The sequence below is a fragment of the Brevibacterium sp. S22 genome (genome assembly GCF_004745485.1).
GTDB lineage: Bacteria > Actinomycetota > Actinomycetes > Actinomycetales > Brevibacteriaceae > Brevibacterium.
On sequence record NZ_RHFG01000022.1, the window covers coordinates 1 to 57166 of the forward strand.

Here is a 57166-nt window from a genome sequence, read left to right on the forward strand (position 1 = left end):
CACCACAGACGGGGTGATTTCTGGGATTGGGCACTGAACATGGTTGCAGAGCATGTTCAACCCGGTCTTGCCCTACTGACTACTGGGCAAACGGGCTATCCTGTACACACATTTCGGCCTATAACCCGCCGAGGTGGCCGCTGCCTTCACAGCGCTCGAATCCCGGGCGACCACCGGAAAGATCATCCTCGAGCACTGACCGACGAGCAGCGAAGAGTCACCGCAGCACGAACCCGGGGACGAGTTCATCGAGCGGGTCGGTCTCGAAGGTCGAGGTGGCCACGCGGTGAGCACTGCCGGTCACGATCGGGATGACCCCGTCAGCGATCTCTTCGAGAACACTCGCCCGAAATCGTGTGCCGACGATCGACTCGTGGATCAGGGACTGACCCGGTCTAAGCTCGCCGGTGGCATGCAGAGCGGCTGCCCTCGCCGCCGTTCCTGAGCCGCAGGGTGAGCGGTCGACCTGGCCATCGGCGAAGATCGTGACATTGCGCTGATGCAGCTCGCCGGTGGGCAGGTTCCCGAATCGGTCGACGAAGATCGTCCCATAGACCCCGGAGAGGCGTTCGTCCTCGGGGTGGACGATGTGCGGATTCTCCGCGAGACCTGCTTTGACCTCCCTGCCCACAGCGATGAGCGCGGTGAGGTTCTCGGGCACGACCAGTCCCGACCCGTCGACGGCAGCGTCGTCGAACTGAACGGCGTCGAGCTGGGCGACATCGACGAGTGCGTAGAGCGCCCCGCCCCACGCGAGGTCGACCGATACCGGTCCCCAGCTGGTGGGGACCGGTATCCCCGAGGCGACGAGACGGCTGGGCACATTGACGAAATCCACCGAGGTGGTCCGCCCCTGCGGATCCGTGTGCACCTGTGCGTGCACCCGACCCGAGGGGACATCGATCGTGACTTCGGTGGTCCCCGACGGATCGACCGCGACGATTCCGGACGTCACAGCCCACGCCCCGAGCGCCATCGTTCCGTGACCGCAGGCCGTGGAGAAGCCGTCCTTGTGCCAGAACAGGACTCCGAAATCTGCTCCGTCATCATCGGCAGCTGTGATGAAGCCTCCGTACATGTCCGCATGACCGCGCGGCTCGAAGCACAGCAGCCTGCGCAGATCATCGACCGCCGAGCCCGCAACGGCCCTCTCCCGCGCCTCGGCCACGCTCGATCCCGGGATCGCGACCGGAGGATCGGCGACGATGCGGAACGGCTCACCGGCAGTATGGAAATCGACGCTCGTGCAGATCGTGCTCACAGACCCATTCCCACTCTCAGTCCCTCGAGCACGGCAGCATGGACATTGCGGGAAGCGACCGCGTCACCGATCCGAAACAGCGCGAACGATGCGTCCGCCTCGGCGATGGTGGAAGTCGTCGGTTCGGCACCAGCCACGGCACCAGCGTGCGTGCTGACGGCTGCGGTGAGGTCCGGCTGCGGCCGTCCCCGCACCCACGCCTCAAGGTCCGTGGCCCCGCGGTTCGACGACTGCGACTTGAGTTCGAAATAGACCTCATCGTTCGGCGTCGTCCCGAAATCGACGACCACCGCATCGGTGACGACCTCGGTCTCCCGATCCGAATAGTCATTGCGCAGCATCGCCACGATCTCCTTGCCCTCGATCCGCGGCTTCGCCGCCAGACGCTCGCCGAGGCGGACCTCGACTCCGAACTCGGAGAACACCTGAAGATAGGCGGGGGAGTTCATCGATCCCACATCGATGCCGATCGTGCGTTCGGGGCTGACGTAGGTGACCTGCTGGCCGACTCGCGCCAAGCGTTCGACGGCGTCGAGGGCCGGATAGAACCCGTGATCGTCGAAGACGAGCACCCGCTGTTTGGACCTGAGCCGGTCATCCATGACATCCCAGACGTCGAAGCTCGGTCCCTGCTCACGGAAGGGATACCCTGCGTCGGGGACTCCTCCTGTGGCGACGATGACGGCATCGGGCTCGAGCCCGAGGATGTCGTCCGCCTCGGCGAAGGTGTTCAGGCGCAGATCGACACCGTGCTTCTTGCACTGTTGGACGCGCCAGTCGATGATGCCGATGAGGTCGCGGCGGCGCTGCGAGCGGGCGGCGAGGCGGACCTGCCCGCCGGGGGCGTCGTCGGCCTCGAGCAGGGTCACGCGGTGGCCACGGACGGCCGCGACGCGGGCGGCCTCGAGCCCGGCGGGACCAGCACCGATGATGACGACATGCTTGGGGCCGGATGTGACGTCGTGGGGGACCTCCTGCGGCAGGTCGGCCTCCCGGCCGGTGGCGGGATTGTGGATGCAGGTGGCCGACCCGGAGGTGTAGATCGAGTCGAGGCACATGTTCGCACCTACGCAGGGGCGGATGTCGTCCTCGCGTCCTTCGGCGACTTTGAGTGCCAGATGCGGGTCGGCCAGCTGGGCGCGGGTCATTCCGACGAGGTCGAGGCATCCGTCCGTGATCGCGAATCGGGCGGTCGCAGCGTCGGCGATGCGCGCGGCGTGGAGGACGGGCATGTCGATGGCCTCGCGGATGCGGCGACAGGTCTCGAGCCACGGTGCCGAGGGTGTGCCCATGCCGGGGATCGCCTCGGCGAGTTCGCGGTCCGAGTTGATCATCCCGACATTGAGGTTGAGGAAGTCGATGCCGTGGTCGGTGTAGGTCCGGAGGATCTCGGTGGCCCTCGACTCGTCCATGCCGTCCTTGCGGCGCTCGTCGACGGCCATGCGGATGCCGAGGACGAAATCGTCCGGAACTGACGAGCGCACGGCATCGATGACGCGCATCGGGAACTTGATGAGATTCTCCATCTCGCCGGAGAACTCGTCGTCGCGGTCGTTGAGCCACGGAGCGAGGAAGGAATCGAGCAGGTGCCCGGCATGCATGACCTCGAGCCCGTCGAATCCGGCGGCGGCCACGCGTTCGGCAGCGGCCGCGAAGTCTGCGACGATGCGATCCATATCGAAGTCCTCGAGCGCCTTCGTAAAGGAGCGGTGCGCTGCCTCGCGGGTCCGGGAAGCCGAGACCAGCGGCAGCCAGTCGCCGGCGAAGTTCGACGACCGGTGTCCTAAGTGGGTCGCCTGGATCATGATCGCCGTGCCTTCGTCGTGGCAGTCTTCGGCGATCGCGGACAGCCACGGCACCACCTCGTCGGTGGACAGATCGATATTGCCGAACGCGGCGGGGGAGTCCTTGGACACGATGGCCGAGCCGCCGATCATCGTCAGGCCGACACCGCCGCGAGCCTTCTCCCGCTGGTAGAGCCGGTAGCGGTCCTTGGGCATGCCGAGCTCGGTGTATGCGGGCTCGTGCGAGGTCGAGACGATGCGATTGCGCAGTGTGAGGCTGCCGAGCTCGAAGGGTTGGAGCAGCGGATCGTCGGACGTGCCGGTCGCAGACGTGGTCGGTGCAGGTGTGCCGGTTGCGGGGTCGGCGGTCATGGGTTCCTCCTTCGTTGCAGGAACGTCATTGTGGGAACGGCCCCACTGGGGAGCCAGATGGGTAATCGATTACCGACTACCTGCTTCAATGGTGCGATCTCGCGGTTATGCTGTCAATAGTCATCGAGCAGATCGCGGCTCAGAAAGTGAGCGGACGGGCCGACCACGATTCGAAGGGGAGTGTGAGATGGAGCGAGCGAGACCGCCGGCCGAATCGCTGCGCGAGCAGGCATTGGGCATCATCCGCGACGCCATCACCGCAGGTGAACTCGCCGAGGATCGCATCTACTCCGCAGCGGGCCTGGCCAAGCAGCTGGGCATTTCGCTCAGTCCGGTGCGCGAAGCGATGATGGCGCTCGTGACCGAAGGGACCGTCGAAGCCGTGCCCAATCGCGGATTCCGACTGGTGAAGATCACCGAGGCCGACCTCGAGGAGATCATCCGCATCCGCGTGCTCCTCGCTGCCCCCGCTGCCAGGCAGCTCGCCGAAGCCGGCAGCGACGATTCCGTCGGCGGCGACAGCAGCAGGGAGTCAGACGCTCAGCCCGGACCGACGACCAAGGGCGAGGCGGTCAGCCGACTGCGCGAACTCGCTGCGGCAACCGTGGCCGCGGCGGAGTCAGGTGGGTTCGCCGAGTTCTACACGCAGGACCGCAGATTCCACGAGGCCCTGCTCGAACACGGCCTCGGCTCACGCGCGGCCGCGATCAGCCTGCGCCTGCGCGATCAATCGCGGCTCTACCGGCATCTGGAGCAGATCGGGGCCATCGCCGTCGACTCCGCCCGCGAGCTGCCGGTCATCGTCGACCTCATCGAAGCCGGGCAGGCCGCCGAGGCGGCCGACCTCGTCACGTCGAACCTCTACTTCTTCAAGCGCTTCCCCGCCGCGGTCGAAGCCGAATCCTAGGCCGCGCGGCCACTCTGCCGAATCCGGGGCCGGAGTCCCCCGGGAAGCCGAAACGGCGCTGGGCCGTCCCCAGGGGGACGGCCCAGCGCCGCAGTGCATCGGTCAGACGAATTCGTCGACCACAGGCGCCTCGATCAGGCGGGAATCTCGATCAGGCAGGTGCCTTGTCGGGGTCGACATCGACGATGGGCATCGCTTCGAGGTCGATGTCCGGATTGTCGTCCTGAGTGCGGGCGAGCTCGACAGCTTCCTCGTGGGTGTTCACCGTCGGGAACGATCCCGGCAGCGGCCTATGCGCCGATTCCTTCATGAGCAGCACCGCCACAAGGGCGAGGACCGAGAAGAACATGATGTAGAAAGCGGGCATATAGGAGTTGCCGGTGAGGTCGATGAGCGCCTGAGCGAACAGCGGAGTCGTGCCGCCGAACAGGGACACGCCGAGGTTGAACGTCAGGCCCATCGCACCGTAGCGCGAGGCCGTCGGGAACAGCGCGGGCAGCGTCGAAGCGAGGCACGCGATGTAGAACCCGGCCGGCAGCGCGACCATGAACAGCGCCACCATCACCGCCCACATCTCGCCGATCTGCATGACGGCGAAGGCGGGAACGATGAGCACGATCGTCATGATCGCGGCCGCGATGAAGACGAACCTGCGTCCCAGCCTGTCCGAGAGCTTGCCGATGAGCGGCAGGCACAGCGACATGACGACGAGGACGGGGATCGTGGCCACGGCTGCCTGGACGTTCGAGACCTTGACGGTCTCCTCCAGATAGGTGGGCATGAAGCTCGTCAGCGCATAGCCGACCGTCTGCGAACCCGCGACGATGGCGATGCCGAGGAGGATCTCCCTCCAGAAGTGGCGGACGACGCCGATGAGGCCGTGGCGGGCGTACTTGTCGTCCTTGACCTTGATGTCGCGGCCGGCCTGCTCGCTCGACTCGAAGCTCGGGGTCTCGGGGATCTTCAGGCGGAACCAGATGGCGACAGCGCCGAGCGGGATCGCGATGAGGAACGGGATCCTCCAACCGCCGTCGAGCATGGCGTTCTCGCCGTAGATGCTCGTGGAGATGACGGTCGTGATGGCCACGGTTCCGGCACCGGCGGCGAAGCCGAGGTAGGAGCCGACGTCGAGCCAGGATGCCCAGAAGCCGCGGGTCTTGTCCGGGGCGAACTCGGAGACGTAGGTGGTGGCCCCGGCGTACTCGCCGCCGGTGGAGAAGCCCTGGATCATCTTGAGCAGGTAGAGCGGGATGATCACCCACAGGCCGACCTGGGCTGATGTGGGCAGGACGCCGATGAGGGCGGTGGCGGTGGCCATCGTGGCCATGGTGAAGAACAGGACCTTCTGGCGGCCGATCTTGTCGCCGAGGGGCCCGAGCACCATGCCGCCGAGCGGCCGGACGAGGAACGACACGGCGAAGCCGAACAGCGTCACGAGCAGACCCATCTGCGGGTCCATGCCGGAGGTGAACACTGCGGTCATGGTCACCGCGAGGTAGCCGTAGACGCCGAAGTCGAACCATTCCATGAAGTTGCCGACCGTGGTGCCTCCGATGGCGGTGCGGATCGACTTGGTTTCGACGACGATGCAGTCATCGGCCTCGAGACGCTTCTGTTTCTTGATTGCACGCCGTTCCTTGCGGGACGGCTTCTTGTCTGTCTGCGCGGGTCTGTCGTGGCCTTCTGACATCAGAGGTTCCTCGTTTCAGCTGCTGCTAGGCAAGTTGCAGGGCCGAGTCGCCGGAAGGGAGCGAGCTCTGCGCGGCAGTTGCTGTCGGATTTCGACAATGCAGAATATCCTTGCGTGGCGTTGAGAGCATGTCAATAAAAATTGTGACACAGTTCACGCTGAATGCACCGCATGGCAGTTGTCTTCATTGAAATTCACCCAGTGGTCTAATAAATACCCAACAGAAGTCTTGACTAATTGTGTGTTCGACGTTGAGGGATGCCGGTATGGCCGCGGCTGGCAGAGGGCGCCCGAACGCGGCAGTCCCCGCCGAGGGCGAACTCGGCGGGGACGGTGGGGATGCGGCGGTCAGTTCCTGACGACGCGGTAGGTCTCGAGGGCGGGATCGACGGCACCGCGGACATGCCCGGAGGGGCTGGCCGCGACGGCCTGGAGGAAGCCGATCGTCTCAGCGGTGATCTCCTCACCGGGCAGGACATTGGGGATGCCGGGAGGATAGGCGGCCAGCGAACTGACGCTCACCCGGCCCACCGCCTCGGCGGCGGTGACGAGTTCGGAATCGGCGAAGTACGCCTCACGCGGGGTCATCGCCAGCCGACCGGCCATGGGCAGCGACGGCAGCGCATCTCCTGCGGCGGACCCGGCATCGGTCGTCTCCTGTGCCGCGGTCTCGAGACGCAGGGTCTCCAGAGCCTCGATGAGGCGCCCGATGTCCGGTGACTTTCCGATGCCGATGAGGGCGACGAGGGTGGTCGCCGTCGACATCTCAGGGAAGATGTCGAACTCCTCGGCCAGGCGCTTGCGCACCGTGTGACCGTCGAGTCCGGTGGCGGTGATGTCGATGGGCAGGCGGAACGGGTCGATGTCGACGACATCGGCATGGCCGAGGAATTCGCCCGACAGCAGGTGGTAGCGGTCGGTGGCCTCGATCTGCGCGCGGACCTGGCGGATGTTCTCCAGCGAATCCGTGATCGCCTCGGTCGAGGTCATGAGTTCCCGGCGGGCCAGGTCGATCGAGGCCATGAGATGCGCGTTCTCGCTTGTGGAGGCGGTCATCATAAAGGCGCGCGCCAGAGCCGGCTCGAGCCGATCGGCGAACTCGGTGTCGCCGAGGTGGAGCAGCGCGGACTGAGTGAGCGAACCTGCGAGCTTGTGGGTGCTCATGATGACGATGTCCGCGCCCTGGGTCACGGGCGAAGCCGGCAGGTCAGGGTGGAAGCCGAAGTGCGCACCCCAGGCGGCATCGATGATCAGTGCCGCACCGGCGGAATGGGCCACCTCGGCGAGGGACTCGACGTCGGCGACGGCACCGAAGTAGCTCGGGGTCACGAGGTAGACGGCGGTCACCGGCTCGGGATGGCTGCGGATGGCCCTGCGCAGGGAATCGGGGGTGACGCCGTGGGCGATGCCGTTGACCTCGTCGACGTTCGGGTAGACGAAGCCGGGGTTGAGCCCGGCGAGCACGATGCCGTCGACGAAGCTCGAATGCGCGCTGCGCTGAGTGACGACGCCGGACCCGAGGGTGCCGACGGCCAGGGCGGCCATGCGATTGCCCTGCGAGGAGCCGTTGGTGAGGAACCAGGTGCGGCGGGCGCCCCAGGCCTCGGCGGCCAGGCGCAGGGCTTCGTCCTTCGGGGTGTGCGAGCCGAGGTCGATGCCGTCGAAGAGCGGGGGGATGTCCAGGGAGAGGGTGTGCTCGCCGAAGAATTCGGCCTGACCTGCGGAGATGCCCTCGCTGGTGCCTCCGTGCCCGGGGGTGGACAGGAACAGCGAATTGCGGTCGGCCGCATGCTCCAGCGCTTCGGCATAGGGCGCGCGGGACTGCGTGAGGGCAGGATGCGTCGGCGACCCCGAGGAGGAGTGCGGGGCCGGGGGCATGGGGGAGTCCTGATGCACGGTCATGTGTCCAGATTAAAGAGATGAGCAGGTGCGAGAGAATAGCAACTTTCCTCCCTTGCTGTATAGTGAGTATTGAACTCAATGGGGGAGATCAATGGAACCTCTGGACACTCGCGGGCTCACCGCTCTGCGTGCCGTCGCCGAGACCGGATCCGTCGCCGCGGCCGCCGGGGCGCTGCAGTGGAGCCAGCCGACGGTCAACCATCATCTGCGCAATCTGGAGCGGGTCCTGGGCGCCACTCTGCTCGATCGGACCCCGCGCGGATCGCAGCCGACGACCGTGGGCAGTCTCGTGGTGACCCGGGCTGTGGAGATCCTCGGTCTGTGCCAGCGACTCGGCGCCGAGGTGGCTCTCTGGCGCGAATCTCAGGCGGTGCCGGTGCGCATCGGGGCCGTGCCGACGGTCGGGGCCCGGGTCATCCCGCGTCTGCACGATCAGCTTCAGGCCCGCCCCAGGTGGCAGACCCGTGACGAGGCGGTCGCCGGCGACCGGACGGATGTCCTCACCGCGGCCCTGGATGTGACGATGGACGAGCACGCGAAGCTCGTCGCCCGCCTCGAGTCCGGGGACCTCGACCTTGCGCTGCTCGTGTCGACCGATCTCGATCGGACGTGGATTCCGGCCACGCTCACCGCCGCCCACCTGTATTCGGAGCGGCTGTTCCTGTGCGTGCCGAAGTCCATCGGTCCGATCAGAGTGGACGACCACGGGCTGCCGGACCTCACGGCACTCGTCTCACAGACCTGGGCGTTCAGCATCGACCCCGGTGACGCCATCGACGAAGTGGTCCGCTCCTTCTGCCTGAGCGCCGGGTTCGAACCCCGGGTGGGGATGAGGATGGATGACTATGCGGCCATCAACCGGATGATCTCGGCCGGTCTGGCAGTGGCGATGATCCCCGAATCCTCGCTCTCGACCGATGACGACATCGAGGTCATCCCGATGCCGCTGAGTGCCTGCCGTCGTGACGTTCTGCTCGTCTCCCGCTCCGCGCAGCCGCAGGCGCGCACCCGGCACGATCCGATCGTCGACGCCCACAACTCCGCCATCGCCGAGGTGGTCGTCGACGTCCGCGCTGTCACCCGGCGGTGGCGGTGACGCACCGTCTCACAGGGCGAGGATCGCGGGCACGGTGAGCACGGCGACGTAGTAGCCCATGAACTGGACGCCGGCGTGCATGCCGATCATCCGGTTGAAGAGTCCGCCGACGAGGCCGACGGTGATCGTCACACCGAGGGCCAGCAGTCCGCCTTCGTAGAGGCAGATGACGCAGATGAGGGCCGCGAATCCGGCGATGATCGCCTCATGGGACACTGACCGCATCACCCAGGTCGCCGCACGGTGGGCGTTCGTCATGACGAAGGGGTAGGCGATGAGGATGGCGATGACCGCTGCGATCACGGAGAACAGTGCGAACTGCCCGGTTGTGAGCAGGTCATGGAGGTTGTTCGTCGTCCCCGCCTCGGCGTCGAGAGTGTAGACCGGGGGAGCGTTGAACAGGGGTGCGGCCGGACCGGCAGCCATCGGCGAAAGCGGCAGTCCGATGGCGATCAGCGGAATCAGGGTCTCGGCGATGTAGGTGGACTCCGTCGTTCCATTCCTGACAGTGATGACCGTCGTCAGCCGCTCATAGCCGTTCTTGATTCGGCTGCCGACGACTTCGCCCATGAGCACAGCCATCGCGACCGGTGAGAACACGAAAGTTGCGCTGGTGATCGCTGCCGAACCGCTGGTGTACGCCAGCTGCTTCCCGCTCAGAGCTCTGATGGGGTTGGGCAGTCTCCTGCCGCCGCTCGGCTGAACATCAGGAGCGAGGTTGAACTCCCGTTTGCCTTCCTGACGCATTGCCCGACGGCCGATGGGCGAGACGGCGGAGAACAGGTCGAAGATGAGCGGACCGGTGGCGATTCCCAAGAAGAACGACGTCGTGAACGTCGCTTCCTTCTGCTCCATGATGAAGGCCTGCAGTCCGACGATGAGCAGAACGAAGGGAATGAGCGCAGCGACCGCTGCCAGCTTTCCCTTTGAGGTATAGGCGACGAGGACCGCAGCCGCAATGAAGATCCACGGAGCGGCGGCACCGATCGCATCGGCGAAAGGCGTGAGGACGAGAGCGAAGACGATCGACAGCGGAACTGCTATCGCAACCGAGACGACCCCGCCGGAGATCGCTTTCTGCAAAGCGATGTGAGGGACACCCAAGGAGCGCAGAAGCTGAGCTTCGCGCAGCATGGGAACGGCGGTGGTGTCCCCCGGTATGCCCAGCAGCGTAGTGGGCACAGCGTGGGAGATGTGCTTGGAGATGATCGCCGCCAGGAAGAACGCGATGACGCCTGATGGCGGAACGCCGATGAGGATCACCAGGAGGGCGAGCGGTGCAACGATCGCTGTCTCATCGGTGCCTGAGATCAGCCCGATCCCCGTGAAGAGCACCCCGGCGAGGATCGCCATCCCGATTGCCCACAGGATGGGTTCGATGAGTTCTGCGCTCACTGCTGCCCGCCCTTCTCCTGGGAGCGGGCCTCATGATTCTCCACAAGCGCGTCGAAGAGACCGAGGGCGCGAACCTCGTCCTGGGCTGCTGGACGCAGTTCGCGGGGGTCACCCAGGTCCCCGTACTCCTCGACGATCTCGTCGATGATCTCTTGGCGATTTCGAGTGTCGGAGCCGGACGTCGTGATGACTCGCTTGGGTTTGAACAGCACCCCGGTGATGACTGCGCCGATGATGCAGCCGACGATCCCGATCAGCAGCGCATAGGAATGGCCCAGGGCCTCATCGCCTCTGGAAGCGAAGAACTGATCAGCGATGAGGTAGGCCGGGACAGCGATCCCGACCCCGATCGCTATTCCACCGATCAGGTGTTTGGGGTCGACGGTGTCATTCCACACCTCGAGCAATTGCGGCATCGTTGCCTGCCTTCTGTCGGCCGACGGCTGTCGGGTACGTGAATATCGGGACTATCGGCTGAGCACAGCCGCGGGAGTGGCGGATGGAAGTCGGATGCCGAGCTCGTCGCCGAGCCACTGACTGATGGCCGCCACGGCTTCGATGTCGACGCCGGTCGAGATGCCGAGCCCGTTGAGCATCCAGAGGAGATCTTCGGTGGACAGATTGCCGGTCGCGCTGCGTGCGAATGGACATCCTCCGATTCCCCCTGCCGATGCATCGAACTGTCGTACTCCGGCCTGCAGCGCGGAATAGACGTTCGCCAGCGCCTGGCCGTAGGTGTTATGGGTGTGCAGGGCAATTCGGTCGATCGGAATCCCGGCGTCGACCAGGCTATCAAGGACGGCGGTCACGTGGCCGGGAGTGGCGGTTCCGATGGTGTCGCCCAGACAGATCATCGAGCAGCCTGCATCGACCAGACGTCGAGCCGCGACAGCGACATCTTCCGGGTCGACCGGACCTTCCCAGGGGTCGCCGAACACCATCGACAGGTATCCCCGCACGTGCAGACCCGCGGCGCTCGCCGCTGTGGCCACTTCGAGGCTGCGAGCGGTGGTTGCCTCAAGCGAATCGCCGAGGTTGGCCCTCGAGAACGAGTCCGTGACACTGATGAACACCGCTGCGTCTTCTGTTCCGGCTGCGACGGCATCATCGAGGCCCCGCCGGTTCGGGACGAGGACCGGGTAAGCGACGTCGGATCGCAGGTCCAGTCCTGCGAGAACCGATTCAGTCTCTGCCATCTGGGGAACGGCCCGAGGGGAGACGAAGCTTCCGGCTTCGATGATCTTCAGACCTGCACCGGTCAGTCTCCGTATCAGTTCGAGGCGGACAGGGACAGGGAGAATGCGTGATTGTGACTGCAGCCCATCTCGAGGGCTGACCTCGCAGACGCTGACTACAGTCGGCAGGTCCGACTGTGTGAACTGCTGTGGAAGCTCCCTGGTCACTGCGATCCGCCCGAACGGAGTTCTTCGAGGATGGACTGGACCCTGTCGAAGCGGAATGTCTTCTCCGCGATGAGCCGTTCGACGATGATCGCAGCTTCCTCGGCGTTCGCTCCTGCGGATGCTGCGAGGTTCTTCGCGTGCAGTGACATGTGCCCGCGTTGGACTCCTTCTGTGGCGAGTACTCGCAGGGCTGCGAGGTTCTGGGCCAGGCCGGTGGCGACGATCATCTCGCCGAGTTCTCGGGCGGTCGAGACTTCAGCGATCTGCAGAGCCGCGCGGGCAGCCGGATGCACCTTCGTGGCGCCGCCGACGAGTCCGACCGGCATCGGCATCTCGAGTGTGCCGACCAGGTCGCCGTCGGCATTCTTCTCGAAGGTCGACAGCGATGTGTAGCGGCCGTCGACGACGGCATGGGAGTGGGCTCCGGCTTCGACAGCGCGAGTATCGTTCCCGGTTGCCAGAACGACGGCGGAGATGCCGTTCATGATGCCTTTGTTGTGTGTGGCAGCCCGATAGGGGTCGGCGGCTGCGAGTTCGTAAGCGTGGAGGATGTTGTCGATGACTTCTTCACCGCCGAGCATCTTTCTGTCGAAGACCGCACGGGCCCGTGACAGCCGTCGGTCGGCCCTGTTGGTGAGGATGCGCAGAAGTGCGTCACCTTCGGCGATGGCCGCGACGGAGGCGGAGACGGCTTCAGCCATGGTGTTGACGGCATTGGCCCCCATCGCATCTCGCACATCGACGAGAAGGTGGACGAGCACATAGGTCGACGTTCTCGCTTCGACGAGACGAACCGTGAGTCCTGTGGCCCCGCCGCCGACTTCGACGAGTTTGGGGTCCTGCGCATTGGCCAGGTCGACGATCTCGGATTCCCGTTCAAGGATTCGCGTGCACGCGGCGTGCGGATCCGCCACATTGATGAGCTGGATCTGTGCCTGCATGATGGGCGAGGTCGAACTCGTGGACAAGCCGCCCTGTGGTCGTGCCATACGCGCCGCATTGCTGGCGGCGGCGATGACCGACGCCTCTTCGGTTGCCATCGGTACGAGCACGTCGGAGCCGTTGATCGTGAAATTCGTGGCCACCCCGAGCGGGAGCGAGAACACGCCGAAGATGTTTTCGCTGAGACCGTCGGCGTCCTCGGGGCTGAAGGAATCCGAATCGAGCTGCCTGAACAGCTCGGTGTCGAGTCCGGTTGTGTCCGCGACGGCTTTCCGGCGATCGTCGACCGACATATTCCGGAAGTCGGCAATGCGGCTGTTCTCTGCCATCGAGTCTCTCCAGTCAGGTCGTCATCGACCGACAGCTGCTGTCGGTCGGAGGTGCTTCGCAGAGTTCAGTCAAACACTGCCGCACTCAAACTTCCATGGCTCTTTCGGACAGACCTGACGGAAGATGATGGCCGTTGCGGACACAGGCTATTAGAGCGAGGACCTCAGTTTGTCCAGACGCAGAGCGACCTGCAGGCGGAAACTCATGTCCGGATTTCTCCACCCCTCGCCGAGTACGAGGTCGGCTCTCTCCAACCGCTGTTTCACGGTGTTGACGTGCACGGACATCCGACTCGCCGTTCGGCGGATGTTCATGCCGGACTCGAAATACTCGCGCAGTGTCGAGGTCAACTCTGCAGAGTGGGCCCGATCCCATCGGTACAGCGGTGCGAGCATGCGTTCCATGAACCTTTCGACCTGTTCCGGCGCGGCGCCGAACATCGCAGTGTAGGGAGCGAAGTCTTCTGTGGGATAGAGCCCCCGGTCGATGCCGAGGGAGTTGAGGATTCGAATGCACGACCACATCTCGTTCTCTGCGGCACTCAATTGGGCGCGCGGGTGCTCGGTTTCGGAGACGATGACCAAAGAGCCGTCCAGAGCGCCCGATTCCTCGAAGAGTGCGGCCAAGGTGGGTCTTTCCCTCTGCACGGAACTCGGAATGAGCACTGTGATCCCGGGGGAACGCTGCGTCATCAGAATCCGGGGTTCGATTCGTGTCAGACGAGCCACGATCCGATCGTCCGTATCGGTGTCGGCCTGTATGGTCATCAGGTTCCAAGGGCCGGTGAGACTGAAATCATCGGTCCGGGAACGGGCTTCGAGCTCGCTGAGGTCGCGTGTGCCGGCGATGATGTCGACTGCGAGTTCTCCGCGGACTCTGTTCTCAGCATCAGCGCGGGCCTGTTCATTCATGCGGATGAGCGCCAGGGACTGTGCCGCCTGAGCGACGATGTTCGCATCGCCGGCTGCCGGATCGCCATTGAAGCGGACGAAGAGACCGCTGTGCTGGCGGCGGTGAGTGGCCACTGAGGCGGCATACAGCTGTTCTGCGCCGGCGACCTGTGCGCTTCGTCCGGTCTCACGACTGTGTTCCAACGCGAAGTCGATATCAGCCTTCTGCACGTTGAGACCTTCGAAGAACTCCTCCGCAACCGGAAAGTCCGGAGACTCGAGACGTCCGCTGTCGATGACCAGCAGCGCAGCGTCGAGCATCTCGGAGGTGACGTCGATGACGGCGGAGACTCCGCGGCCCTGCAGCACGAGCTGTGTGAGCTGCTCTTCGACTTCGACGAGACGTTGAAGTGTGCTGGCCTGCGCTGCGGCCGATTCTTCGGCTTCGGCAGAGGCTCGGGCAGCGTCAGCGAGATCTCCCATCAGTCGTGCAGTCTTGAGAACCACGGAGGCATGGTCTGCGAGGGCTGACAGCAACGTGATTTCGTCGCTGGTGAAGTCGTGCGGGTAGCGGTTGGCGGCGAAGAGAGCACCGAGGACTTCGCCGTCGACGACCATCGGCACTCCGAGCAGTGACTCCATGCGCTCTGCCCTGACCGCGGAGTCGACGCGCCGTTCATGAGGCAGACGGGTCAGATCGTAATTCGAGGTCCAATGCGCGGCGCGATCGTGGACGACCTGTCCAGCCAGCCCGATTCCGGGAGGCACTCGAAGACTCTTGAGGTTCGTCGATATTGCTCCGCGGCTGGCTTGGACCCGCAGGTCATTGGTGTCCGGATAGTACTGAGACAGATAGGCGATATCGCACCCGATGAGTGTGCGAGCCCGGTCGACGAGCTTCTGCAGCAAGTTCTCGGTGTCGCGGACTCTGATGAGTTCTGACGCACTTTCGAGCAGTGCTGAACGCTCGCGGTCCTTCTGCTTCCACCTTGTCAGAGTCGCTGACAGATCCGAGAAGGAGCCGACGAGGTCCGGGTCGTCTCCGAACTGGTCAGAGATGACCGATCGGTCGAGTTCGATCCCACGCGAGAGAGCTTTCAGGAAATCGGCCACAGCACTCGCCGACACGGTGTTCATCGCATCATCAACCTCAGCCATGAGTACAGTGTCGCAGGGCCGCTGAGCTTGCCGGTCGTCGGGCGTTCACATGGTGCTGGGATGATCGGCATCGTATCGGGCAAGAGGCCGTCTGCTCGCTCGATACGATGCCCGGACCGTCAGCCGGCTGCAGCCGATCCCGCGTGCTCGGTTTCACGCACCACCGGCAGCTCACACGTCGTCGGAGCCACCTGGCGGTAGCCGGACAGGAATGTGTCGAGGCGTTCGATCGCCTCGGTGAGCACCTCGACCGAGGGCAGGGTGACGAGCCGGAAGTGATCGGGCTTGGGCCAGTTGAAGGCCGTGCCGTGGGAGACGAGGATCTTCTGTTCGCGCAGCAGATCGAGGGCGAACTGTTCGTCGTCGGTGATGCCGAACTTCTCGACATCGAGCTTCGCGAACATGTACAGCGCACCGTCGGCCCGGTGGGCCGAGACGCCGTCGATCGAATTCAGCCCCTCGTAGGCGACCTGCATCTGCGCACCGAGGCGGCCGGTCGGCAGGATGAGGTCGTCGATCGACTGCTTTCCGCCCAGGGCCGCCTGAATGGCGTGTTGGGCAGGAACGTTCGAGCACATGCGCATATTCGCCAGCAGTTTGATGCCCTCGAGGTAGCTGTGCGCCTCGTCGAGCGGTCCGGTGATCGCCAGCCAGCCGGAGCGGTAGCCGGCGACCCGGTAGGCCTTCGACAGTCCAGAGAAGGTCAGGCACAGCACGTCGTCGCCGGTCAGGGTGGCCATGTTGACGAGTTCGACGCCGTTGTAGGTGATCTTCTCGTAGATCTCGTCGGCGAAGACGATGAGGCCGTGACGGCGGGCGATGTCGGCGATCTTCTTAAGCGTCTCCTGCGAGTACACCGCGCCGGTCGGGTTGTTCGGATTGATGACGACGATTCCGCGGGTGCGTTCGGTGATCCGGGACTCGAGGTCGGCCAGATCCGGCTGCCAGGCGTCTTCTTCTGCACAGCGGTAGTGGACAGGGGTGCCGCCGGACAGCGCCACCGAGGCGGTCCACAAGGGGTAGTCGGGACCGGGGACGAGGATCTCGTCGTCCGGGTTGCACAGCGCCTGCAGGCTCAGCGTGATGAGTTCGCTGACCCCGTTGCCGAGGAAGACCTCGTCGGTGCCGAGATTGTGGATCCCCCGCGTTTCGTAGTACTGGACGACGGCACGGCGGGCGGAGAGGATTCCCCGCGAGTCGGAATAGCCCTGCGTCACGGGCAGGTTGGCCGCGATGTCCTGGACGATCGCCTCGGGGGCTTCGAAGCCGAACGGTGCGGGGTTGCCGATGTTGAGCTTGAGGATCGTGTGCCCGGCGGTTTCCATCGCCTGGGCCTCTTCGAGGACGGGTCCTCGGATGTCATAGAGGACATTGGCCAACTTCGACGACTGCCTGAACATGTGAACCGAAAAACCTTTCATACGACTGCTGCTATATCCACGCTAGGACCCCCGCCGAGGTGGTTCTGACCAAACAGAGGCCCGTTTCCCAGACCTTTGCCGGGTCCGGCGGACCGTTTCCCAGACCTTTCACCGAATATTCTGTGGCGGGACGGTGGGGAAGGGCCGCCTCGGCGAATCGGAGAGGCTGTCCTTGACGGGGTCAGAATGGGGGTGTCTCATTCACCATATGACGAACAATGCGGTCGCGGCGTCCGGGCTCACGATTCGGCGCGGGCGGAAGACGGTCATCGATTCCCTCGACCTGACTGTGCCGCGTGGGGCGATCATCGGGCTGCTGGGTCCCAGCGGCAGCGGGAAGACGACGCTGATGAGGGCCATCGTCGGGGTGCAGATCGTCGCGGGTGGCCGTGTGCAGGTGCTGGGTCGGGCTGCCGGGTCGGCGGATCTGCGGCAGCGGGTCGGGTATATGACGCAGTCGGCGAGCATCTATGAGGACCTCAGCGTCCGGGCGAATCTGCGCTATTTCGCCCGGGTGCAGGGGGCTCCGAAGACCGATGTCGACAGGGTGCTCGAGCGTACGGATCTGCTGGGGCAGGCCGATCAGTTGGCCAGGACGCTCTCGGGCGGGCAGGCGAATCGGGTGTCATTGGCCGCGGCGATGCTCGGGAGTCCGGATCTGCTGGTCCTCGATGAGCCGACCGTGGGACTCGACCCGGTGCTGCGGGCCGATCTGTGGGGACTCTTCCGCAGGCTCGCCGAGGAGGGGACCACGCTGCTCGTCTCGAGCCATGTCATGGACGAAGCCACGCGCTGCGACCGGCTGCTGCTGATGCGGGAGGGGGCCGTCATCGCCGATACGACACCGCGCGATCTGCTTGCCAGCACGGGGGCCGCCTCGGCGGAGGAAGCCTTCCTCGACATCATCGAAGCGGACACGGGAGGATCGGGCAGGACTGGCCGTGCCAGATCGGGGCGGCACGGACACTCGGGGACCCACCTGCTCTCACGGGAAGGTGCCGGTCGGGACCGTGCCGACCGGACTCGCGGTGGTCGGCGATGAACCCGCAGCGGACTCTGGCCACGACGGGGCGCGTCCTCATCCAGATCCGCAACGACCCGCGCACCATCGCGCTGCTGCTCATCGTGCCCAGCCTGCTCATCGGCCTGGTGGCGTGGATCTTCGACGAGACGGAGGTGTTCGCCGACATCGGGCCGGCGATGCTCGCGCTCTTCCCCTTCATCGTCATGTTCCTCGTCACGAGCATCGCCACTCTGCGTGAACGCCGCAGCGGAACGCTCGAGCGTCTGCTGTCGATGCCTTTGGGACGCGGCGACTTCATCCTCGGATACACCCTGGCGTTCGGCCTGCTCGCTGTCGTGCAGACGGCCGTGGCCGTCGGGTATGCGACTCTGGTGTGCGGACTCGAGATCGAGGGCTCGGTTGTCCTGCTGTTCGTCGTCGCGATCGCCGATGCTCTGCTCGGCACTGCCTTGGGACTGTTGGCCAGTGCCTTCGCGCGCACGGAGTTCCAGGTCGTGCAGTTCATGCCCGTGTTCGTGTTCCCGCAGATCCTGCTCGGCGGGATCTTCCTCCCCCGCGATCAGCTGCCCGATGTGCTCGAGGTGATCGGTGATTGGCTGCCGTTGTCGCATGCGATCGACGCGCTCGGGGCGGTGTCGACGGGAGATGAGGATGACACCTATATCTGGCTGCGGGTGCTCTTCATCGCCTGCTGGATCGTCGGCGCCGTCATCGTCGGGTCGCTCACTCTGCGCCGCCGGACGCCGTGAGACTCGGCGGCGTCGCGGACCGTCGCGAGCCGGATCGTCAGTTCTGTCCTGAGCCCATGGGCTCGGTGCGGTCGGTCAGCGCGAAGGGACGACGGCCCTCGCCGCGGACGAACGCGAGGTAGCACAGCCACAGCGCGACCACCCACAGCAGACCCACCCACAGTGCCGGTCGTGAGTCGGGGACGATGCCGACCATGACGACGACGAAGACGATGAACGCGACCGTGATCCACGAGCCCACCGGCCACAGCGGCATGGGGAATTCGCTGGGCAGACGCTCCTCCTCGGCGATGGTGCGCTTCATTCGGATATGGGAGGCGAGGATGATGAGCCATACGAGCACCGTGGCGAAGGTGGCCAGGGCTCCGAGCAGGAACAGGGCCTGATCGGGGTAGAGGTAGTTGAGGACGACGCCTGCCAGGAGAGCGACGATCATCGTGACGACGGTCATCACGGGCACCCCATTGCGGGAGGTGCGGGCGAAGGAGCGCGGGGCCTGTCCCTGTTCGGCCAGGCCGTGGAGCATCCGGCCCGCGCCGTAGATGTCGGCGTTGATGGCCGACAGCGCCGCCGTGATGAGGACGACCTGGAGGATGGCCGCGGCAGCGGAGAAGCCGACGGAGTCGAAGATCGCGACGAAGGGGCTGACCTCGGAGGTGATCTGATTCCACGGCAGGATGCACATGATCACGCCGAGGGTGAGGACGTAGAAGAGGAGGATGCGCACCGGCACCGAGTTGATCGCTTTGGGGAGCACCTGCTTCGGGTTCTGCGCCTCACCGGCGGTGACGCCGATGATCTCGATGCCGCCGAAGGCGAACATCACGATCGTGAAGGAGGAGAGCAGACCCCAGAATCCGTTCGGGAGGAAGCCGCCGTTGTCGACCAGCGCCTGCGGGCCCATCTGATCGTGGTGGGCGATGCCGAAGCCGAAGATGATGATGGCCACGCCGGCGGCGATGAGGGCGATGATCGCGACGATCTTGATGAGCGCGAACCAGAATTCGAGCTCACCGAAGACCTTGACGCCGATCATGTTGATGGCGGCGATGAAGAAGACGACGGCGAGCACCCAGATCCAACGCGGGACTCCCGGGAACCAGAATCCCATGTACACCCCGATCGCAGTGGCGTCGAAGACGGCGACGAGGACCATCTCGAAGGCGAAGGTCCAGCCGACGAGGAACCCGGCGAAGGGGTGGATGTAGCGGGAGGCGTACTGGCCGAAGGAGCCGGAGACGGGGTGGCGGACCACGAGTTCGCCGAGGGCGCGCATGACCATGAAGACGGCGGCGCCGCCGATGATGTAGGCGAGCAGCACTGCCGGTCCCGCGGCCTGGATCGACTCGGAGGAGCCCATGAAGAGGCCGGTGCCGATGGCCGAGCCGAGTGCCATGAAGCGGATGTGGCGGGCGGTCAGGCCCCTGCGCAGGCCTGCGTTCTCTTCGTGTGCGGTCGCGGTTTCGTCTACGCCTTTGGTGATGCGTTCGCTGTCCCTGTCATACGTGGGGAGCGCCTCTTTGCGGTCCTTGTCGGCTGGAGCCATCGGAGTTCTCTGTCCTCTTCTCTCGACTGCCCGTGGCCGCCTTCTCACCCGCACCATCGTGCGGCCCGGCGCCACGGCCACCTCAGACTCTCATGTCGAGAGGGGGTGAGCGCACGGGCGCTGGGATAAAGAGTCCGAGATCTCAGAAAATCGTGGCAGATGGCGGACTGCCGGTCAGGTCGTCTGGCGATCGCTTGCGAGCATCCCGAAGATGAGGGTGTCCGTCCATTCGCCCTTCGACCACCAGTCCTTGCGCAGGTGTGCCTCCTCCCGCATGCCGATCCTCCGAGCCAATTTCGCGGAGGCGGCGTTCCGCGCATCCATCTGAGCGGCGACCCGGTGGAGACCGTAATGGTCGAACGCGACATTGAGGACGGCGATGGCCGCTTCGGTGGCGAAGCCATGTCCGCCGGCCGCGGGGTCGAGGATCCAGCCGATCTCCGCTTTCTCATCGCTGCCGTCTGCGAGCCAGATCGCGATGTCGCCGATGACGCGTGAGCCCTCGAGCGAATCGAGGCCGTCGGCGGTCTCGATGACCAGGGCCAGGGCCCGTGATTCGGTCTCGAGGCCGGTGCGGGGGAGACGTTTGGCAATCTCGGTTTCGGCCACCTCGGCGGTCCACGGATCCTCGAGGAGGAACTGGGAGACGTCCTCGCGGGAGTAGATGTGAAGGTGCGCCTCGGCGTCGGACTCTCGGTAGGTGCGCAGGCGGAGTCGGTCGGTGGTCAGGGGCAGCTTGAGGGGTTCCATGGGCTCACTCTGCCAGGTCGACCTGGGTACGGGAAGAACGATGCCGGACGCTCCGCTGGGAGCGTCCGGCATCGTTCGCGGTGACTCAGGTGGTGCGGCGAGGCTCAGGTGCCTCGTCCGCGGATCAGGCGGGGAGGATTCCGCGGCGCTTGGCCATGCGGACCAGGGCTGATCCGCCGATGATCGCGGCCACGCCGAAGAAGATCGCGGCACCGATCTCGACGCCGGTGCGCGGCAGCGTTCCGCCGCCGCCACTGCCGGCCAGACCCGAACCTTCGCCTCCGCCGCCGGAGCCGGCATGGCCTTCGCCGCCCTCGGAGCCGCCGTTCGCACCGCTTCCGCCGCCGGCAGCGTCGGACGAGTCGTTGGAATCGTCGGACCCGTTGGAGTCCTGAGAGCCGCCCGAACCGTCATTGCCACCGGAATCCGATGAGCCCGCGGCATCGTCGGAACCGTTCGAGTCATCCGTTCCGGCCGAGTCGTCGTTGCCGTTCGCGTCATCGCCCGGGTCGCCGGGCTCTTCGGCCTCACGGTCAAGATTGAGGCCTTCGGAGATGGTGTAGTTCATGTCGGTCTGATCGGTGCGGCCGACGAAATTGGCGGCACCGGGTCCGTAGGCGGCGACGCGGATCTGTGTGCCGGTGTGATCCTGCGATCCGTCCGGCTCAGCGGTTCCGTAGTGCATCGTCATCTCGGTTCCGTCGGCAGTGGTCAGTGTCCGGGTGAGGCCGGGAGTGGTCGACCCGGTGGAGACGATCTGGCCAGTCTGAGCGTGATCGGCGGTGGTGATGACGAGGGTCTCGCCGTCCTTCTCCGCGAAGTCCAGCGCCGCCTTGACCGACTTGTTGAACTCGACGGTCTCGCCGATCTGACCGCACGGGTTCGCCTCGTGGGCCTGCTTGTCGATGCTCGCACCTTCGACCTGGAGGAAGAAGCCCTCGTCGTTGTCGAGCAGGTCCACGGCCTTGTTCGTCAGCGTGTCGAGCTGCGGGATCGCGTCGGTCCGCTCCGGATTGTTCTCGCACTTCGCAGCCGGTTCTTCGCCTCCGGTGTGGGTGGCGGCCGGGCCGGTCCAGTTCACGGGGAAGTTGCCCTCGGAGAAGAGACCGAGGACGGGGGAGTCCTGGTTCGCCTCGGCGACGCTGTCGAGGGACTTCGCATCGTCGACGAGTTGAAAGCCGCGATCCTCCGCCTGCTCACGCAGCGTCTTGTCCTTCCAGTCTCCGGCCTTGGCCTTCTGCTCGAAGCTGGCCGAACCGCCGCCCAGGGTGACATCGGCGCGGTTGTCGAGGTACTGCTCGCTGATCGAACCGAGACCGCCGTTCTCCAGTGCCTCGTCCGCACAGTCCTTGCTTGCTTCCTCGGGGCCATAGCAGCTGCGTTCGCTGATGTGCGCGGCCTGTGCCGCCGGCGTGGCATCCTGGATCTCCGCGGTCGAGACGTTGCCGGTCTTCAGACCGTTGGCCCGGGCGATGTCGATGAGCGACTTCTGGGCTTCCCCCTTGCGGTCGACGCCGAGTGCACCGTTGTAGGTCTTCGTGCCCGTCGAGATCCCGGTTCCGCTGGCGGCCGAATCCGTCACGTAGACGGGCTTTCCGGTGTCCTTGTCGACCGAGTACGTCGTGTACTGGCCGGTCATCGGCAGTTCGTCGATGCCGTCGAAGCGTCCGTCAGCGCCCTCGGCGTAGTTGCGGGCGGCCGTGATCTCCGAATCGCCCATGCCGTCGCCGATGAGGAGGATGACGTTCTTCGCTCCGGAATCCTCGACCGCATCGCGGACGGCATCAGTGTTGTCGCCATCGAGCTGGCGGGCGCCGCCGGGCTGATCGATATCGGCCGCCGAGGCGGGGCTTGCGGTTGCGAAGAGCGCGAGTCCGAGCGCTCCGGTCGCCGCAGCGAGCCGCAGGGTTCTCGAGGTCATTGTGGTCCTTCCACTGGTGGAGCGCTCGCCGAAGCGGCCGAGCGACCGTGCCCATTCAACGTACTCAGCCGATTCGCAGGCAATGTGGAGTGAGAGTAAAGGGCAAGTGAACTTCCCGGCGGGCGATGGTCGCCGAAGGGGAACCTGCCGTGGCCGCCGCGAGCAAGCGACCATCGCATTGAGACTGTGACCGGTGACAAACAGCACCTCCGACCTCGTGACAAATGGCATCATCGCCGTCACGGCCTGCTTCCTAGTCTAAAGGCATGAACACGCAGACACCCATGCAGACAGCACTGAAACAGCCAACGCAGGGCATCACTCTGACCGGACTTTCGAAGTCCTTCGGCGATCTCAAGGCCGTCGACGCCCTCGACCTGAGCATTCGGCCCGGTGAGCTCGTCGTCGAATCGTCGATGCGCGCCGCCTCTCCGCTGATGGAGAGGGAGACCGACGTGCTGCGGGCAGCAGCTGACGGCGCCAGCGTGGACGAGGTCGCCGCGAAGCTGTTCCTGTCCACCGGACCGTGCGGAACCGACTATCGGCGGCGATCGGGAAGACCAACGCCCGCAACCGCGCCGACGCCGCACGCATCGCCCGCGACAACGGGTGGCTGTGACTCAGCCGGCCGTCGGAGCCACCTCTGCGCCACCACGCGGGCCTCGGACACGTGACTGTGCATTGGAAGTGCATACGTACTGTTTTTCATCACTACGTGTGCACTTCCGGCATACAGTAGCCGTGCCACACGCTGACTCAGCTCCGCTTCAGCGCCTGGCCCCAGGACAGCTTCGGGCCGGACTGGAGGATCGAGCGCTCGAAGATCCGGGTCGCCAGCAGCAGAGCGAGCAGCGTCGTGACCGCGAGGATGAGCAGGGACAGCAGCGGTTCCCACCACTCGATCGTGCCGAGGAAGACCCTCATCGGAACGGCGACCGCCGCCGAGAACGGGATGTAGGACAGCACCGCCATGACCGTCTCGTTGGAGGAGAAGAGGATGACTCCCATATAGGGCAGGACGATGAGCATCATGATCGGCGTGCTCGTCGACGGCAGGTCCTCGACGCGCGAGACCATCGAGGCCGCGGCCGCGTAGAGGGCGGCGACCATGATGAAGCCGATGACGAAGAGGGGCACGAACCACGCGATCGGTTCGGCGACCGACCCGAGCACGAAGTCGTTTCCGCTGACGGCGGCCCCGGCCAGCACCGCGACCGCGGTGAGTCCGATCTGTGCGAAGGCGAGGATCGTGCAGGCCATGACCTTGCCGAACATGAGCACCCGCGCCGAGGTGGACGCGAGCAGGATCTCGACGATCCGTGACTGCTTCTCCTCGACGACGGACGAGGCGATCGTGTTTCCGAACGTCATCGCGGCCATGAAGAACACGAGCCCGAGGCCGAGCCCGATGAGGTACGTCAGGGTCGGATCCGGTGCGTCGGGGTCGAGGAGTTCGACCTCCGGAGTGAGGCTGAGAGAGCCGATGAGCGACTCGGGCGCCGAGCGCAGCGACAGGACCGCGACCCCGGTCGGTGAGTCCGTGGATTCGACGACAGCCGCTTCGACCTTCTCCGAGGTGACCAGAGATTTCGCCTCTCCCACGTCATCGACGGCGACGGGTTCGATGTCGTCGAGCCCCTCGATGGCTTTCGCCCCCGCCGAGGTGACCGCCACCTTGTCGGTGGAGGAGAACAGTGAGGGCAGCGCTCCCGAGACCCCGACGAGCACACCGAAGATGACGATTGAGAGGATCGTCGAGATCATGAAGGCCTTGGACTTGAGGCGGACCATGATCTCGCGTTCGATGACGAGGCCGATGGCGGTGGTGAAGCCTGCGCGATTCGTGGCGCCGTCGGCGGCCGCGGTGTTCGTGACTGACGTGCTCATGACTGTGTGACCTCCTGGAAGAGACGGTTGAGGGCGACCTCGTGCGGGCCGAAAGACGTCACCGAGGACACGGAGAGCGCTTGACGCAGGACCGCCTCGGCGGCGTCGGAGTCCGGGGCGGAGAAGCGGGCCCAGCTGCCGTCGAGTTCGACGACGGAGATGTCGGGCATCCCGCGCACCCAGCCGAGGTCGGCATCGGTCTGCAGAGTCCATTCGGGCAGGCTGCGCTGCCGGCGCAGCTCCTCTGTGGTGCCTGCGGCGACGAGGCGGCCGTCGTTGATGATGACGAGGTCGTCGACGAGACGTTCGACGAGGTCGAGCTGATGGCTGGAGAAGAGCACGGGGGCGCCGGAGGCCGCAAAGGAGGTGAGGACGCCGAGGGTGCGTTCGACGGCAGCGGGATCAAGACCGGAGAAGGGTTCGTCGAGGACGAGGGCCTGCGGGTCATGGATGAGCGCCGCGGCGATCTGGACCTTCTGCTGGTTGCCGAGGCTGACCGATTCGAGGGTGTCGGTGGGTTCGCCTTTGAGGTCGAGCTGCTCGAGCAGTTCGAGGCCGCGCTTCTTCGCCGTCTGGCGGGACAGCCCGTGGAAGCGGGCGAGGTAGACGAGCTGGTCGATGATCGGCATCTTCGGGTAGAGGCCGCGCTCCTCGGGCATATAGCCGATGGCGCTGCGATGCCTCGGGGTGATGGCCGCCCCGTCGACGGTGATGCGTCCGGAGTCCGCGGCGAGCACGCCGAGGAGGATCCGCATGGTCGTGGTCTTGCCCGAACCGTTCGATCCGACGAAGCCGGTCATCCGGCCGTCGCCGATGTCGAAGCTGAGGTCGTGCAGCACCTGCTTCGCACCGAAGCTGCGATTGATGTTCTCCAGGGTGATCATGTCTCAACGCTATGTGGAGATCACTGATCTGGGATCAGCCGAGAGAGTGAATTCGCGCCCCTGCCTGAGGGGGAGGGGCCGTGATGGGCAGATGGACGATCCTATTGTGCCCTGTCTTGACAGCCGATCTTTGCGATCCCGTGTTCATAGGCCCAGATGACAGCGTGGATACGGTCGCGGATGCCGAGCTTCGACAGCAGGTTCGACACGTGGGTCTTCACGGTGGCTTCGCCGAGGAAGAGCGAGCCTGCGATCTCGGCATTGCTCGCCCCGGCCGCGACCAGCCTGAGCACTTCGAGTTCCCTGTCGGTGAGCTGTCCGAGCTCCGGGGCCGCGGGGGTGGTCGGCTCCGGTGTGGACACGGAGCGTTCGATGACACGGCGGGTCACCTCGGGAGAGAGCAGACCGTCGCCGGCTGCCAGCGCGGTGACCGCGTCGATGAGCTGCTCGGCCTCGGCCGTCTTGAGGAGGAACCCGCTGGCCCCGGCGGCCAGTGCGCGGAACAGGAAGTCGTCGCGGTCGAAGGTCGTGAGCATGAGGACGGCTCCGCCCGAGCCGCGGCGGACGATCTGCTCGGTGGATTCGAGTCCGTCCATGACCGGCATCTGCACATCCATGCAGATGACATCCGGGGACAGCTCGAGCGCTCGGTCGATGGCGATCTGCCCATTCTCGGCCTCGCCGACGACGGTGATCCCGTCCTCGCTCTCAAGGATCGTGCGGAAGCCGGTGCGGACCATGGACTGATCATCGACGAGGAGGACTCGGATCATATGGATGCCTTTGCTGAGGGATCGGTTCCGGCTGCGGGGCGAGCGAGAGTGGTGGTTGCGCCGGCGTCGGACTCAGCTGCCGGTGAGTCAGGCGCGGGAGAGTCCGCGGTGCTGCGCGGGTAGGGGATGCGGGCGCGGACGAGCCAGCCGCCGCGGGACTTCGGTCCTGCTTCGAGGCTGCCGCCGAGGGCGCTCATCCGTTCCCGCATGCCGACGATGCCCAGTCCCAGTCCTTCGCTCTTGGATCGCCCCTCAGCCTCAGGCTGGGTCTCGGGGGAAACAGACGCTGCGGCAGTTCCCGGTGGGCGGGAATCGCTGATCTCGACCTCGAGATCGCTGCTGCCGTAGCGCAGCCGCACTTCCACCTCGGCGTCGGCACCCGCATAGCGGGAACAGTTGGTCAGGGATTCCTGGATGACGCGATAGATCGACATCTCGGTGATCGGGGTGAGCGGACGCGGGTCTCCGATCGTCGTGTACTCGACGCTCTGGCCGAATCGTCGGGCGGAATCGATGAGTTCGGGAAGGTCGCCGAGGCCGGGGTTGCCCTTCGTCGACGTCGCCGTCTGTGCGCCGGTCGAAATGCCGGCCGTCTGGTCGGTCTCAGTGGCCGCGTCGTCTGCGGCGGCAGTGCCGTCGGTCGGGGAGTCCGAGTCGCGGAGGGTGTAGACGAGGGCGCGGAGCTCGTCGACGGTCTCTCGGGTCGATGACTCGATGACTTGAAGCGATTCCTTGGCTTTGTCGGGATTCTTCTCAAGGGTGCGACGTGCGGCGGCGGCGTGGATGCCGACTCCGGCGATATGGTGGGCGACTCCGTCGTGGAGTTCCCGGGCGATCCGCACGCGCTCGAAATCGAGCGCCTGCCGGGTCAGCTGCCGCTCCTGTTCCCGGACTTCTGCATTGGCGGCACGGAGGTCGGCCATGAGGTTCCGCTGCTTCCAGGCCCTGTTGCCGAAGACCCAGGCTCCACCGAAGAACGCGGCATTCGTCAAGAAGGACACTCCACCGGAAGCAGCGAACTGCAGGACGGTGAAGTCGCCGAGGGCTCGGTACTGGACCGACAGCGACACCGCGAAGAGGGCCGCCATGCCGACGCACAGAAACAGCCGCGACCAGAAGGCGACTCGTCGGCTGCGCTGCCAGGGTCCGATCGAATAGATGCCCATGAACATGACGATTTGGGAGACGCCGATCTCCATGGCGCTGTTGACCAGTGCCACGGTATAGACCAGGCAGATGACAAAAGCGCTCTGGCTCGGATAGCGGCGCCGATACAGCAGGGGTGCGGCGAGGAGGACGGACGCGAGGCAGCAGGCCCACAGCGGAGCCTCGAGAACTTGAATGCTGGAGGCGCTGTAGAGCACTGCGAAGAGCACCGAGGACACAGCCAAGCCGATGACGATGTAGACATCGCCTTTGGTGGTTCTGATGGCTGTCTCGTCCGCTGTCATCCTTCCAGCTTAGACAGTCGCTGAGCCGGTCGGCATCCGTCTCAGTGGGGAATTCGCGCAGCACACCTCCCACTGGTGGCGGAGGTGCACCGGAAGCCCGGGTGAACGTGAGCGCCCCTCCGCCCCACACCGAGCCGTCGTGTCCCCACCAGACGGCCCCGTCGTCGGCCTCACGCCGGTGCAGACCGAGACCGTATTCGAGCGTCGCCTCTCGAACGAGATCACCGGAACGGTGCTCTGCCCGCCGCGGGCTCGACATGATCTACACCATCCATGAGCTCGTCCTCGACGCCCTCATCGCCGGATTCGCTGAAGTGCGCGAGAGCGATAGCTGAAGAGAACGGTTCAGCAGTCTCGAGTCGGCGCAGCCTGATCAGGCCCGCTGCGCCACGATGACCGCCAGGTCCCGGTGCTGCCAGTGCACGCGGGTGGTCAGCCCCGCCTCGGCGAGCCAGGTCAGCTGCTCATCGAGTGAACTGGGGGTGTCGTCGATCCAGTCGATCGGTGTGACGACGTCCGCCGGATCGGTGGGGACCACGAGATCACCGAGGACGAACCGCCCGCCTGAGTCGAGCACCCCGGCGATGCGGGCGAAGAGGTCCGCCTTGCCGGGACCGTCGAGGTGATGGACGGCGAGCGTCGACATGACGAGATCGAAAGGTCCCTGAGGAAGCGGTTCTTCGAGGCGACCCAGGCGCAGCTCGGTGCGCTCCGGGTCAAGGGTCGCCTTCGCGGCGGCGAGCATCTCCGAACTCGCATCGATGCCGAGCAGCTGCGCTTCCGGGAGTGCGTCGAGAACACGCTGTGCTGTCAGCCCGCTGCCGACGCCCAGATCGAGGATCGATGCCGGTGCTCCCGTCGCCGCTGCGGCAGCCACCTCGGTCTGCAGGCGCGGATAGTCGGGAATCTCCTCGGCCATGAGTGCCCGGTAGGTCTCCGGGTCCCACTCGAATTCGGCCATATCAGCTCCTTTGCCGCCGATGCGAGGAAGGCTACTCCTCGCAGCCGCTACAGGTCGATGGCGACGATCGGATCCGTGGTCGGCTGCTTCGAGCCGCCCTCAGGTTCGACGGTGATGCCGAAGACGCTGCCCTCTGCAAACGTCTCGTCGGTGATGGTCATCGGCTCGGCCGACATCAGGCCAGCGCTGACGGGGCCGTCGTCTCCGATCACCCACATCTGCATCGACTTTCCGGCAGGTGGCTGCCCGATGTCTTTGGGACTGAGGCGGATGAGCTGCTCACTCTCGGAAGAGAACACGGTGACACTGCCGCCCTCCGGCATGTCCGCAGTGTCTGTTCGCAGGTCACTGGCTTCCATGAGGCGGGCGGAATCGTTCAGGCGCTGCTGGGTCGCGGCCAGGTCCTCTTCCAGATCGTTCTGCCGCTGCTGCTGCTGCCAGACGGTCGCACCGAGACCGGCAGCGACGACGATCGCCGCCGCGGCTGCGACCCAGGGCAGCCAGGGACGTCGGCGAGGCTGTGACTCATCACCGCTTCCGATGCGGGCGTCGGACCGGCGTGCTTCCCGACGGTCGTTGAGCGAAGTCGGCGCCGGCGTGGCGGTGTCCGCAGCATCCGGTGAGGCCTCCGCCTCGGCGGTCCGAGAGGAATCGGGTGTCGGTTCCTGCTCATGGTTCTCGGGGATCCGCAGGATCGCATCGCGGGTCGCCGGGCTGATCTCGACCGGTTCGTCGGACTCGGCCATCAGCGATATCGTCTCTTCATAGGAGGCGACCTCGGCACGGAAGTCTGCATCGGACTCGGCCAGTGCCTGCGCCTCGGCGAGTTCGTCGTCGGTGAGCCCGCCCAGGGCCAGACCGGCGGCCAGATAATCACGATCGGTGCTCATCGACTCGCCTCCAACTCATCTCGCAGCTTCTTCATTCCGTCTCTGATCCGTGACTTGATGGTACCCAGCGGCACCTTGAGGTCCTCCGAGATCTGGGCGTGGGTCAGACCCTGATAGAAGGCCATGACGATCGGTCTGCTCTGCTCCTCCGGGAGGACCTTCAAAGCGGAGACCGTGCGGACCGAGTCCGCCCGGTCGATCACGGTCTGTTCGACCTGCTCACCCGCCTCGGCGGAGGTGCGCAGCCCGTCGGCGAGGTCACGGTCCTGCTGGGACTGGACACTGCGCACACAGTCGATTGCCCGTCTGCGACACAGGGTGACCAGCCACGCTCGGCCCGTTCCTCGGACCGAATCGAAGCCTGCGCACCGCGTCCACACCTCTGTGAAGCATTCCTGCAGGACCTCCTCGGCGAGCGATCTGCTCTTGACGATCCGGAGGATCACTGCCATGAGAATGCGGGACTGATCCGTGAAGAGCTGTTCGAACGCGGCCCGGTCACCTCGGGCGATGCGAACCAACAAGTCGCCGCTGGAATCTGCGGAGGCCGCCGTCGGGTCGTCAGAGCTCATTGCCCAATCATGCCATCTCAGCACAGGCACTCGTTTCCCTGTGTTGGATGTTGGGCGTGTGAGGGGTGGACGACGAAGCGGCCGGGCCCCGATCTGCTGTCGGCGGATCGGGACCCGGCCACGTCGACGTGGTGCGCTAGCGCGCAGGGCGGTTCGGTCACTTCTCGGGCATCATCACACCGTCGACCATGTAGACCGTGGCGTTCGCGGTCTTGACTCCGCCGCAGACCAGGCCTGCATCATCGAACTTCATGTCCTCGCCCTCACCGGAGACCTTGACCTTCGAGCCTTCGACGGTCTCGTGCTCACCGGCGATCTCATCGGGGGAGAGCTGACCGGGGATGACATGGTAGGTCAGCACCTTCGTCAGCTGGTCCGAATCCTTGGCCAGTGCGTCGAGGTCGTCCTTCGGCACATCGGCGAAGGCGTCGTCGACCGGGGCGATGACGGTGAATTCGTCGCCGTTGAGAGTGTCGACGAGGTCGACATCGGGATTGAGCTCACCCGAGACCGCCTGGGTCAGGGTCGTGAGCATCGGATTGTTCGAGGCGGCAGTGGCGACGGGATCCTGCGCCATTCCCTCGACGGATCCGCCTCCATCAGGGTTCTCCTCGGCGTACGTCGAGCAGCCGGAGCCGACGAGGTCGGCATCGTCCATCGAGGAGTCGCCGGACTCGTCGGGCATCTCGGATTCGCCCGAGTCAGCCGGTTGAGATTCGGAGCTGCCCGAATCCGAGCCGGACTCCTCCCCGTCGGAGCCGGAATCCATGCCCGAGCAGCCGCTCAGTGCCAGGAGGCCGATGGCGCCGGCCGAGAGGATGGTTGCGGTGCGAGTGCGAAGCAGTGTCTTCATTGTTCTTCTCCTTAAAACAGTGATGCTTATGAGCTCACAGCTGTGAAGTGATCTCCATTGCTCGCTGTGTACTGGGTATTCGGCGTGGGTGCGTTCACGGATGGGTGGATCGGGAAGAAAGTTGAGAATTTCTTCGCCGAGGCGGCTCCCGGGCTCGGATGATGAGCCGAGCGGGTGCGGGGTCAGTCCGCTCGGAACTGGATGTGGTGGTGTCCGGTCGCCGAATTCGGGATCGAATCGCGACGTTTCGCCGTCTGCACGGTGCCGTCCTTGTCGGTGGCGCGCACGGTGAGCGTGTGGGTGCCTGTTTCCACCTCGGTGAAATCGGCACGCCACTGCCGCCACGTGTCGATCGTGACCTCCTCGGCGAGGGTGGCCTCGGCCCAATCCCCGTCGTCGAGTCTGACCTCCACGCGCTTGATGCCCGAGCGCTGCGCCCATGCGGTGCCGCCGACGCGGATGTCCCCGGCGGAGACCTTGGCCAGCGGCTTCGGCACTTCGATGCGGGAGGCGACGAGGATCGGCGCCTTCTCATCCCACCCGCGATCGGTCCAGTAGGCGGTCTTCTCATCGAATCGGGTGACCTCGAGTTCGGTCACCCATTTGGTGGCGGAGACGAATCCGTAGAGTCCGGGCACGACGAGGCGGGCGGGGAAACCGTGGATCGGGGTGAGCGGTTCGTCATTCATCCCCACCGCCAGCAGGGCGGCGCGGTCATCGGTCAGCGCACCGATCGGAGTCGAGGCGGTGAATCCGTCGAAGGAGTGGGAGAGGACCATATCGGCGTCTGCGCTCGGGTGTGCGCGGGCGAGGAGTTCGCGCACGGGATAGCCGAGCCAGGTGGCGTTGCCGACGAGCTCCCCACCGACGGGGTTGGAGACGCAGGTGAGCGTGATGTGGTGCTCTTCGAGGGGCAGGTCGAGGAGGTCGTCCATAGTCAGGGTGACCTCGTTCTCAACCATTCCGTGGATGCGCAGAGACCACTGTTCGGGGTCGATGACCGGGGGTGAGAGCACCGTGTCGATGCGGTAGAAGTCCTTGGCATCGGTGACGAAAGGGGCTGTGCCGTCGACGTCTGTGCTCGCTGCGGCCGGGATCGCGGTCGCCTTCTTCGCGGGGGTGGGCAGAACCAGTTTGGCCACTGCGGCTCCGGCGTCCTGAGCCAACGATGCAACGGTCTGACCGGCGGCGATAGTGACCGCACCGATGGCACCGACGGCTCCGGCGAGGGTGAAGAAGCGGCGTCGGCTGAGTGGATTCGACGTCCGTGATCCGGGCACAGGACCGGACGCGGAATCGGGACGGTGAGCCGCCTCGGCGGGGGTTTCGGGTTTATCGAGACGGAGGAGCAGGACGAAGGCAGTGATGCCGACTGCGATGCCGATGATTGTGGGAATGATGTCGAGGGCACTCGCCTCGGGGCGGAGGATGATGACGATGACGGGGACGAGTCCGGCGAGGAGCAGCAGAGTCAGACCCAGGCGTCGACGGGAGGCGGCCACCGCTCCGATGAGGCCCGCGACCGCGAGTGCTCCGAGGCCGGTGGAGAGGATGAGGACGAGCTTGTCGTTGTCTCCGAAGAGGGCGATGACGGGTTTGATGGCCGCCGGGGGAGCCAGGGGGATGATCGCCTGCCCGAGTGTGGGCAGCGGTGCTGCGCTCGGGTTGAAGGCGCGGGCGAGGAGGTCGGCGAGGCCGAACATCATGACTGTGGCGACGATGCCGGCCAAAGCACCGCGGAAACGGGGAGCTGCACGGATTTTCCGATTCATAGTGATCATTCGGAGCGGTCAGCCCGGCGGATGGGTGCACTGCCGTCGTCACTGATCATTCACTGAAATGCCAGTGACCTGGTTGCGTGCCTGTCGTAGCATGGTGCAATGACTGAGAAACCCGGATACGCCCAGCCGCAGGCTCCGAGCGGAGATGCGGATGAGCCGAAGAGCCCGAGCGCGCCGATCTACACCGCCAAGGTCGAAAACCTCGGCGGCACCTCGGGTGAGGTGCGCGTCGAAGACGGCCAGACCCTGTCCACCGCCCCGACTTCACGGGTCGAAGCGGGCAACAACCCGGAACAGTTCCTTGCCATGGCTTGGTCGACCTGCCTCGGTGAAACGCTCAAGGTCGTCCTCGCCGTCAATGACATCGAAGCGCTCTCACGAGTGCGCGTCGAGGTCGAACTGCACAACGAAGCCTCCGGCAACGGCTTCTACTTCGCCCCGAAGGCGTTCATCTCCATCGAAGGAATTCCGGACACTGACGCCGAGAAGTTCGCCGCCCGTGCCCACGCTCGGTGCCCGATCTCCAAACTGCTCATGGGCAAGGGCTCTCCGGTCGTCGAGATCGAACCGTATAAGAACCCGGACAACTTCCAGCTCAGCTGAGGTCTCTGCCCACCTCGGCGACGAAGGGAAGCCTTGACGGGGACGGTTGGGGCCTCTTCAGTCGGACTCTGCGGCCACCTCGGCGGCGATCTGCGCTAACTGCGCGGCAGCCTCGGCGGGGCGGATCAGCCATCCCACATGCGACGATGCCAGCGTGCGCACACGGTAGGGATTGTCCGGGGTGAGGGCATCGCCCTCGCGGATCAGGCGGTCCTGCATCGCGGTCGGGATGCTCCGATCCTCGCCGAGGCGGACGAACGTGCGCGGAATCATCCCCCATGTGCCCGCCTGCGCCCGGTGTTCGGTGCCACCCGCGTCGAGGTTCTCATCGGGTTGCAGGGAATTGAGGAAGATGCGGAATTCGTCATCGCTGACGTCGGCGCAGAAGAGCTCCTTGACCCCGTTGAGGACGTCCGTGTCGGCCTGACGGAAGTTGCAGCGCAGGAGCCCGAGCTCGCCGGGATCCCCGCACAGGGCGCGGGCCAGCGTGGCGTCGTCGACCTCCTCCATCTCAGGTTCGGCGCCGTAGTCGGCGACTGGCAGCGACACCGGTGCCCATGCGGAGACATAGACCATGTGGTCGATGAGTTCGGGACGATCATTGGCCAAGGCGGTCACGGTGGCCCCGCCGCGACTGTGGGCGAGGATGATCACCGGTCCGCTGTCCTTGGCGCGGGTGAGCGCCTCGGCGAGAGCCTGAACATTGTCGTCCATGGTCACGCCCCTGATCGATCCCGGCGCCGAGGTGAACTCAGCGAGATCCTGAGGTGCCTGATATCCGTGCGGGAAGGTGGCGGCGAATCCATGGCCGGGCAGGTCGATCGCAGCCGAGCGCACCCCGTGGAATGCGAGCTCGGCCTGCAGCGGGGCGAAGGAGAAGGAAGTGGCGAAAGCACCGTGGACGAGGATGAGCGTGGGCTGCGTCATGCCGTCAGCTTAGCGGCCGCCTCGGCGATGGGGAACGGAACACCTGACAATGGCTCACCGGACGTCGAACCGGATTACAGTGTCGGGTAGGACGTTCAGCACCGGACCGGGCACGGATCGACGAGAGGAGCCGAGGTGGAGATGAATCTGCAGGAGGTCCTCTTCCTCGCACTCGACCTCACCGGCACCTTCGCGTTCGCCGTGTCCGGAGTGCTGCTGGCAGCTCGCCGCAATTTCGACATCACGGGCGGACTCGTGCTCGGCATGCTCACCGGCATCGGCGGCGGCATGATCCGCGACGTGCTCCTCGACCGGGTCCCCAACGCCATCGACAAACCCATCTACCTGGCCCCGGCGGTGTTGGCGACCCTGCTCATCTACATGATCGGCTCGCATGTGTCGCGTGCCCGGATCTGGATCGTCGCCTTCGATGCTCTGGGCCTGGGCGTCTTCAGCGTCACGGGCACGACGATCGCGCTGTCCGCGGGGGCGAACTATCCTGCCGCTCTGCTCATGGGGGCGTTGACCGCGTGCGGCGGCGGAGTCCTGCGCGATGCCGTGGCCAGCGAGGATCCCGCGATCTTCCGCGGCACCGACATCTACCTCCTCCCCGCTCTGTTCGGGGCAGGGCTGACGATCATCGCCGAGGTGACCGGACTGCTGGGTGCCATCGCCTCACTCCTCATCGCGGCCGCCGCCTTCGGCTTCCGCATGCTGGCATGGAAGCTGCAGTGGCGGGTGCCGCAGCCGATGCGGCAGTGGTCGTACCGGGACACCGGTCGCCGGGTGAAGAAGAAGCTGCCGTCGGTGTTCCGGAAACCGGACTGAGGGCGGTTCGCGGGCAGCGAGTCAACGTGTGCGACGATGACTTTATGAGTGAGACACCGGTCGGACCGCCACCGCCCGGACCGCCTCCGTTATACGAGATGGAACCGGTCCCGACATGGACGCGTGACTTTCTGCGCGTCCTCGGCATCGCGCTCTTCGGCGCACTCTTCGTCACCTTCCTCATCTGGTTCGCCTCGACGGGGCTGATGCTGCAGCAGAACTTCGACGTCGTCGAGGCTGACGCGGCATGGATGGGGATCTGTGCCGGGGGTATGGCCTTTCTCTTTCCTCTTCTGTTCATGGAGCACAGGCGCCCGGACGACGGGTTCCGCCGTGCGGGCCTCCTTCCGCTGATCCTCCTCAGCGTGGTCGTCTCCGCAGTGATCGTGACTCTGGTGGCGCTGGTCTGGCCGTTCTTCCTCGGCGAGCGGGCTGTTCCTGGAACGGTTGCGGCGGATCTCAACAGCGATCCGGCGAGCTTCTTCCTCGTCTTGTGCTTCCTCATCGGCGGAATGGCGTGGAGTATGTGCATGATGATGCCGATGATGATCGGCGGCTTCAAGGTCGCTCTGTGGCTGCTGCTGCCGTATCTCGGGTTCGTCTTCCTCATCCTCTTCGCCGGTGTGAGGGTCTTCGAGAATCCGCCGAGCCTGATCGCCACGATGATCTGGGTCGCTGTGGCGCTGTCGGGCCTGGCGGCGTTGACGGTGCTTGCGGCTCTGCGCAATGTCATCGACAAACCGAATCCGCAGCTGAGTGCGGCCGAACGCGATGCGGCCTACCAGCGGTACATGGAGGACCGCCGGTGAGCCGGAACAGGCTCGGGGTCCGGGCTTCGGGACCTGGACGACGGGCCTCCTGCCTGCAAAGATGAACGCATGAGTCAGCCGACGAGCAACTGGACGACCGATCCTGCACCTCTGCTTCGAGTCGGTGAGGACTTCCGCCTCGGCGACGTCGACACACGCAGCACTCCCGGCTACGACGGAGACAAGAAATCCGGGAAGAAGGACCTCGCCGCGCTGTCATCTGAGCTGAGCGACCTCCAGGAGAGGCTCTTCGCCGCCCACCACGATGACGAGACCGGTCCTGCCGTGCTCCTCGTGCTCCAGGCGATGGACACCGCCGGCAAGGGAGGCATCGTCCGGCACGTCGTCGGCGCCGTCGACCCCCAGGGTGTCGAACTCGCCGCATTCAAGAAGCCGAGCGAGGAGGAACTCGCCCACGACTTCCTGTGGAGGATCCGGCCTCGGGTGCCCGAGCCCGGGATGATCGGAGTCTTCGACCGGTCCCACTACGAGGATGTGCTCATCGGGAAGGTCCGCGAACTCGCTGACAACGCTGAGATCGAACGCCGCTATGAGGCCATCAATGACTTCGAGGCCGAACTCGCCGAGGCGGGAGTGCGCATCGTCAAGGTCATGCTCGACATCTCCCTGGACGAGCAGAAGGACCGCCTGGCCGAACGCCTCGACCGGCCCGACAAATACTGGAAATACAACCCCGGCGACGTCGACGAACGACTCCTGTGGCCCGACTACATGAAGGCCTATCAGGCGGTGTTCGAGCGCACCTCCACCGAGGCGGCTGCCTGGTTCGTCGTGCCCGCCGATCGCAAATGGTATGCGCGACTGGCCGTGCAGCGTCTCCTGCTCGACGCCCTCTACGACATCGACCCGCAGTGGCCAGAGGCCGACTTCGACGTCGAGGTCGAAAAGAAGCGGCTGGCCGAGAGCTGAGGTCGGGGCGGACCGGACCCGGCGGGCGACCGCAGGTCACGTTCGTTTGGGGCGTCGGGCCGCCGAAGTTCACGTTCGTTCGGACCGGCAGGCCGCCTCGGTGAGGGTCTGATTGGACCGAATCGCGAACTCAGTCGCGGCGGATGCTGAAGTCGACCTTCGTGGGATGTTCAACAGTGCGCGAGACCGTGCAGTACTTGTCGTGGGAGAGTCCGACGAGCTTCTCGATCTGAGAATCGGCGCGCCGTCCGTCCTTGTCATCAGGGAACGTGAGATCGAAGTCGAGGTGGACGTTGTCCACGCGTGAGGCACCATCCTCGTCGATCTTGTCCGCAGTCGCTGTGACGTCGAACTTCGTGGGCTCGGTGTGACGGCTGGTGACGGTGTCGACGTCGATCGACGAGCAGCCCGCGACGGCGGCGAGCAGCAGCTCGACAGGGCTCATCAGCCCCTCACCGCGACCGAATTCGATGCTCGCCCCACTCGGTGCGGTGGCACGGTAGTGGTTCTCGGCGATCCTGGTCAGTTCGATGCTGCGTTTGTCTTCGCTCATGCACCCCATGATGCCAGGTGTCCCATGAACGTGTCCGCGCGCAGTGCGCCCGGCGATGATCGGCCGAAGTGTATGCCGGGCGATCATCAACGGCGCGCTGGGTAGGTCAGGCTGCCTCGGCATCCTTCGGGGTGCGGCGTGCGACGATGAACGAGCGGATGCCGGCGACGATGTAGGCGATGAGCAGAATGAAGGTCAGCGTGCTCGAGATGACCGCAAGGGGGACTTCGGCGGTGCCGGCGAACAGATCACCGAGCTGAAGGACTCGGGAGAACGTGCCGATGACGCCGAGGAGGGCGACGACGAGCGCGATGTGCACACCGATCTTCGGCCGCTTGATTCCGATCCACCCGCAGATGACGAGCACGATGCCGAGGAACGCCGGGATGAGTGCCGTCACGCTGGCGAAGCCCGTGACGATCCATCCGATCACCCCGATGAGAATGAGGATGATTCCGATCCAGATGGTGGTCTTGGCCATGTCAGTCGTCCTTTGCGCAGAGGTGTCACTCGTCAGAGAGTCGGTCGTCGGGGAACCCGTCATCGTGGAACCGGTCGCTGTGTGACCAGTCGTCACGGAATCGCGGTGGCGCCCTGCACCGTCGAGGCCGCGACTCGCGATCCATTCTAGTGAGATGGGCGCGCGGAAGGGGCTAAAGTGCCCAACCTCACAGTGCCGAGACCAAGGCTGAGCGCCGAGGCAATGGTTGAGCGCCGAGGCACCTGTGCACACAGCGTTGTCTCGGCGCTCAGGCGATGTCTCGGGAGTCTGGTCGGTGGTCCAGTCGACACGGGACTCGCTGCCGCCTCGGTGGGGGAGTATCACCTGAGCGCGAAGTCGACGTCAGCAGCTGTCTCCACCGATGCTTTCCTGCCTGCGCCGGACTCGAAGCCCCAGTAGAGGTTGGTATGGGAGACGACTTTCTCCGGCTCCGGAGCGCCCCACTCGCTGAGGTCCTCGGTCGTGTGGGCGTCGGAGACGAGCGTGACGTCGTATCCGCGGGCGAAGCCGCCGTGGATCGTCGAGCGGATGCAGGCATCTGACTGGGCTCCGGTGACGACGAGGCGGCCGATGTCCTTGTGGGCCAGCACTTCCTCGAAGTCGGTCTCCTCGAAGGTATTGCCGTGAGTCTTCTCGACGATGGCCTCTCCTTCGGCAGGTACGAGGGCATCGACGATCTGCCATCGTTCGGTGCTCTGCGGCAGTTCCCCGGAGGTGTGCCGGACCCAGACGACGTCGGTGCCATCGGCGCGGGCGCGGTCGACGAGGTCGGAGATCGTTGCGACGACGTTCTCAGAATTTCACGAAGCCTCCATCACGGCGTTCTGGGCATCGACGACGATGAGGGCGGTGTTCGGTCGGGTGGCAGCGAGAGGGGCGGACTCGGATGCTGCGGTGGGGGTAGTGGTCATGCGATCCTCCTTGATCGGGACAATCTTCCTCCTGCCCGGTCGAGCGATCAAGGGGAGTTGCCCGATGGTTGCCCCTGGGTGAGCGGGTGGCAGACGGACAGTCCCGCCTCGGCGAGCGGAATACGGGTGTGTGGGGCCGCCTCGGCGAGGTGGGGTTCCATGGTGCGGAAGGTCACCTCCGTTGGCGTCGTGGGGGTGCCAGAATGGGACGGGTGAGCGGAGATGAGATGAGCGGCAGTCGCCCGGGGCCCCGGCGATTCAGTGTGCTGCGCAGTTGGTCGACGGCGCCGTACCTTGTCGGGTCGGGGCTGGCGATGATGGGTGACAACATCGAACATGTCATCACCTACTGGGTGCTGTGGCAGAAGTTCGAATCGCCTGCGCTCGTCGGGTTCCAGCTCATCAGCCACTGGCTGCCGTTCCTGCTGCTGTCCGTCTACGCCGGGTCGCTGGCTGAGCGATTCGACTGCCGCAGGCTCATCCAGATCGGGCAGGGGCTGTTCATGTTCGTGTCCCTGTGCTGGGGAATCCTCTTCCTCACCGATTCGCTGCAGCTGTGGCAGGCGTGCGTGCTGCTCGTCATCCACGGGCTCGCCGGCTGTCTGTGGGGTCCGGCCGAGCAGATGATGCTCCACGACTTCGTCGACCGTGACGAACTGCCGAGTGCTGTGCGGCTCAACGCGACCTTCCGCAGCCTCGGCATCCTCTTCGGTCCGGTCGTCGGTTCGGCGCTGCTGCTCGGGCTCGGGCCGACATGGGGAATCTTCGCCAACATCGTCTTCTATCTGCCACTGACGATCTTCCTCATCCGCACTCCCTATACCGGTCATTTGCGCAGTGGTGGGGCGCGTGCGGCGCGGACCACGCTCATCCAGTCGCTCAAGGTCCTCGCCGAGGTGCGCCATAACCGGGCGATCATTGGCATGCTGCTGCTGGCAGCGATCGCCTCGATCACGATCGGCGCGGTGCTGCAGACGTCGATGCCTGTATTCGGCGGGCTGCTCACCGGCCCCGGCGGGGACAGCGACTTCACCTACGGCGTGCTGCTCTTTGCGATGGGTGCCGGCGGGGTGCTCGGCGGGTTCCTGCTCGAGGCGACCGGGTGGGTACCGCCGACGCCGGCGGCCGCCACCGTCGCTGCAGCTGGGCTGGGCGCGTCTTCGATCGTCTTCGCGCTGACCTCGCAGCTGTGGCTGGCCGTGGTCATGCTGCTGCTCGCCGGAGTTTCGAAGATCACCGCGGAGTCGACGGAGATGGCGATCATCCAGCTGCAGGCGCCGACACATATCCGCGGCCGCGTCATCGGTTCGTACGCGACCTTCGGCCCCGGGATGCAGACCTTCTCCGGTGTGACCGTCGGTGTGCTCGGCACGATCGCGACGATCCCGCAGGCCGTCATCATCGGCGGCACGGTCCTCGTCATCGGGGCGGTGGCCATCGGCGCCTACGTCCTCACCGGAAGGCCCAACCCCCATGCCCCAATTACTACCTGACGGCGGCTCAGCAACCTGGCGCGAGGTTGCTGAGCCGTCGTCACCGACGTCTGCGGGGTCATCCGGCGTGCGATCGGTCGGGTTCGCCCACATTAAGGGGACTCGGCACGAGGCGAGACCAGGTGCCGTCATCGATGCCGGTGGCCCGGTCGGTGACCGCGAGTTCTGCTTCGTCGACGTTGAGCGCAGGCAAGTGCTCAAGACCGTGCAGAACCCGAGACTCATCCAGATTGCGACGACGCTTGTCCGTGGAGCTGGCGAGGGTGGTGCCAACGGTCGCGAACGCAGTGATGGTCGCGGCGGCGCGGGTGACGGCGGTGAGGCCGGCGAGCTGACGGTGACCCTGCCGGACGGACGTTCGGCGCGCGGTGTTCCCCGCGCATTGGGCGAGCGACTGACCTGCGATTATTGGAAACGGTCGGTCGAGCTCGAACTCACCGGAGGACCGCATGCGGACCTTGCATCAGAGTGGCTCGGTACACCGGTGCGCTTGGTCCGAGCACCTCGCAGCGCAGTGGTCTACGGGTCACCGATCTCGATCGTGACGACGGCGTCTCTGCGCGATCTGAGCCGACGGATGGCCGAGTCGGATCCGGCTGCACCCGATCTGGTCGCCCAAGCCGCACGATTCCGCGCCACCGTCGTCATCGACACGGACGAACCCTATGCGGAGGAGACATGGGCAGGTCAGATGATCAACCTCGGCGATCGGACGGTGAGAATCGGCGCTCCGATTCCTCGTTGCGCGGTGATGGACCTCGATCCGCTCACTGGCGACCGCAACGCCTCGGTGCTCAAGTCCCTGGCAGGCTACCGGCCGAGGAATGCCGCGGGCGAACCACTTTTCGGTGTCTACGCCGAGGTGGTCTGATTCTGATCCCAAACACCGGTGACGGCGGCCCAGCTACGTGGCGCCAGGTTGCTGGGCCGCCGTCAGGTAGCAGTTAGGTGACGGCGCGGGGCGAATCTGTCATACGGCCCCGACCGGTTTCACGAATTCAGCGACTGACCGAGTGTCTGGAACTTCTTGCTGCGACGTGGCAGTCGATCAATCTCAGGGATGTTGCGAGCTTTAGTCAGTTCCTCCTCGATCGCAGTGACCAGGCGAGCGCAGAAGATGCGGGGGCTGGTTTCGGCCGGAGGATCTTCGGAAATGACTCTGTCGACCAAGCCGAATGACGTCAGCCACGGTACCGACACACGTTGCGCTTCAGCCATTTCGGCCGCGTGTGTGAGGTCGCGGTGGATGATCGCGCTTGCCCCCTCCGGCGGCAACGGTGACAGCCACGCGTGTTCAGCAGCCACCGTCCTGTCGGCAGGTAGGAGTGCGAGCGCTGCTCCGCCGGTGCCTTGACCGAGGAGCACCGATACAGATGCCGTGTCGACACCGATGAGGTCATTGAGCGATCGGGCGATCTCCCCGGCGATGCCGCCTTCCTCCGCGTCTTTCGAGAGCTCACCACCGAGCGTGTCGATGATCGTTACGAGGGGCAGTTTGAGCTCTTCGGCCAGTCGTACGCCTCTCCGCGCTTCTCTCAGAGAGCCGGGCCCCAGAGCGGCACCGTCGGGGTGACGTGGCCGCTGTTGGCCAAGGACTACACACGACTGTGCCCCGAAACGTGCAAGAGCGAGGATGATTCCAGGATCCTTCTCGCCTTGACCGGTTCCGTTGAGAGGCAGTGCATCATCAGCGGAGGCCAGCACCATGCGGGTATCGGGCCGGAGGGTGCGTCGGCTGATGAGGATGGACTCCCAAGTATCTGCGTCCTCGGCTGGCAAGGCTCGGTGGGGCTGAACTTCGGCAGTTCCGCGACCGCCGAGTTCGCCGTGGAGATCGCGCGAGCCAGCGGAATGGTCTGTCGATATCTCGGTCGGGGTCAGTATGCGAAGTGCTCGGTCGATGATCCCGGGCAGTTCTTCCATCGGCACAACTGCGTCGATGAGTCCCTTGCGATACAGGTTCTCCGATGTCTGGACGTTCTCAGGGAACTGTTTGTCATAGAGCGCTTCGAAGACTCGGGGACCGAGAAGCGCGTTCGGCTCGGCCACCGTCACATGGCCGAGGGAACCCCATGAAGCCATGACCCCGCCCGTTGTCGGGTGCCGGAGGTAGACCAAGTAAGGCAGTCCGGCTTCCTTATGGCGCCGGACAGCGTCGGTGATCGCAATCATGCCGAGAAACGCCAGGGTCCCCTCTTGCATCCGCGTTCCGCCGGACGCTGGGCCCGCGAGGAGCGGAAGTCCCTCGGCTGTCGCACGTCGAACCGATCGGACGACTCGATCGATCGCCGCCTGTCCGATCGATCCGGCCAGAAATCGGAACTCCGAGACGACGAGAGCCACCAGCCGTCCGCGGACCTTGCCCATTCCGGTGACCACTGCCTCGTCGGTGCCGCTCTTCGTTCTCGCCGCATCAAGATCACGGAGGTACCCCTGGTCAGCTGTCGGTTGAGTCGGCGTCGAGTCCCACGAAACGAAAGTTCCGGGGTCGACGACGGCTTCGATGAGTTCAGCCGCGGAGGGACGCCGGCTCCGATTCGGACGCAGCTCCGGTGTGGTCGACTGGGTTTCAGGAACTCGTGTGGACGCTGAAGTGCTCGCGCTGACACTCATGACTGGACTCCTTGCTGCTGGGCGGTTCGGGATCGGTCAGTCTCCGAGTCTTGCTCTCGGGGTGGATGAGATTCCCTCTCGTTGAGCCAGCCCATGATGGCCTCCGCATCAGCGGAAAGCTGTGGCGGTGCTGAATGAACGGTGCGGGTGGTCTCCGCCTCGGTGGCCGCATCGAAGAAGCGCAGCGGCGGTCCGGGCAGAGTGACGTTGCCCAAAAGTGGATGGTCTACGTCAATGGCAAGACCCTGAGACCTCGCCTGCTCCCATTCGTAGACTTCAGGGATCGAACGCACCTTGCCGGCGGGGACTCCGATCGACTCGAGGTGAGCGAGAAGATCTGACACTGACGATGAACGGAACGCCTTCTCGATCTCTGCGATGAGGTCGTTGCGGTGGGCGACACGATCGGCGTTGGTTGCAAATCGCGGATCAGAGGCGTCGATGCCGACACCCTCGCTGAAACTGCGCCAGAGCTTTTGACTTCCGACACTGATCTGGATGTGGCCGTCAGCGCAGGCAAACAGACCATATGGCGCGATGGAGGGATGGTGATTGCCCAATGCGACAGGAGTTTCTTCGGCGACAGTGGCACGGGTGCCTTGGAACGCGTGCACTCCGACGATCGCAGCCAGCAGCGAGGTGCGCACTACCTGGCCGAGGCCGGTGAACTCGCGCTCTCGCAGCGCCGCGAGGACCCCGAACGCCCCATACATCCCGGAAAGGAGATCGGCGATGGGAACCCCGACCTTCTGCGGGTCATCGGGGCCGGACCCGGTCACCGACATCAGCCCCGCCTCACCCTGAAGGATCTGGTCGTAGCCGCTGCGGTGAGACTCGGGTCCATCGTGTCCGAACCCGGTGATCGACAGGACGATCAGCTGGGGATTGAGTTCGTGCAGTCGTTCGGTTGAGAACCCGAGTCGAGCGAGGACACCGGTGCGGAAGTTCTCCATGAGCACATCCGCCTGCCGGATCAGTCGCGTCAGCGTCTCTTTGTCCTCGCTATACTTGAGGTTGAGTGCGATGGACGATTTGTTGCGGTTGCACGACAGAAAATAGGTCGACTCCTGGTCGTCTTCTGGACCGACGAAGGGTGGTCCCCACCCTCGCGTGTCGTCACCCGTGCCGGGCGTCTCGACTTTGATGACGAAAGCACCGAGGTCGCCCATCATCATGCCGGCGTGTGGCCCCGCCAGCGCTCGAGTCATATCGAGGACGGTGATCCCGCTCAGCGGGCCCTGCATATCTGCGGAATTCGAACCGGCAGCCGACGCTTGCGGGTCGATGCCGCGTGAGGAACTTTGATTTTGGCCTGTCATGGTGGTGTTTCCTTCCTCGAGGCCGCGTACGTGCGGCATCAGTTTGCTGGAGGGGATGGAACTTCTCAGAAGAAACCGGGGAGCACCATGGTCAGCCACGCCAGCAGCGGCCCCACGGCGACGACGATTCCGCCATAGGCGAGTATCTGTTTGTAGAACCGGTCCATATCGGTGTCATCTGGGGCATTGGCGAGGACGAGAGCGCCGTTGGTTGAAAACGGCGAGACGTCGACGATGGTCGACGACACTGCCAAGGCACAGACAACGCCGACAGCGCTGACTTCGCCGGAGTTAAGGAACGGAATCGCCAAAGGAATGAGTGCCGCGAGGATCGCAGTCGAAGAGGCGAAAGCGGAGACGATGGCACCGATGTAACAGATGACAAGAGCGGCGATGAGCGGCATGCCGAGGTTGGACACGGATTCTGACGCCCAGTCGATGGTGCCGGCTTCTTCGAGCACTCCGACGAAAGTGAGCATGCCACAAATGAGGAGGACCGTGGACCAGCTGATTTTGTTGACGGCGCCCTTCTGTGCTGAGGGGTTGAGGAGCGCAAGGATGACGGCGATGGTAATCGAAACGAATCCGACGTCGACCTTGAACCCGAGCGCGAAGATAACGAGTGCGACCAAGCCGAGGATCGTCATCCACTGACCGAACTTACGACCTGGTTCGACCGGAGAGGCTGTGCCGTCGGATGCAGGGTCGCGAGGGCCGTAGGTGCCCGATCCTGTGCTCTTGAAATTCACATCCGCACCATGTGCACCTGCGCTCACGGCCAGGCGGGACTCTGCGACCTTCTCGGCGATTTGTCCGGCACGTTGTCCCCCGAGCTGACGCCCTCCGAGGACCAGGAAGAGGATGACGGCGATGACGAGGTTGAATACGAGACTGGAGAGGAACAGTGCAATGGGGCTGAAGTCGAAGCCGGTCTTGGCGATGAGTCCGTTGACGATGACGCCGTAGACGGCTATGGGGGAGAACCCTCCAGCCTGCGCTCCGTGGACGATGAGCATACCCATCATCAACGGATTGATCTTGTAGCGAGCGGCGAAACTCAGGCCGATGGGGGCGATGATCGCGACGGCTGCCGGGCCGAGGGCGCCGACGGCGGTGATGCCGGCGGTGATGGCGAACATGACCCATGGGATCAGACTGATGCGATTGTCTACGAGTTTGACTGCGCGATTGACAAGTATATCGATGGTGCCGTTGTTCTGGGCGATGGCGAAGAGGTAGGTCACGCCGACCAGGGTCAGGAAGAGATCTCCTGGAAAGGCCGTGAGGATGTCGTCGGTCTGCATTCCGAGGACGACTGTTCCGAGAAGGAATGCGCCGACGAAGGCCAAGGCTCCCATGTTGATGGGAAAGATTGTCGCGACGATGAACATCGCCGCAAGCACGATGAGTGAGGCTAAAGCTGCGGACATAAAGCTCCTTTGATCAAGTCCGAAGGTCGTAGTGAATCATTGACCTAGTGGCCTAGTCTCTAAGCACCGACGGTTGATTGTCAACATTGGGCATAGAATTGAGTCGATTGCCGTCGAAGGAGAGAAATCCATGGCCCGGTCGACCGCTGCTCGAACGCAAATGAGCAGAGTTCAGCGTCCTCGCTTATATGAGCAGCTCACGCAGCAGATCCTTGCGTACGTTGAATCCGAGAAATTGGGGCCAGGGGATCGCCTGCCGGCTGAACGCGATCTTGCCGAGGACCTTGGGGTGTCCCGGGCGACTCTTTCTCAGGCTCTTGTGGCTCTTGAGGTGCTCGGGGTCATCGATGTGCAGCATGGCACGGGAGCTGTCCTGGTCTATCGGCCATCCATAGCTTCAGTCATTCGTGCCCTTCGCGAGCACGAGAACCGGATCCCGGATATCGTCGAAGCGCGGGAGACGCTTGAGGTCAAGCTCGCAGCCTTAGCCGCGGAACGCCGGACCGATGAAGATCTCGACCACATCGAATCGGCGCTGAGCATCATGGAGCGTGAGATCGCAGAGAGCGGCCGCGGGGAGCACGGCGACGAACTGTTCCACCAGGCTGTCACCGCTTCGGCTCATTCGAGTGTTCTGGAGCAGTTGATGGTCTTCATCGGCGAGATGGTTTTGGAGACCCGACTCGAGTCGCTCGGGCAGCCTGGACGGCCGGAGCGGTCCCTCCAGTCTCATCGCCGCATCCTTGAGGCGATTGAGGCCGGTGACGCTGAAGCTGCAGCTACGGCCATGGAAGACCACATTGAGATGGTTTCCGATGTCGCTCTGTTGCGGTCCGAATCGGTCTGACTCGTCCCAGACACCGGTGACGGCGGCTCAGCAACCTCGCGCCGGGTTGCAGAACCGCCGTCAGGTAGTAATTAGGTGACGGCTCCTCGGGTTTGGAACGTCGGGTCGTCCCAGAGGCGGTTGTCGAGGATGTCGCGCAGGGCCTCGACCGTGTCCCAGACATCGGTGAAGCCGAGGTAGAGCGGAGTGAGGCCGAAGCGGAGGATGTGCGGTTCCCGGTAGTCGCCGATGATCCCGCGGGCGATGAGGGCGCTCATGATCGCAAACCCCTCGGGGTGGGCGATCGAGACCTGCGAACCGCGATGGGCGTGCTCGCGCGGGGTGACGATCTCGACCGGATGGTCGGAGAGTCGGGACTCGACGAGCTCGATGAACAGATCCGATAGGTCCAGGGACTTCCGCCGCACCTCGGACATGTCGACCCGGCCGGCGATGTCGAGTCCGAGCTCGGCCACCGACAGCGACACGATCGGCTGCGTGCCCGTGAGGAAGCGGCGGATGCCGTCGGCCGGCGCGTAGTCCGGGCTCATCTCGAATGGTTTCGCATGGCTCCACCAGCCTGACAGCGGTTGGGCGAATCGGTTGACCAGCTCCTCGGCGACCCAGATGTACGCGGGTGATCCCGGCCCGCCGTTGAGGAACTTGTACGTGCACCCGATCGCCATGTCCGCCCCGGATCCGGCGAGGTCGATCTCGATGGCGCCGGCCGAATGGCAGAGGTCCCAGATGACCCTCGCCCCGCCCGCGTGGATCGCCGAGGTGGTCGTGGCCATATCGAAGAGCCGACCCGTGCGGTAGTTGACGTGAGTGAGGACGACGAGGGCCACCTCGTCGGTCATGGCCTCAGGGAAGCCCGCGGTGACCTCGGCATCGTCGACGAGGCGGACCTCATACCCGTCGCCGAGCTGCTCGGCCAGACCCTGGAGCATATAGATGTCAGACGGGAAATTCTCTCGCTGAGTGAGGATGACACGGCGGCCGGGGGCGTCCACGGCCTGCATCCGCAGCGCCGCCGAGGCGGCCTTGAACAGATTGATCGACGTGGTGTCGGTGACGACGGTGGTCCCGGAACCACCGCCGATGATGCCCGCGACCTTCTCCCCGAGCGTGGCCGGCAGATCCCACCAGCCGGCAGTGTTCCACGAACTGATGAGGTCCCTGCCCCACTCCTCGGTGATGACCTCCTGAGCCCGTTCGGCCGCACCGACCGGGCGTGGACCCAGCGAATTGCCGTCGAGGTAGATCGTCTCGGGCGGGAGGAGGAACTCCTTGCGGAAATCGGCGAGCGGATCGGTGTGGTCGCGAGCCTCGCAGGCCGCGCGGTCAAGAGTCGTCATCGGTCACCTTCGTCTCGACGGAGTCCAGGACGTCGTTGACAGCCGACGAAATCGACAGCCGCCAGGTCGCCTGGAGGGGTTCCCTGTCAGACTACACACTTGGACGGGGCCACCACCCACGATGTTCCGCGGACCGGTTGGTTCACTGTCCACGGTGCTCGTCCGACTTTCTGTGACCCGATATGACAGAGAGAAGTCGTCGTGTGGCGAATTCGGACGAAGTCGACCCGGGGCCATGATGCGGGCTTCTTAGTCTGAGATCACCAACTTGAAGGAGGGGTCCCGATGACTGCCACCACCGATACCACCACGGCCGCAACAACGACCGTTCCGATCAGTGCCGAGGACCGTGCCGCACGCCTGACCGCGGCAGGGCAGGGATGGGGCGAACGCATCGCCGCCTCGGCGAAGAACGCACAGCTCACCTTCACCGCGAAGGGCCGTGCCGAGGGTTCGGTGTCCTCGGTGATCACGGCGGGCAAACACACGTTCACCGTCGACGAGCCTGCCCCACTCGCCGGTGACGACGCCGCACCGAACCCCGTCGAGTACGTCCTCGGTGCCCTCATTTCCTGCCAGGTCGTCGTCTACCGGCTCTACGCCCACAACCTCGGCCTGACGATCGACGATCTGGAGATCACCGCCGACGGAGACCTCGATGTCCAAGGCATCTTCGGCGTCGACGAGGATGTGCGCCCGGGATTCTCCGCAGTCCGGATCTCCGTCACCGTCACCGGCCCTGACTTCGAGGAGGCCTACCAGGAACTGCAGCGCACGGTCGACGCTCACTGCCCGGTCTTCGACATCGTCTCCCAGCCGACGCCCATCGACGTGACGGTGACGAAGGCGAACTGAGCGCGGACGTGAGCGGACCGCCGAGGCGGACGGCGAATCGCAGCGCCCGCACACATTCACTTCACGCTCAGCGGGCGTGCGAAGCGAGGACCTCGAGCACGTCCTGCCCGTAGCGCTCGAGCTTCTTCAGGCCGACACCGCTGACCTGGCCGAGTTCCTCGACCGATGAGGGTCTGACCTCGACGATCCCGTACAGGGTGGCGTCGGGGAACACGACGTAGGCAGGCACTCCCTGCTCCTTGGCCTGTTCGGCTCGCCAGGCCCGCAGTGCCTCGAACAGCTCGGTGTCTGCGGCGTCGAGCGTGACCTCGGCACCACCTCGGCGCTGGGATCCTGCCTTCTTCGACCCGGACTTCTTCACGGGGTCGACGCGCATCGACACCGAAGCCTCTCCACGCAGCACCGAGTCCGCGGCGGGACCGAGAACGAGCACACCGTAGTCGCCGTGGGATTCGAGCAGTCCGCGGGCGAGGCTCTGGCGGACGACGGTCTTCCACTGACTCTCCGACAGGTCCTCGCCGACGCCCCATACGCTCAGGCTCTCATGGTCCGACGCGCGTGAACGGTCGTTGGCGCTGCCGCGCAGCACATCGATGACCTGCCCGGAACCGAAGCGCTGCCCGCGTTCCCGATCGAGGCGGATGACAGCGGACAGCAGCTTCTGCACGGCCACGGTCGCATCCCAGGTCACCGGGGGAGTCATGCAGGTGTCGCAGTTGCCGCACGGACCCGACTCCTCGTCGAAGTAGCGCAGGAGCTGGACGCGGCGGCAGTCGACGGTCTCGCACAGGGCGAGCATCGCATCGAGGTGGCTCATCTGGCGGCGTTTGAACACCTGGTCGCCCTCGCCGGATTCGATGAGGCGGCGCTGGGAGACGACATCGCCGAGGCCGTAGACCATCCACGCATCCGCGGGCAGTCCGTCACGCCCGGCTCGACCGGTCTCCTGGTAGTAGCCCTCGACCGAGCGGGGCAGGTCGAGGTGCGCGACGAATCGGACATCGGGTTTGTCGATGCCCATGCCGAAGGCGATCGTCGCAACCATGACGATCCCGTCTTCGCGGAGGAAGCGCGCCTGATTCTCGGCCCGTACCTCGGCAGGCAGGCCTGCGTGATAGGGCAGGGCGGTGATGCCGCGGACGGCAAGCGCCTCGGCGAGTTGGTCGACTCCGCGGCGGGACAGGCAGTACACGATCCCGGAATCGCCGGGATGTTCGGTGGTGATGAAGCTGAGCAGCTGGGATCTCGCGGAGGCCTTCGGCTCGATCCGGTAGGTGATGTTCGGCCGGTCGAAGCTGGCGACGAAGTGCTCGGCGTCCTGGAGGTGAAGGCGGTCGGTGAGTTCAGCATGCGTGGCAGGAGTGGCCGTGGCCGTCAGCGCGATGCGCGGAACATCGGGGAACTGTTCGGCCAACACCCCGAGCCCCAAATAGTCGCTGCGGAAATCGTGTCCCCACTGGGACACGCAGTGGGCCTCGTCGATGGCGAACAGGGAGATCTGGGCCTGCTCGAGCAGCCGCATCGTCCGAGGCAGCACGAGTCGTTCGGGCGCGAGGTAGAGGAGGTCGAGCTCACCGGCGAGCAGCTGCTGTTCGACCTGCTGAGCGGTCTCGAAGTCGAGGGAGGAATTGAGGTAGGCGGCGCGCACACCGAGGTTCTCCAATGCTGCGACCTGATCGGCCATGAGCGCGATGAGCGGGGAGATGACCACACCCGTGCCGGGCCTGACCAGGGCCGGGATCTGATAGCACAGGGATTTGCCCCCACCGGTGGGCATGAGCACGACTGCATCTCCGCCGCCGACGACCTGATCGACGATGGCGCCCTGCTGTCCTCGGAACTCCTCATAGCCGAAGACATCGTGGAGGACATCGAGGGCGGAGGTCGTGGCGGAGGAGGTCATATCCTCCAGCCTAGTTCACGACGATGACACAGGCCCCGGCGCGTCGACGTGCGGTTCCGACGCCACCTCGTCCAGCTGCCCCGACGTCAGCCCCTTTGACCCGACGCCCGGCCCTCACTTCGCGGCGAACCGACCGGAGGCCAGCAGTCCGACCACGCACACGCAGGCCACGGCCGCGGCGAAGACCGTCGTCGACCCGGCCAAACCGATCCCCGAGGCGAGCAGCCCGGCGACGACGGCCGGCAGCGACATCGCGAGGTAGGCGACGATGAAATATGAGGTGGTCGCCTCGGTGCGCCGTTCGGGTCGGGTGGCAGTGTTGATCGCCCGCATGCCTGTCATGAACACGAGCCCCTGACCCATTCCGGCCAGCAGTGAGGAGACGATGAGCAGGACGAGCGAGCCCGTTTCGAGGGCGATGACGAGCGCGGCCATGCTGATGATCATCGTCGTCGATCCGAGCACGATCAGCGTCCGATCGGCGAGGTCGCGGAAGATCAGCTGAGCCGTCGCCGAGGCGCCGAAGAGGAGGAAGACGACCGTGCCGGTGACCGCGGGGGACGAGATGTGCAGGGTCTGCCCCATGAAGTTCGGGGCGATCGCCGAGTAGAGTCCGCACAGTGTGAAACCCGCGATCGCGCCGGGGCAGGCGGCGAGGAAGATGCGCCTGGACTCCGCGGGGATGCCGGGGAGCTGCAGGCGCAGGGCCGCCGGATTCGGTCGGACCCGGTCGCGGACGATGATCAGGGCGAACCCGGCGACGACGAGGGTGATCGCGTTGACGAGGAACGGGGTGAACAGGGGGCCGGGGGCGAAGCGCGCAAGCAGCCCCGCCATGAGGATTCCGAGCCCGAGACCGCCCATGTTCGCCGCCGTGGCCAGTGACGCCGCGAGTCGGTGGCGCCCGGACGGGGCGTTCTCGAGGACCGTGACCGTGCCTGTGGCCGTGAAGATCCCCGCTGCCAGCCCCGAAAGGATCCGGCCGGTGTAGAGCAGACCGAGGTGGCTGCCGATCATGAACAGCACCGCCGAGGCGACCGACAGGACCACACCGGCCGCGAGCAGGGGGCGCCGGCCGATGGCCTCGGAGAAGCGTCCGAAGAGGACGAGGGAGGCGATGACCCCGGCCGCGTAGATCGCGAACAGCACGGTCGTCTGCGCGTTGCCGAAGCCGAATTCGACCTCGTACTGCGGGTAGAGCGGGGTGGGCAGGGTCGTGCCCATCATGACGACGGCGAAGACGTACGCCGAGGCGGCCAACCCCCATCCGGATGCGGCGCGCGGGGCCGAGCCCCGACCGTTCGTCGACACCGTTTCATCGGGCACTGTGACACCGCCTTTCGTCTCAGGGAACCTGATGCTCGCCGAGGCGGCCGACCGTTGCCGTCGACCGGGCCCGATCGTTTCCCACGTGAGTTTCTTCGCAAGCTCCCCTGCTGAGTGGTATCTGCGCTGTGTCGTTTCCGACAGTTCGCCCAGGTGAGTCCCGGGGCGATGCGCGAGCATCGAACCGTGTGCGATTGTACGCTGGAACCCGGACACCCATGCCCCGATTTCGGCATGATGGATTAAGCGCAGCAACGAGAAGGAGCAGATTCCGATGACCTTGGACCCGACCCGCACCGACACGGCAGACGGACAGGGCGCTGCAAACCCGAGCCGTCGCCGTGTGATGAAGACGGCGGGCGTGGCCGGAACGGTGGCGGTCATCGGCGGCTCCGTGGCGGCCACCTCGGCGTGTTCGTCCGACGAGGAGGCGGAGCCGACGAAGGATGCGAACCTCCCGGTCTCCGACGTCCCCGTCGGTTCGGGCACCGTCATCGAGGACACCTACGTGATCACTCAGCCCAAGGAGGGCGAGTTCTTCGCGTTCTCATCGGTGTGCACCCACCAGGGCTGCCAGGTCACCCGGGTCACCGAGGAGGCCATCATCTGTCCGTGCCACTCCTCGAACTTCTCGGTGACCACCGGAGAGGTGATGTCCGGTCCGGCCGAGGAGCCGCTGCCGAAGTACGACGTCACCGAAAGCGGCGGCACCCTCACCGTCACAGGCAAGTAGATCCCTATGCGGGCCGCTGTGGTCGGCCGTGCGAGGAGCCGGGCATTCACCGTCAGAGGAAGAGTCCGGGAAGGACGAGGGCGCCGGCGATGAGGACCGCGAGCAGGGCGGAGAAGCCGAGTCCGCTCGCTTCGCTCCGTCGGGCCTTCGCATTCTCGGCCCGCCACGACAGGTCCGGCCAGACGAGTGCGGCCAGGAAGACGGAGACGACAATGATGAGCATTCCGGCCAGCCAGACATAGATGAACCAGCCGTCCCACCCTCCGAACGGTGTGATGAGTCGGATGAGCAGGACGAACACGACCGCCGTGACCATTCCTGACAGCAGTCCTATTCGCGATGCCGCACGGGGAGCTCGCCATGCGGTGAACGCACCCCACGCCACGATGAGTGCCCCGATGACCGTCGAGACGAGTTCGGGGCTCATGAGCGTTCTCCCTTCGCTGAGGCCTCGCCCGCGGATACGGCATCGGTGGTGGACGCTGAGCCAGCTTCGGTGACGGTCGTGGTTCCGGAATCCGTGCCGGCATCGGCCCCGACGAGTGTGGCGGCCGCGTCGACGTCATTGGCGGAGTCGTTCAGCACGATGATCCCCGCTCCTGACTCCGGGTCGAAGCCGAGGAACGACCGGTAGCCGCCGGTGCCGCCGTTGTGCCAGGTGAGAGTCGCGTTCTGTGTCTTTGTCGTGAACCACGCCCAGCCGATGCGGTCAGCCTCGAAATCGGTACGGGGTTCGGCCGCCTCGGCGCCGGGCGCGTTTCCGTCACGGACGGCCCGGAGCCAGATCGCCAGGTCATGGGTCGTCGACCGGATCGCCCCGGCCGGAGCCGCACCGCCGAGGGTCCACGGTGCGGCCGGAAGCCCCGATGCCGTGTAGCCGTGTGACAGCCCGTCGGCGGAGTCCGGGACGAACGTCTCCTTCATTCCCAGCGGCTCGGTGAGGCGGTCGCGGACGAGCTCGGAATAGTCCTGCCCAGCCGCCTCGGCGAGTGCTTGGCCGAGAACGGCGAACCCGAAGTTCGAATACTCGGGCTCGGGTTCACCGACCTCCACGTCATTGAGGCTGGCCACGATGTCCGCGACATCCCCACGGTAGGGATCGGTGTGGAGGTAGTTCGACAGCACGCTCATCACCCCGTCGCTGAAGCTCGGGGCGGGTTCCTGGGAGGGCAGCCCCGACCGTTGCATCGCGATCGACTCGAGCGTCACCTCGGCGACCTTCCCATCGAGCTGCGGCCACACCTCGCCGAGGCGGGTGTCCGCTTCGACCTCGCCCCGGTCGATCGCATCGGCGAAGAGCGCGGCCGTGAACGTCTTCGTGATCGATCCGCTCTCGAACTCCGTGTGCTCGTCCGCTCCGGTGCCCGCGAAGGTCGTGTCGTCACCATCGATGCGGGCTGCGGCCACGTGCTGCCAGTGCTTGCTGCCCAGCGTCTCTTCGAGTTCGGACATGAACGCTGCGTCGCCGGTGGGCGCGCCCTGGAATCCGCGCGGCCATGGAGTGAGTGCTGCGAGCAGTGCGGCCGTGATCGCTGCCGCGACGAACCCAGCCATCCGGCGCCGAGGTGGTTTCGCGGCCTGCTGTGATGTGCGGTGGGTGCCGATGATGTGCATCGTTCCTCCTGGTGAGCAGGGGTGGGATATGCGGTGGAGTCGGTCAGAGCGGGACGGCTGTTCTGTGTGTCGGGTGGGCTGAGCACGTCGTCAGAGCGTGCCGATGAGTCAGTGCGTGCCGATGAGGACGAGGGTGAGGAGCGGAATGACCCGCTGAGCCGGCACGCGCCAGTGGCCGCGGCGGGCGCTTTCGAGCCAGCCGGCCCCGGCGAGGGCATGCACATGGTGATAGATCTGCCCGGAGGTGCCGAAGCGCTCATCCTTTCCGAGCTCGGCCACGGTGCTCGTGCCTTCATAGATCGCCTGGAGCAGCTGCAGGCGGACCGGGTGGCCGAGAGCGGCCAAGGATCCGGCCGCCTCGGCGAAGTCGATCTGCGCCAGCCCCGCGCTGTTCAGACCCATCTGCCACGCCACGGGGTCGGTGCCGCCTGGGGGAGTGGTGTACCCGGTGTAGGTCACTCCGCCCTCCTCGCCGAGCTGGTCGATCAGACCGTGCAGAGCCCAGAACGTCTCCGTATCGCGCGTCGGGGCATCGCCCACTTCGTCGGACAGCGCAGGCGCTTCCGCTGCGACTGCCGACTCTTCGTCCGTGTTCTCCTGTGCTGCGCCAACCTCCTGAGGCGACACGGACGCTGCGGCCGCGGCTTCGAGTTCGGCGACTCGTCGTTCGAGTGCGGACAGGCGTTCCGCAGCTGCTGGGAGCTGTTCCATATGTCGACAATACAATAGATACGTAATTACGTAAATGCAGAAAATATAAGGAATCGGTGCGCGCCCGTCCCTGAGATGACGCTGACCGGACAGACACGGCCGGGAGACCTAGACTGGTGCCGTGATGAGTACCGAAGAACCGCGCACCGAATCCACACAAGCCGCCCCACAGGCCATCGCCGCAGCGAGCCGACTCGGCTGGCCCATGGTCGTGCGGGGATTCCTCGGCGTCGTCTTCGGCATCGTCACCGTGTTCTGGCCCCGCGATGCGAGCAATCCGCTGCAGCTGAGCCTGCCGACCGAAGTCGTCGACCACCTCGCCATCGCCTACCTCATCCTCTTCGCCCTGGCGCTGGTCTTCCAGGCCGTGCGCTCGCCGCTGAACGTGCGCACCGCGATCTTCGGCCAGGCCGTCATCGCGATCCCGGCGATCGTCTTCCTCTTCCTCGCCGACCATCCCGCCGAGGTGCGTGCGGCCCTGAGCATCTGGGCCCTGCTCCACGGCGCACTCGAGTTCTGGGCCTACCGACAGCTGCGGTCCCAGCCCATGGCCTCGGACTTCCTCATCGCCTCAGGAGTCCACATCCTGCTCGGCATCATCCTCGTCTTCGGTGACGGCATGGAGGCCCTGTCGATCCTCGGCTTCACCGGCGCCGCGACCCTCATCGCCGGTGTGATCTTCATCATCGGAGGCTATTCGCGCCTGAGCAAGGGCCGCCAACTGGCCAAGCGCGACGCTCTGTCAGAGCCGGCCGACACCCCCACCGAGGCGGCGGACCCCATCGATGCCACCGACCGTTCCGGCTCCGCTGGAGCCGCGGATTCGAAGAATCCCGACGATCCGGACACCGACACTCCCGTGAAGAAAGAGCCCTGACCGGCACCTGAGCCGACCGAGACATCCGAGGTGAGATGAGCACTGTCGAACACGAGAGCGCAACCGAATCCCGATTGGCCACCATCGCCGCCTCGGTGAGGTCCTCCGAGCTGCTGGGCGATCTGGCCGAAGCCAGCCGAGCTCTCGACCCCGCCCTCTTCAGGCGCCTCTTCGCACTCTCCCGCTCTCCATCCCTGCTGGTGGCCACCGACTACGACGGGACGATCGCTCCGATCGTCGACGTGCCCAGCCAAGCCTTTCCCATGGAGGGCTCGGTCGACTCGCTGCGCGCGCTCGCCCTGTTGCCGACCACCTCGGCGGGGGTGATCTCCGGTCGCAGCCTGCGCGATCTCGCGGCGATGTCGCGGCTGCCCCGCGAGGTCCACCTCTTCGGATCCCACGGCGGCGAAACCGACACATTCACCATCGACGCCCTCACCGAAACGCAGCGGGCCGTCCTGGCCGACTTCCGCGCCGACCTCACCCGCGGCCTGCCGCGAGAGGTCATCGAACACAAGACCACGGGCGCGGCCGTGCACCTGCGCGGACTCGACGAGGCGAACCGGCGCGAGATCGAAGCCGCCGTCGACAGACTCGCCGCCGCGCACCCGATCCATCCCACCCGCGGCAAGCAGGTCATCGACCTGTCCGTCGTGCCCTCCTCGAAGGCCGAAGCGCTGACCCGCCTGCGCAGTCAGACCGGCGCGGAAGCCGTCGTCTTCATCGGCGATGACACCGCCGACGAATATGCGCTGGAGACCCTCGGTGCCGACGACCTCGGGCTCAAGGTCGGCGAGGGTTCTGAGACCACTCACGCCGACTTCCGGCTGCGCTCGCCGGATGAGGTCTCCACCGTCCTCAGTGCCCTGTTCGAGCTGCGCAAATCCTGGCTCTTCGGCCGCCGCGCCACCCCGATCCAGCGCCACAGTCTGATCGGCAACGGACAGTCGACCGCGCTCGTCGACCCTGCCGGCAGCATCTGCTGGATGCCGCACCCCCTGCCGCACTCGGCGTCGATGTTCTCCGAGGTCCTGGGCACCGAGGCGGCCGGCTTCTTCGCCGTCGCCCCCGCCACCGGGGCCGCCCCGCTGACCCAGCGCTACCTCGGGAACTCGACCCTGCTCGAGACCCGCTGGGCGGGGCTGAGCTGCATCGACTACCTTGCTCCCGTCGACGGGCACAGCGACGACACGATCGTCGTCCGGGTGCTCACCGGCGACGCCCCGACCCGCATCCGCTTCGCTCCGCGACTCGACTATGCAACGGTTCCTACCCGCATGACCAGGACCGATGACGGGGTGGCGGTGCTGGGCACGGCGGAGCCGATCGAACTCCACGCTCCCGGCATCGACTTCGAGATCGTCGAGAACGGCGACTCCCACACCGCCGAGGCGACCGTGGTGCCCTCGCAGCACCCAGGCGGCACGGTCGTCCTCGTGCTCGCCTGCGGAA

At 65.4% G+C, this 57166-nt stretch carries 50 protein-coding genes and 2 pseudogenes (1 of these 52 cut by a window edge); 16 read left to right on the top strand and 36 right to left on the bottom strand.

Going from position 1 to position 57166, the window contains the following annotated elements; all coding sequences use genetic code 11:
• Positions 1–217: 217 nt before the first annotated feature.
• A complete protein-coding gene (locus EB835_RS15350; protein WP_240688779.1) occupies positions 218–1261 on the bottom strand; it encodes a proline racemase family protein in 1044 nt (347 codons plus the stop codon).
• Entirely contained in the window at positions 1258–3417 is a 2160-nt protein-coding gene (locus tag EB835_RS15355; RefSeq protein WP_135810332.1) for an oxidoreductase, read from the bottom strand. The genes EB835_RS15350 and EB835_RS15355 overlap by 4 nt, the downstream gene beginning before the upstream one ends.
• Positions 3418–3604: 187 nt before the next feature.
• Between EB835_RS15355 and EB835_RS15360 the strand changes: the two genes are divergently transcribed.
• A complete protein-coding gene (locus EB835_RS15360) occupies positions 3605–4324 on the top strand; it encodes a GntR family transcriptional regulator (RefSeq protein WP_135810333.1) in 720 nt (239 codons plus the stop codon).
• Positions 4325–4475: 151 nt separating this feature from the next.
• Here the strand turns inward: EB835_RS15360 and EB835_RS15365 are convergent, their stop codons facing one another.
• Together EB835_RS15365 and EB835_RS15370 are read right to left on the bottom strand one after the other, a co-directional pair.
• A complete protein-coding gene (locus EB835_RS15365) occupies positions 4476–6014 on the bottom strand; it encodes an MFS transporter (protein ID WP_135810334.1) in 1539 nt (512 codons plus the stop codon).
• Between the two features lie 348 nt (positions 6015–6362).
• Positions 6363–7916: an aminotransferase class I/II-fold pyridoxal phosphate-dependent enzyme gene (locus EB835_RS15370; protein ID WP_240688780.1), complete on the bottom strand. Its 1554-nt coding sequence runs from the start codon at positions 7914–7916 to the stop codon at positions 6363–6365.
• Positions 7917–8007: 91 nt separating this feature from the next.
• Here EB835_RS15370 and EB835_RS15375 point away from each other — a divergent pair, with 91 nt between their 5' ends.
• Positions 8008–9012, top strand: a complete 1005-nt coding sequence (locus tag EB835_RS15375) for a LysR family transcriptional regulator (protein ID WP_135810335.1) — start codon at positions 8008–8010, stop codon at positions 9010–9012.
• Between the two features lie 9 nt (positions 9013–9021).
• On the opposite strand, the gene EB835_RS15380 is transcribed toward EB835_RS15375, so the two are convergent.
• The 6 genes from EB835_RS15380 to EB835_RS15405 all read right to left on the bottom strand — a co-directional run bounded on the left by EB835_RS15380 (position 9022) and on the right by EB835_RS15405 (position 16530).
• On the bottom strand, positions 9022–10407 hold the full coding sequence (locus tag EB835_RS15380; RefSeq protein ID WP_135810336.1) for a tripartite tricarboxylate transporter permease: 1386 nt from the start codon (positions 10405–10407) through the stop codon (positions 9022–9024).
• Positions 10404–10823, bottom strand: coding sequence for a hypothetical protein (locus EB835_RS15385; RefSeq protein ID WP_135810337.1), 420 nt, complete (start codon positions 10821–10823; stop codon positions 10404–10406). Before EB835_RS15385 ends, EB835_RS15380 begins: the two co-directional genes overlap by 4 nt.
• 51 nt (positions 10824–10874) lie before the next feature.
• Complete coding sequence (locus EB835_RS15390; protein WP_135810338.1) at positions 10875–11810, bottom strand: hydroxymethylglutaryl-CoA lyase; 936 nt, start codon at positions 11808–11810, stop codon at positions 10875–10877.
• Positions 11807–13081 carry a hydroxymethylglutaryl-CoA reductase, degradative gene (locus tag EB835_RS15395; protein WP_135810339.1) on the bottom strand — a complete coding sequence of 425 codons (1275 nt, stop codon included), beginning with the start codon at positions 13079–13081 and terminating at the stop codon, positions 11807–11809. The genes EB835_RS15390 and EB835_RS15395 overlap by 4 nt, the downstream gene beginning before the upstream one ends.
• A gap of 150 nt (positions 13082–13231) precedes the next feature.
• Positions 13232–15130, bottom strand: coding sequence for a helix-turn-helix domain-containing protein (locus EB835_RS15400; protein ID WP_135810340.1), 1899 nt, complete (start codon positions 15128–15130; stop codon positions 13232–13234).
• A 119-nt stretch (positions 15131–15249) separates the two neighbouring features.
• The gene (locus tag EB835_RS15405) at positions 15250–16530 is read right to left on the bottom strand and encodes a pyridoxal phosphate-dependent aminotransferase (RefSeq protein WP_135810341.1); all 1281 of its coding nucleotides are present in this window, start codon (positions 16528–16530) and stop codon (positions 15250–15252) included.
• A gap of 229 nt (positions 16531–16759) precedes the next feature.
• On the opposite strand from EB835_RS15405, the gene EB835_RS15410 reads away from it, so the two are divergent.
• Positions 16760–17593, top strand: coding sequence for an ABC transporter ATP-binding protein (locus tag EB835_RS15410; protein WP_135810342.1), 834 nt, complete (start codon positions 16760–16762; stop codon positions 17591–17593).
• A complete protein-coding gene (locus EB835_RS15415) occupies positions 17590–18324 on the top strand; it encodes an ABC transporter permease (protein WP_135810343.1) in 735 nt (244 codons plus the stop codon). Before EB835_RS15410 ends, EB835_RS15415 begins: the two co-directional genes overlap by 4 nt.
• A gap of 37 nt (positions 18325–18361) precedes the next feature.
• Here the strand turns inward: EB835_RS15415 and EB835_RS15420 are convergent, their stop codons facing one another.
• The 3 genes from EB835_RS15420 to phoA form a co-directional block, all read right to left on the bottom strand.
• Positions 18362–19720 carry an amino acid permease gene (locus EB835_RS15420; protein ID WP_240688785.1) on the bottom strand — a complete coding sequence of 453 codons (1359 nt, stop codon included), beginning with the start codon at positions 19718–19720 and terminating at the stop codon, positions 18362–18364.
• A 324-nt stretch (positions 19721–20044) separates the two neighbouring features.
• The gene (locus EB835_RS15425) at positions 20045–20620 is read right to left on the bottom strand and encodes a GNAT family N-acetyltransferase (RefSeq protein ID WP_135810345.1); all 576 of its coding nucleotides are present in this window, start codon (positions 20618–20620) and stop codon (positions 20045–20047) included.
• A gap of 124 nt (positions 20621–20744) precedes the next feature.
• A complete protein-coding gene (phoA, locus tag EB835_RS15430; protein ID WP_205749954.1) occupies positions 20745–22541 on the bottom strand; it encodes an alkaline phosphatase in 1797 nt (598 codons plus the stop codon).
• A gap of 428 nt (positions 22542–22969) precedes the next feature.
• Here phoA and EB835_RS15435 point away from each other — a divergent pair.
• Positions 22970–23160: pseudogene (locus EB835_RS15435) on the top strand (LuxR C-terminal-related transcriptional regulator); the annotation flags it as partial.
• A gap of 137 nt (positions 23161–23297) precedes the next feature.
• On the opposite strand, the gene EB835_RS15440 reads toward EB835_RS15435, so the two are convergent.
• From EB835_RS15440 to EB835_RS15480, 9 genes are all read right to left on the bottom strand, one after another.
• Positions 23298–24428 carry an ABC transporter permease gene (locus EB835_RS15440; protein WP_135810346.1) on the bottom strand — a complete coding sequence of 377 codons (1131 nt, stop codon included), beginning with the start codon at positions 24426–24428 and terminating at the stop codon, positions 23298–23300.
• A complete protein-coding gene (locus tag EB835_RS15445; protein ID WP_135810347.1) occupies positions 24425–25312 on the bottom strand; it encodes an ABC transporter ATP-binding protein in 888 nt (295 codons plus the stop codon). The genes EB835_RS15440 and EB835_RS15445 overlap by 4 nt, the downstream gene beginning before the upstream one ends.
• Positions 25313–25413: 101 nt before the next feature.
• Positions 25414–26085, bottom strand: a complete 672-nt coding sequence (locus EB835_RS15450; RefSeq protein WP_135810348.1) for a response regulator — start codon at positions 26083–26085, stop codon at positions 25414–25416.
• Positions 26082–27536, bottom strand: coding sequence for a sensor histidine kinase (locus EB835_RS15455; protein ID WP_135810349.1), 1455 nt, complete (start codon positions 27534–27536; stop codon positions 26082–26084). The genes EB835_RS15450 and EB835_RS15455 overlap by 4 nt, the downstream gene beginning before the upstream one ends.
• Before the next feature lie 373 nt (positions 27537–27909).
• Complete coding sequence (locus EB835_RS15460; protein WP_135810350.1) at positions 27910–28497, bottom strand: class I SAM-dependent methyltransferase; 588 nt, start codon at positions 28495–28497, stop codon at positions 27910–27912.
• Positions 28498–28544: 47 nt separating this feature from the next.
• Positions 28545–29387: an anti-sigma factor gene (locus tag EB835_RS15465; RefSeq protein ID WP_135810351.1), complete on the bottom strand. Its 843-nt coding sequence runs from the start codon at positions 29385–29387 to the stop codon at positions 28545–28547.
• Positions 29384–29959, bottom strand: a complete 576-nt coding sequence (locus EB835_RS15470; protein ID WP_135810352.1) for a sigma-70 family RNA polymerase sigma factor — start codon at positions 29957–29959, stop codon at positions 29384–29386. Before EB835_RS15470 ends, EB835_RS15465 begins: the two co-directional genes overlap by 4 nt.
• 157 nt (positions 29960–30116) lie before the next feature.
• Complete coding sequence (locus EB835_RS15475; protein WP_135810353.1) at positions 30117–30812, bottom strand: fasciclin domain-containing protein; 696 nt, start codon at positions 30810–30812, stop codon at positions 30117–30119.
• A gap of 182 nt (positions 30813–30994) precedes the next feature.
• The gene (locus EB835_RS15480) at positions 30995–32584 is read right to left on the bottom strand and encodes a molybdopterin-dependent oxidoreductase (RefSeq protein WP_135810354.1); all 1590 of its coding nucleotides are present in this window, start codon (positions 32582–32584) and stop codon (positions 30995–30997) included.
• A gap of 108 nt (positions 32585–32692) precedes the next feature.
• On the opposite strand from EB835_RS15480, the gene EB835_RS15485 reads away from it, so the two are divergent.
• Positions 32693–33196 (top strand): OsmC family protein, encoded by a 504-nt coding sequence (locus EB835_RS15485; protein ID WP_135810355.1) that lies wholly within the window; start codon positions 32693–32695, stop codon positions 33194–33196.
• A 57-nt stretch (positions 33197–33253) separates the two neighbouring features.
• Here EB835_RS15485 and EB835_RS15490 read toward each other — a convergent pair whose 3' ends face one another.
• The gene (locus EB835_RS15490; protein WP_135810356.1) at positions 33254–34123 is read right to left on the bottom strand and encodes an alpha/beta fold hydrolase; all 870 of its coding nucleotides are present in this window, start codon (positions 34121–34123) and stop codon (positions 33254–33256) included.
• 141 nt (positions 34124–34264) lie between these two features.
• Between EB835_RS15490 and EB835_RS15495 the strand changes: the two genes are divergently transcribed.
• The 3 genes from EB835_RS15495 to EB835_RS15505 all read left to right on the top strand — a co-directional run bounded on the left by EB835_RS15495 (position 34265) and on the right by EB835_RS15505 (position 36690).
• Positions 34265–34951, top strand: coding sequence for a trimeric intracellular cation channel family protein (locus EB835_RS15495; RefSeq protein WP_135810357.1), 687 nt, complete (start codon positions 34265–34267; stop codon positions 34949–34951).
• Positions 34952–34995: 44 nt separating this feature from the next.
• Positions 34996–35760 (top strand): hypothetical protein, encoded by a 765-nt coding sequence (locus EB835_RS15500; protein WP_135810358.1) that lies wholly within the window; start codon positions 34996–34998, stop codon positions 35758–35760.
• 69 nt (positions 35761–35829) lie between these two features.
• A complete protein-coding gene (locus EB835_RS15505; RefSeq protein ID WP_135810359.1) occupies positions 35830–36690 on the top strand; it encodes a PPK2 family polyphosphate kinase in 861 nt (286 codons plus the stop codon).
• 130 nt (positions 36691–36820) lie between these two features.
• Here the strand turns inward: EB835_RS15505 and EB835_RS15510 are convergent, their stop codons facing one another.
• From EB835_RS15510 to EB835_RS15520, 3 genes and pseudogenes are all read right to left on the bottom strand, one after another.
• Positions 36821–37243: an OsmC family protein gene (locus EB835_RS15510; RefSeq protein WP_135810360.1), complete on the bottom strand. Its 423-nt coding sequence runs from the start codon at positions 37241–37243 to the stop codon at positions 36821–36823.
• Between the two features lie 106 nt (positions 37244–37349).
• Positions 37350–37724, bottom strand: a complete 375-nt coding sequence (locus EB835_RS15515) for a hypothetical protein (protein WP_135810361.1) — start codon at positions 37722–37724, stop codon at positions 37350–37352.
• 341 nt (positions 37725–38065) lie between these two features.
• Positions 38066–38530, bottom strand: a pseudogene (locus tag EB835_RS15520) (isochorismatase family protein); the annotation flags it as partial.
• A 353-nt stretch (positions 38531–38883) separates the two neighbouring features.
• On the opposite strand from EB835_RS15520, the gene EB835_RS15525 reads away from it, so the two are divergent.
• Complete coding sequence (locus EB835_RS15525) at positions 38884–40149, top strand: MFS transporter (protein WP_135810362.1); 1266 nt, start codon at positions 38884–38886, stop codon at positions 40147–40149.
• Positions 40150–40207: 58 nt separating this feature from the next.
• Here EB835_RS15525 and EB835_RS20670 read toward each other — a convergent pair whose 3' ends face one another.
• Positions 40208–40600, bottom strand: a complete 393-nt coding sequence (locus EB835_RS20670) for a hypothetical protein (RefSeq protein ID WP_240688781.1) — start codon at positions 40598–40600, stop codon at positions 40208–40210.
• Between the two features lie 39 nt (positions 40601–40639).
• Between EB835_RS20670 and EB835_RS20675 the strand changes: the two genes are divergently transcribed.
• The gene (locus EB835_RS20675; RefSeq protein WP_240688782.1) at positions 40640–41020 is read left to right on the top strand and encodes an MOSC domain-containing protein; all 381 of its coding nucleotides are present in this window, start codon (positions 40640–40642) and stop codon (positions 41018–41020) included.
• A gap of 119 nt (positions 41021–41139) precedes the next feature.
• Here EB835_RS20675 and EB835_RS15535 read toward each other — a convergent pair whose 3' ends face one another.
• The 3 genes from EB835_RS15535 to EB835_RS15545 form a co-directional block, all read right to left on the bottom strand.
• Positions 41140–42762, bottom strand: coding sequence for a carboxyl transferase domain-containing protein (locus EB835_RS15535; protein ID WP_135810364.1), 1623 nt, complete (start codon positions 42760–42762; stop codon positions 41140–41142).
• On the bottom strand, positions 42759–44006 hold the full coding sequence (locus tag EB835_RS15540) for a CaiB/BaiF CoA transferase family protein (RefSeq protein ID WP_135810389.1): 1248 nt from the start codon (positions 44004–44006) through the stop codon (positions 42759–42761). Before EB835_RS15540 ends, EB835_RS15535 begins: the two co-directional genes overlap by 4 nt.
• A gap of 140 nt (positions 44007–44146) precedes the next feature.
• Positions 44147–45511 carry an SLC13 family permease gene (locus EB835_RS15545; protein ID WP_135810365.1) on the bottom strand — a complete coding sequence of 455 codons (1365 nt, stop codon included), beginning with the start codon at positions 45509–45511 and terminating at the stop codon, positions 44147–44149.
• Between the two features lie 130 nt (positions 45512–45641).
• Here EB835_RS15545 and EB835_RS15550 point away from each other — a divergent pair, with 130 nt between their 5' ends.
• On the top strand, positions 45642–46358 hold the full coding sequence (locus EB835_RS15550) for a FadR/GntR family transcriptional regulator (protein WP_135810366.1): 717 nt from the start codon (positions 45642–45644) through the stop codon (positions 46356–46358).
• Positions 46359–46429: 71 nt separating this feature from the next.
• On the opposite strand, the gene kynU is transcribed toward EB835_RS15550, so the two are convergent.
• Positions 46430–47695 carry a kynureninase gene (gene kynU, locus EB835_RS15555; RefSeq protein WP_135810367.1) on the bottom strand — a complete coding sequence of 422 codons (1266 nt, stop codon included), beginning with the start codon at positions 47693–47695 and terminating at the stop codon, positions 46430–46432.
• 285 nt (positions 47696–47980) lie between these two features.
• Here kynU and EB835_RS15560 point away from each other — a divergent pair, with 285 nt between their 5' ends.
• Positions 47981–48550, top strand: a complete 570-nt coding sequence (locus EB835_RS15560; protein WP_135810368.1) for an OsmC family protein — start codon at positions 47981–47983, stop codon at positions 48548–48550.
• Positions 48551–48617: 67 nt separating this feature from the next.
• On the opposite strand, the gene recQ is transcribed toward EB835_RS15560, so the two are convergent.
• Positions 48618–50453: a DNA helicase RecQ gene (recQ, locus tag EB835_RS15565; RefSeq protein WP_135810369.1), complete on the bottom strand. Its 1836-nt coding sequence runs from the start codon at positions 50451–50453 to the stop codon at positions 48618–48620.
• Between the two features lie 114 nt (positions 50454–50567).
• Positions 50568–51779 carry an MFS transporter gene (locus tag EB835_RS15570; RefSeq protein WP_205749955.1) on the bottom strand — a complete coding sequence of 404 codons (1212 nt, stop codon included), beginning with the start codon at positions 51777–51779 and terminating at the stop codon, positions 50568–50570.
• A 274-nt stretch (positions 51780–52053) separates the two neighbouring features.
• Between EB835_RS15570 and EB835_RS15575 the strand changes: the two genes are divergently transcribed.
• A complete protein-coding gene (locus tag EB835_RS15575; RefSeq protein WP_135810370.1) occupies positions 52054–52512 on the top strand; it encodes a Rieske (2Fe-2S) protein in 459 nt (152 codons plus the stop codon).
• Between the two features lie 52 nt (positions 52513–52564).
• Here EB835_RS15575 and EB835_RS15580 read toward each other — a convergent pair whose 3' ends face one another.
• The 3 genes from EB835_RS15580 to EB835_RS15590 all read right to left on the bottom strand — a co-directional run bounded on the left by EB835_RS15580 (position 52565) and on the right by EB835_RS15590 (position 54837).
• A complete protein-coding gene (locus tag EB835_RS15580; protein WP_135810371.1) occupies positions 52565–52939 on the bottom strand; it encodes a hypothetical protein in 375 nt (124 codons plus the stop codon).
• Entirely contained in the window at positions 52936–54126 is a 1191-nt protein-coding gene (locus tag EB835_RS15585; protein ID WP_135810372.1) for a serine hydrolase domain-containing protein, read from the bottom strand. Before EB835_RS15585 ends, EB835_RS15580 begins: the two co-directional genes overlap by 4 nt.
• A 108-nt stretch (positions 54127–54234) precedes the next feature.
• Positions 54235–54837, bottom strand: a complete 603-nt coding sequence (locus EB835_RS15590) for an ArsR/SmtB family transcription factor (protein ID WP_135810373.1) — start codon at positions 54835–54837, stop codon at positions 54235–54237.
• 124 nt (positions 54838–54961) lie between these two features.
• Between EB835_RS15590 and EB835_RS15595 the strand changes: the two genes are divergently transcribed.
• Positions 54962–55714 carry an HdeD family acid-resistance protein gene (locus tag EB835_RS15595; RefSeq protein ID WP_135810374.1) on the top strand — a complete coding sequence of 251 codons (753 nt, stop codon included), beginning with the start codon at positions 54962–54964 and terminating at the stop codon, positions 55712–55714.
• A 35-nt stretch (positions 55715–55749) separates the two neighbouring features.
• Positions 55750–57166: the 5' portion of a trehalose-phosphatase gene (otsB, locus tag EB835_RS15600; RefSeq protein ID WP_135810375.1), read on the top strand. 1229 nt of this gene lie beyond the right edge of the window; only the first 1417 of its 2646 coding nucleotides appear in the window; its start codon is at positions 55750–55752; its stop codon lies beyond the right edge, outside the window.

Excerpts from the sequence above, each read along its gene's own strand:
- EB835_RS15355 (WP_135810332.1), bottom strand. The coding sequence starts at position 3,417 with ATGACCGCCGACCCCGCAACCGGCACACCTGCACCGACCACGTCTGCG.
- EB835_RS15360 (WP_135810333.1), top strand. The coding sequence starts at position 3,605 with ATGGAGCGAGCGAGACCGCCGGCCGAATCGCTGCGCGAGCAGGCATTG.
- EB835_RS15365 (WP_135810334.1), bottom strand. The coding sequence starts at position 6,014 with ATGTCAGAAGGCCACGACAGACCCGCGCAGACAGACAAGAAGCCGTCC.
- EB835_RS15370 (WP_240688780.1), bottom strand. The coding sequence starts at position 7,916 with ATGACCGTGCATCAGGACTCCCCCATGCCCCCGGCCCCGCACTCCTCC.
- EB835_RS15375 (WP_135810335.1), top strand. The coding sequence starts at position 8,008 with ATGGAACCTCTGGACACTCGCGGGCTCACCGCTCTGCGTGCCGTCGCC.
- EB835_RS15385 (WP_135810337.1), bottom strand. The coding sequence starts at position 10,823 with ATGCCGCAATTGCTCGAGGTGTGGAATGACACCGTCGACCCCAAACAC.
- EB835_RS15395 (WP_135810339.1), bottom strand. The coding sequence starts at position 13,081 with ATGGCAGAGAACAGCCGCATTGCCGACTTCCGGAATATGTCGGTCGAC.
- EB835_RS15400 (WP_135810340.1), bottom strand. The coding sequence starts at position 15,130 with ATGGCTGAGGTTGATGATGCGATGAACACCGTGTCGGCGAGTGCTGTG.
- EB835_RS15405 (WP_135810341.1), bottom strand. The coding sequence starts at position 16,530 with ATGTTCAGGCAGTCGTCGAAGTTGGCCAATGTCCTCTATGACATCCGA.
- EB835_RS15410 (WP_135810342.1), top strand. The coding sequence starts at position 16,760 with ATGACGAACAATGCGGTCGCGGCGTCCGGGCTCACGATTCGGCGCGGG.
- EB835_RS15415 (WP_135810343.1), top strand. The coding sequence starts at position 17,590 with ATGAACCCGCAGCGGACTCTGGCCACGACGGGGCGCGTCCTCATCCAG.
- EB835_RS15420 (WP_240688785.1), bottom strand. The coding sequence starts at position 19,720 with ATGGCACTCGGCTCGGCCATCGGCACCGGCCTCTTCATGGGCTCCTCC.
- EB835_RS15425 (WP_135810345.1), bottom strand. The coding sequence starts at position 20,620 with ATGGAACCCCTCAAGCTGCCCCTGACCACCGACCGACTCCGCCTGCGC.
- phoA (WP_205749954.1), bottom strand. The coding sequence starts at position 22,541 with ATGACCTCGAGAACCCTGCGGCTCGCTGCGGCGACCGGAGCGCTCGGA.
- EB835_RS15440 (WP_135810346.1), bottom strand. The coding sequence starts at position 24,428 with ATGAGCACGTCAGTCACGAACACCGCGGCCGCCGACGGCGCCACGAAT.
- EB835_RS15445 (WP_135810347.1), bottom strand. The coding sequence starts at position 25,312 with ATGATCACCCTGGAGAACATCAATCGCAGCTTCGGTGCGAAGCAGGTG.
- EB835_RS15450 (WP_135810348.1), bottom strand. The coding sequence starts at position 26,085 with ATGATCCGAGTCCTCCTCGTCGATGATCAGTCCATGGTCCGCACCGGC.
- EB835_RS15455 (WP_135810349.1), bottom strand. The coding sequence starts at position 27,536 with ATGACAGCGGACGAGACAGCCATCAGAACCACCAAAGGCGATGTCTAC.
- EB835_RS15460 (WP_135810350.1), bottom strand. The coding sequence starts at position 28,497 with ATGGCCGAATTCGAGTGGGACCCGGAGACCTACCGGGCACTCATGGCC.
- EB835_RS15465 (WP_135810351.1), bottom strand. The coding sequence starts at position 29,387 with ATGAGCACCGATCGTGATTATCTGGCCGCCGGTCTGGCCCTGGGCGGG.
- EB835_RS15470 (WP_135810352.1), bottom strand. The coding sequence starts at position 29,959 with ATGAGCTCTGACGACCCGACGGCGGCCTCCGCAGATTCCAGCGGCGAC.
- EB835_RS15475 (WP_135810353.1), bottom strand. The coding sequence starts at position 30,812 with ATGAAGACACTGCTTCGCACTCGCACCGCAACCATCCTCTCGGCCGGC.
- EB835_RS15480 (WP_135810354.1), bottom strand. The coding sequence starts at position 32,584 with ATGAATCGGAAAATCCGTGCAGCTCCCCGTTTCCGCGGTGCTTTGGCC.
- EB835_RS15485 (WP_135810355.1), top strand. The coding sequence starts at position 32,693 with ATGACTGAGAAACCCGGATACGCCCAGCCGCAGGCTCCGAGCGGAGAT.
- EB835_RS15490 (WP_135810356.1), bottom strand. The coding sequence starts at position 34,123 with ATGACGCAGCCCACGCTCATCCTCGTCCACGGTGCTTTCGCCACTTCC.
- EB835_RS15495 (WP_135810357.1), top strand. The coding sequence starts at position 34,265 with ATGAATCTGCAGGAGGTCCTCTTCCTCGCACTCGACCTCACCGGCACC.
- EB835_RS15500 (WP_135810358.1), top strand. The coding sequence starts at position 34,996 with ATGAGTGAGACACCGGTCGGACCGCCACCGCCCGGACCGCCTCCGTTA.
- EB835_RS15505 (WP_135810359.1), top strand. The coding sequence starts at position 35,830 with ATGAGTCAGCCGACGAGCAACTGGACGACCGATCCTGCACCTCTGCTT.
- EB835_RS15510 (WP_135810360.1), bottom strand. The coding sequence starts at position 37,243 with ATGAGCGAAGACAAACGCAGCATCGAACTGACCAGGATCGCCGAGAAC.
- EB835_RS15515 (WP_135810361.1), bottom strand. The coding sequence starts at position 37,724 with ATGGCCAAGACCACCATCTGGATCGGAATCATCCTCATTCTCATCGGG.
- EB835_RS15525 (WP_135810362.1), top strand. The coding sequence starts at position 38,884 with ATGAGCGGCAGTCGCCCGGGGCCCCGGCGATTCAGTGTGCTGCGCAGT.
- EB835_RS20670 (WP_240688781.1), bottom strand. The coding sequence starts at position 40,600 with ATGCGGTCCTCCGGTGAGTTCGAGCTCGACCGACCGTTTCCAATAATC.
- EB835_RS15535 (WP_135810364.1), bottom strand. The coding sequence starts at position 42,762 with ATGAGTGTCAGCGCGAGCACTTCAGCGTCCACACGAGTTCCTGAAACC.
- EB835_RS15540 (WP_135810389.1), bottom strand. The coding sequence starts at position 44,006 with ATGCAGGGCCCGCTGAGCGGGATCACCGTCCTCGATATGACTCGAGCG.
- EB835_RS15545 (WP_135810365.1), bottom strand. The coding sequence starts at position 45,511 with ATGTCCGCAGCTTTAGCCTCACTCATCGTGCTTGCGGCGATGTTCATC.
- EB835_RS15550 (WP_135810366.1), top strand. The coding sequence starts at position 45,642 with ATGGCCCGGTCGACCGCTGCTCGAACGCAAATGAGCAGAGTTCAGCGT.
- kynU (WP_135810367.1), bottom strand. The coding sequence starts at position 47,695 with ATGACGACTCTTGACCGCGCGGCCTGCGAGGCTCGCGACCACACCGAT.
- EB835_RS15560 (WP_135810368.1), top strand. The coding sequence starts at position 47,981 with ATGACTGCCACCACCGATACCACCACGGCCGCAACAACGACCGTTCCG.
- recQ (WP_135810369.1), bottom strand. The coding sequence starts at position 50,453 with ATGACCTCCTCCGCCACGACCTCCGCCCTCGATGTCCTCCACGATGTC.
- EB835_RS15575 (WP_135810370.1), top strand. The coding sequence starts at position 52,054 with ATGACCTTGGACCCGACCCGCACCGACACGGCAGACGGACAGGGCGCT.
- EB835_RS15580 (WP_135810371.1), bottom strand. The coding sequence starts at position 52,939 with ATGAGCCCCGAACTCGTCTCGACGGTCATCGGGGCACTCATCGTGGCG.
- EB835_RS15585 (WP_135810372.1), bottom strand. The coding sequence starts at position 54,126 with ATGCACATCATCGGCACCCACCGCACATCACAGCAGGCCGCGAAACCA.
- EB835_RS15590 (WP_135810373.1), bottom strand. The coding sequence starts at position 54,837 with ATGGAACAGCTCCCAGCAGCTGCGGAACGCCTGTCCGCACTCGAACGA.
- EB835_RS15595 (WP_135810374.1), top strand. The coding sequence starts at position 54,962 with ATGAGTACCGAAGAACCGCGCACCGAATCCACACAAGCCGCCCCACAG.